This window comes from Pseudomonas sp. CJQ_9, from assembly GCF_043106615.1.
GTDB lineage: Bacteria > Pseudomonadota > Gammaproteobacteria > Pseudomonadales > Pseudomonadaceae > Aquipseudomonas > Aquipseudomonas juntendi.
On record NZ_JBICMS010000021.1, the window covers coordinates 1 to 57,671 of the forward strand.

Annotated in this window: 43 protein-coding genes (1 of these 43 running past the window's edge); 5 read left to right on the forward strand and 38 right to left on the reverse strand. The window is 60.6% G+C overall.

The window, feature by feature from the left end; genetic code table 11:
• Positions 1 to 430 precede the first annotated feature (430 nt).
• Positions 431 to 886: a transposase gene (locus ACF8SD_RS03150; RefSeq protein ID WP_392483787.1), complete on the forward strand. Its 456-nt coding sequence runs from the start codon at positions 431 to 433 to the stop codon at positions 884 to 886.
• Positions 887 to 895: 9 nt separating this feature from the next.
• Here ACF8SD_RS03150 and ACF8SD_RS03155 read toward each other — a convergent pair whose 3' ends face one another.
• The 29 genes from ACF8SD_RS03155 to mtnA form a co-directional block, all read right to left on the reverse strand.
• A complete protein-coding gene (locus tag ACF8SD_RS03155) occupies positions 896 to 2,248 on the reverse strand; it encodes an aminotransferase class I/II-fold pyridoxal phosphate-dependent enzyme (protein WP_392483788.1) in 1,353 nt (450 codons plus the stop codon).
• Between the two features lie 9 nt (positions 2,249 to 2,257).
• Positions 2,258 to 9,757 carry an SDR family NAD(P)-dependent oxidoreductase gene (locus ACF8SD_RS03160; protein ID WP_392483790.1) on the reverse strand — a complete coding sequence of 2,500 codons (7,500 nt, stop codon included), beginning with the start codon at positions 9,755 to 9,757 and terminating at the stop codon, positions 2,258 to 2,260.
• A 310-nt stretch (positions 9,758 to 10,067) separates the two neighbouring features.
• Positions 10,068 to 10,949 carry a glucose-1-phosphate thymidylyltransferase RfbA gene (gene rfbA / locus ACF8SD_RS03165; RefSeq protein WP_392483816.1) on the reverse strand — a complete coding sequence of 294 codons (882 nt, stop codon included), beginning with the start codon at positions 10,947 to 10,949 and terminating at the stop codon, positions 10,068 to 10,070.
• Between the two features lie 5 nt (positions 10,950 to 10,954).
• Complete coding sequence (gene rfbD, locus ACF8SD_RS03170) at positions 10,955 to 11,851, reverse strand: dTDP-4-dehydrorhamnose reductase (RefSeq protein ID WP_392483792.1); 897 nt, start codon at positions 11,849 to 11,851, stop codon at positions 10,955 to 10,957.
• Complete coding sequence (rfbB, locus tag ACF8SD_RS03175; protein WP_392483793.1) at positions 11,848 to 12,918, reverse strand: dTDP-glucose 4,6-dehydratase; 1,071 nt, start codon at positions 12,916 to 12,918, stop codon at positions 11,848 to 11,850. The genes rfbD and rfbB overlap by 4 nt, the downstream gene beginning before the upstream one ends.
• Positions 12,919 to 13,021: 103 nt before the next feature.
• Positions 13,022 to 15,019, reverse strand: a complete 1,998-nt coding sequence (locus tag ACF8SD_RS03180) for a polysaccharide biosynthesis protein (RefSeq protein ID WP_392483794.1) — start codon at positions 15,017 to 15,019, stop codon at positions 13,022 to 13,024.
• A gap of 288 nt (positions 15,020 to 15,307) precedes the next feature.
• Positions 15,308 to 15,934, reverse strand: a complete 627-nt coding sequence (locus ACF8SD_RS03185; protein ID WP_392483795.1) for an acetyltransferase — start codon at positions 15,932 to 15,934, stop codon at positions 15,308 to 15,310.
• On the reverse strand, positions 15,931 to 16,527 hold the full coding sequence (locus ACF8SD_RS03190) for a sugar transferase (protein ID WP_392483796.1): 597 nt from the start codon (positions 16,525 to 16,527) through the stop codon (positions 15,931 to 15,933). The genes ACF8SD_RS03185 and ACF8SD_RS03190 overlap by 4 nt, the downstream gene beginning before the upstream one ends.
• Before the next feature lie 22 nt (positions 16,528 to 16,549).
• Positions 16,550 to 17,095, reverse strand: a complete 546-nt coding sequence (gene rfbC / locus ACF8SD_RS03195; protein ID WP_392483797.1) for a dTDP-4-dehydrorhamnose 3,5-epimerase — start codon at positions 17,093 to 17,095, stop codon at positions 16,550 to 16,552.
• A gap of 81 nt (positions 17,096 to 17,176) precedes the next feature.
• On the reverse strand, positions 17,177 to 18,352 hold the full coding sequence (locus tag ACF8SD_RS03200) for a DegT/DnrJ/EryC1/StrS family aminotransferase (RefSeq protein ID WP_392483798.1): 1,176 nt from the start codon (positions 18,350 to 18,352) through the stop codon (positions 17,177 to 17,179).
• A 145-nt stretch (positions 18,353 to 18,497) separates the two neighbouring features.
• The gene (locus tag ACF8SD_RS03205) at positions 18,498 to 19,643 is read right to left on the reverse strand and encodes a glycosyltransferase family 4 protein (RefSeq protein WP_392483799.1); all 1,146 of its coding nucleotides are present in this window, start codon (positions 19,641 to 19,643) and stop codon (positions 18,498 to 18,500) included.
• A gap of 1 nt (position 19,644) precedes the next feature.
• On the reverse strand, positions 19,645 to 21,597 hold the full coding sequence (gene asnB, locus ACF8SD_RS03210) for an asparagine synthase (glutamine-hydrolyzing) (RefSeq protein WP_392483800.1): 1,953 nt from the start codon (positions 21,595 to 21,597) through the stop codon (positions 19,645 to 19,647).
• Between the two features lie 33 nt (positions 21,598 to 21,630).
• Positions 21,631 to 22,746, reverse strand: a complete 1,116-nt coding sequence (locus ACF8SD_RS03215; protein ID WP_392483801.1) for a glycosyltransferase family 4 protein — start codon at positions 22,744 to 22,746, stop codon at positions 21,631 to 21,633.
• Complete coding sequence (locus ACF8SD_RS03220) at positions 22,743 to 23,660, reverse strand: glycosyltransferase family 2 protein (protein WP_392483802.1); 918 nt, start codon at positions 23,658 to 23,660, stop codon at positions 22,743 to 22,745. The genes ACF8SD_RS03215 and ACF8SD_RS03220 overlap by 4 nt, the downstream gene beginning before the upstream one ends.
• Entirely contained in the window at positions 23,650 to 24,882 is a 1,233-nt protein-coding gene (locus ACF8SD_RS03225; protein ID WP_392483803.1) for an O-antigen ligase family protein, read from the reverse strand. The genes ACF8SD_RS03220 and ACF8SD_RS03225 overlap by 11 nt, the downstream gene beginning before the upstream one ends.
• Entirely contained in the window at positions 24,869 to 26,155 is a 1,287-nt protein-coding gene (locus ACF8SD_RS03230) for an oligosaccharide flippase family protein (RefSeq protein ID WP_392483804.1), read from the reverse strand. The genes ACF8SD_RS03225 and ACF8SD_RS03230 overlap by 14 nt, the downstream gene beginning before the upstream one ends.
• A 105-nt stretch (positions 26,156 to 26,260) precedes the next feature.
• Complete coding sequence (locus tag ACF8SD_RS03235; protein WP_392483805.1) at positions 26,261 to 27,286, reverse strand: NAD-dependent epimerase/dehydratase family protein; 1,026 nt, start codon at positions 27,284 to 27,286, stop codon at positions 26,261 to 26,263.
• Positions 27,287 to 27,333: 47 nt separating this feature from the next.
• Positions 27,334 to 28,611, reverse strand: a complete 1,278-nt coding sequence (gene tviB, locus ACF8SD_RS03240) for a Vi polysaccharide biosynthesis UDP-N-acetylglucosamine C-6 dehydrogenase TviB (protein ID WP_392483806.1) — start codon at positions 28,609 to 28,611, stop codon at positions 27,334 to 27,336.
• A 107-nt stretch (positions 28,612 to 28,718) separates the two neighbouring features.
• Positions 28,719 to 29,780: a Wzz/FepE/Etk N-terminal domain-containing protein gene (locus ACF8SD_RS03245; protein ID WP_392483807.1), complete on the reverse strand. Its 1,062-nt coding sequence runs from the start codon at positions 29,778 to 29,780 to the stop codon at positions 28,719 to 28,721.
• Positions 29,781 to 30,013: 233 nt separating this feature from the next.
• Positions 30,014 to 31,456 (reverse strand): MBL fold metallo-hydrolase RNA specificity domain-containing protein, encoded by a 1,443-nt coding sequence (locus tag ACF8SD_RS03250; RefSeq protein WP_392483808.1) that lies wholly within the window; start codon positions 31,454 to 31,456, stop codon positions 30,014 to 30,016.
• A gap of 102 nt (positions 31,457 to 31,558) precedes the next feature.
• On the reverse strand, positions 31,559 to 31,822 hold the full coding sequence (locus tag ACF8SD_RS03255; RefSeq protein WP_029887945.1) for a lipopolysaccharide assembly protein LapA domain-containing protein: 264 nt from the start codon (positions 31,820 to 31,822) through the stop codon (positions 31,559 to 31,561).
• A gap of 19 nt (positions 31,823 to 31,841) precedes the next feature.
• Entirely contained in the window at positions 31,842 to 32,138 is a 297-nt protein-coding gene (gene ihfB / locus ACF8SD_RS03260) for an integration host factor subunit beta (protein WP_003252675.1), read from the reverse strand.
• A 215-nt stretch (positions 32,139 to 32,353) separates the two neighbouring features.
• A complete protein-coding gene (gene rpsA / locus ACF8SD_RS03265) occupies positions 32,354 to 34,030 on the reverse strand; it encodes a 30S ribosomal protein S1 (RefSeq protein WP_003252673.1) in 1,677 nt (558 codons plus the stop codon).
• A gap of 124 nt (positions 34,031 to 34,154) precedes the next feature.
• Positions 34,155 to 34,841, reverse strand: coding sequence for a (d)CMP kinase (gene cmk, locus ACF8SD_RS03270; protein WP_009685997.1), 687 nt, complete (start codon positions 34,839 to 34,841; stop codon positions 34,155 to 34,157).
• Positions 34,838 to 37,057: a bifunctional prephenate dehydrogenase/3-phosphoshikimate 1-carboxyvinyltransferase gene (locus ACF8SD_RS03275; RefSeq protein ID WP_392483817.1), complete on the reverse strand. Its 2,220-nt coding sequence runs from the start codon at positions 37,055 to 37,057 to the stop codon at positions 34,838 to 34,840. The genes cmk and ACF8SD_RS03275 overlap by 4 nt, the downstream gene beginning before the upstream one ends.
• 697 nt (positions 37,058 to 37,754) lie before the next feature.
• Positions 37,755 to 38,849: a prephenate dehydratase gene (pheA, locus tag ACF8SD_RS03280; RefSeq protein WP_009686000.1), complete on the reverse strand. Its 1,095-nt coding sequence runs from the start codon at positions 38,847 to 38,849 to the stop codon at positions 37,755 to 37,757.
• On the reverse strand, positions 38,849 to 39,934 hold the full coding sequence (serC, locus tag ACF8SD_RS03285; RefSeq protein WP_392483809.1) for a 3-phosphoserine/phosphohydroxythreonine transaminase: 1,086 nt from the start codon (positions 39,932 to 39,934) through the stop codon (positions 38,849 to 38,851). Before serC ends, pheA begins: the two co-directional genes overlap by 1 nt.
• Positions 39,935 to 40,198: 264 nt before the next feature.
• Positions 40,199 to 42,964, reverse strand: coding sequence for a DNA gyrase subunit A (gene gyrA, locus ACF8SD_RS03290; protein WP_392483810.1), 2,766 nt, complete (start codon positions 42,962 to 42,964; stop codon positions 40,199 to 40,201).
• A gap of 295 nt (positions 42,965 to 43,259) precedes the next feature.
• The gene (gene mtnA, locus ACF8SD_RS03295) at positions 43,260 to 44,336 is read right to left on the reverse strand and encodes an S-methyl-5-thioribose-1-phosphate isomerase (protein ID WP_154211202.1); all 1,077 of its coding nucleotides are present in this window, start codon (positions 44,334 to 44,336) and stop codon (positions 43,260 to 43,262) included.
• Positions 44,337 to 44,540: 204 nt separating this feature from the next.
• Between mtnA and ubiG the strand changes: the two genes are divergently transcribed.
• From ubiG to ACF8SD_RS03310, 3 genes are all read left to right on the forward strand, one after another.
• Entirely contained in the window at positions 44,541 to 45,239 is a 699-nt protein-coding gene (gene ubiG / locus ACF8SD_RS03300; RefSeq protein WP_009686004.1) for a bifunctional 2-polyprenyl-6-hydroxyphenol methylase/3-demethylubiquinol 3-O-methyltransferase UbiG, read from the forward strand.
• 2 nt (positions 45,240 to 45,241) lie between these two features.
• Positions 45,242 to 45,913: an N-acetylmuramic acid 6-phosphate phosphatase MupP gene (gene mupP, locus ACF8SD_RS03305; protein ID WP_115293542.1), complete on the forward strand. Its 672-nt coding sequence runs from the start codon at positions 45,242 to 45,244 to the stop codon at positions 45,911 to 45,913.
• Between the two features lie 155 nt (positions 45,914 to 46,068).
• Positions 46,069 to 46,809: a YciK family oxidoreductase gene (locus ACF8SD_RS03310; RefSeq protein WP_392483811.1), complete on the forward strand. Its 741-nt coding sequence runs from the start codon at positions 46,069 to 46,071 to the stop codon at positions 46,807 to 46,809.
• A 62-nt stretch (positions 46,810 to 46,871) separates the two neighbouring features.
• Here ACF8SD_RS03310 and ACF8SD_RS03315 read toward each other — a convergent pair whose 3' ends face one another.
• The 7 genes from ACF8SD_RS03315 to ACF8SD_RS03345 form a co-directional block, all read right to left on the reverse strand.
• Complete coding sequence (locus ACF8SD_RS03315; RefSeq protein ID WP_178126169.1) at positions 46,872 to 47,657, reverse strand: iron-containing redox enzyme family protein; 786 nt, start codon at positions 47,655 to 47,657, stop codon at positions 46,872 to 46,874.
• Between the two features lie 30 nt (positions 47,658 to 47,687).
• A complete protein-coding gene (locus tag ACF8SD_RS03320) occupies positions 47,688 to 50,144 on the reverse strand; it encodes an EAL domain-containing protein (RefSeq protein ID WP_392483812.1) in 2,457 nt (818 codons plus the stop codon).
• Between the two features lie 134 nt (positions 50,145 to 50,278).
• Positions 50,279 to 52,111, reverse strand: a complete 1,833-nt coding sequence (locus ACF8SD_RS03325; protein WP_392483813.1) for an ABC transporter ATP-binding protein — start codon at positions 52,109 to 52,111, stop codon at positions 50,279 to 50,281.
• Positions 52,104 to 52,736 (reverse strand): DsbA family protein, encoded by a 633-nt coding sequence (locus tag ACF8SD_RS03330; RefSeq protein ID WP_173887890.1) that lies wholly within the window; start codon positions 52,734 to 52,736, stop codon positions 52,104 to 52,106. The genes ACF8SD_RS03325 and ACF8SD_RS03330 overlap by 8 nt, the downstream gene beginning before the upstream one ends.
• A 3-nt stretch (positions 52,737 to 52,739) precedes the next feature.
• Positions 52,740 to 53,672, reverse strand: coding sequence for a rhodanese-related sulfurtransferase (locus ACF8SD_RS03335; protein ID WP_173887889.1), 933 nt, complete (start codon positions 53,670 to 53,672; stop codon positions 52,740 to 52,742).
• Between the two features lie 229 nt (positions 53,673 to 53,901).
• A complete protein-coding gene (locus ACF8SD_RS03340; RefSeq protein ID WP_009686014.1) occupies positions 53,902 to 54,198 on the reverse strand; it encodes a BolA family transcriptional regulator in 297 nt (98 codons plus the stop codon).
• 10 nt (positions 54,199 to 54,208) lie between these two features.
• Complete coding sequence (locus ACF8SD_RS03345; protein WP_392483814.1) at positions 54,209 to 54,733, reverse strand: DUF2059 domain-containing protein; 525 nt, start codon at positions 54,731 to 54,733, stop codon at positions 54,209 to 54,211.
• Positions 54,734 to 54,887: 154 nt separating this feature from the next.
• On the opposite strand from ACF8SD_RS03345, the gene ACF8SD_RS03350 reads away from it, so the two are divergent.
• On the forward strand, positions 54,888 to 56,282 hold the full coding sequence (locus ACF8SD_RS03350) for a class II fumarate hydratase (protein ID WP_173887888.1): 1,395 nt from the start codon (positions 54,888 to 54,890) through the stop codon (positions 56,280 to 56,282).
• Between the two features lie 122 nt (positions 56,283 to 56,404).
• On the opposite strand, the gene ACF8SD_RS03355 is transcribed toward ACF8SD_RS03350, so the two are convergent.
• Together ACF8SD_RS03355 and pap are read right to left on the reverse strand one after the other, a co-directional pair.
• A complete protein-coding gene (locus ACF8SD_RS03355; protein WP_054912801.1) occupies positions 56,405 to 57,367 on the reverse strand; it encodes a DMT family transporter in 963 nt (320 codons plus the stop codon).
• Positions 57,368 to 57,501: 134 nt separating this feature from the next.
• Positions 57,502 to 57,671, reverse strand: the end of a protein-coding gene (gene pap, locus ACF8SD_RS03360) for a polyphosphate:AMP phosphotransferase (RefSeq protein ID WP_392483815.1). It continues 1,324 nt past the right edge of the window; the window shows 170 of its 1,494 coding nt (coding positions 1,325-1,494); the start codon falls outside the window, past its right edge; the stop codon is at positions 57,502 to 57,504.

The window sequence follows — 57,671 nt, forward strand, 5'->3', positions numbered from 1 at the left end:
ATTCACCGTTGCCGCCACCACCGTATTCGTGGCTAAAGCCACTCCTACATTGGGCGGTGTACCCCGCCCGATGTAGGAGCGGGTTCACCCGCGAATGGGCCGGGCCTGCTGGCCAATGTCTTCTGGGTATTCACCGTTGCCGCCACCACCGTATTCGTGGCTAAAGCCACTCCTACATTGGGCGGTGTACCCCGCCCAATGTAGGAGCGGGTTCACCCGCGAAAGGGCCGGGTCTGCTGGCCAATATCTGCTGGGTATTCACCGTTGCCGCCACCACCGCATTCGTGGCTAAAGCCACTCCTACATTGGGCGGCGGCCGCCCTGGATCGGGGGGGTGGCCAATGGTGCACATGCTGAAACGGTTGGATCCGCACCCACCCCAACAAGGCAACTACGCTGGCTGGGCTACCATGAACGCGAGGACCAACACATGCACTACGCACACGCCCAGCACCTACGCCGCCACAGGGTTTCCCAGCCCGGCAGGTCGTACATGCTGACCACCGTCACGCACCAGCGCCGCCCTCTGTTCCACAACCTCATCCTCGCCAGGCTGGTCGTCAACCACCTGCGCCAAGCAGATCGGGAAAACAGCTGCGTCACCCTGGCATGGGTGGTCATGCCCGACCATGTGCACTGGCTCATTGAACTCAAACAGGTAACCCTGGCGACCTTGATGCGCCGCTTCAAATCCAGGTCCAGCCTTGCCTTGCGCAAGGCCGGGGTCACAGCCCTGCCCATCTGGCAGGCGGGCTACTGCGATCGCGCCATGCGCAAGGATGATGACCTGCTCACGGCCGCCCGTTACATCATCGCCAACCCGGTCAGGGCTGGCCTGGCTGCCCGTGTCGGCAACTACCCGCATTGGGATGCGATTTGGTTGTAGGCCTCAACCTCACCCCAACCGTGCCATCTCTTCCGCCACCACCGCCACGGTATGCCGTATCTGCGCTTCGGTATGCTCGCAAGACACAAAAAACCGCACCCGCGCCGAATGCTCCGGCACCGCCGGGTACAAGATCGGCTGGGCGTTGATGCCGCGTTCGAACAACGCGCTGGACAACCGCCCGGCCTTGAACGAACTGCCGGTAATCACCGGGATCACCGCCAGGCCAGTACTGGTCGCCGTGTCCAACCCCGCTTCCCGCGCCAGGCGCAGGAACAACTCGCCACGCGCCTGTACCTGCGCAACACGTTGGTGATCATCGGCCAGCAGCCGCAACGCCGCCAGGGCGGCGGCGGTCACCGCCGGGGGCATGCCCACGCTGTACAAAAAGCCCGGTGCCAGAAACTTCAGGTGCTCGATCAAGGCCGTGCTGCCGGCAATGTAACCACCGCAGCTGGCCAGGGTCTTGCTCAATGTCCCCATCCAGATATCAACATCATTGCCCGCCAGGCCAAAGTGCTCGCGAATGCCTTTGCCCGTCGCCCCCATCACCCCCAGCGAATGCGCTTCATCCACCATCAGGAAGACTTTGTGCTTGTGCTTGAGCTCGACGAAACGGGGCAATTCGGGGTAGTCGCCATCCATGCTGTAGATGCCTTCCACCACCACCAGCACCCGCTCGAAATGCTGGCGCTGCTCGCCCAGCAAACGGTCCAGCGCCTGCCAGTCGTTGTGGGCGAAACTCAGGCGGCGGGCGCCAGACAGCTGGATGCCCTGCAACACGCTGTTGTGGATCAGCTCGTCATGCACCACCAGGTCACGCGGGCCGAACAGGTAGCCGATGGTGGTGACATTGGTGGCGTGGCCACTGACCATCACCACCGCATCGTCCACCTCGTACAACCTCGCCAGTTCGCGCTCCAGCTCGCGGTGCAGCGGGCGGTCCCCCGACACCGGGCGGCTGGCCGACACCGAGGTGCCGTAGCGGTCGATGGCCACCTTGGCCGCTTCGGCCACGCTCGGGTGGCCGGAATAGCCCAGGTAGTTGTAGCTGGCAAAGTTGAGGTACTGCTGCTCGCCGATCTGCGTCTGAGCCCCCGCCGTGCCTTGGTGCAAGCGGAAGAACGGGTTGCTCAAGCCCAGGCGCATCGCCCCTTGCTGGATCACCCGCAGTTGCTGATACCCCGGGTGCAGGTCAAAGCGGTAATGCGCCTCTGGCACCTTCAAGGCTGCCTGCTGCACCTGCTCCAGAGTGGCGCCCTGCCCGCCATCGGCCGCCCCTTGGCGGCGGCGGGCAAGGGCTTGCTGGATCAGGCGTTGCTTGGCATCACCACCAAGGCCGGTCGGGGTTTTGGCTGTCATCTGGCACTCTTAATCAATCAAACGGTTGGGTGCCGCGTTGCGGTCAGCCAAGGCTGCGTTCAGCTGCGCTATCTCTTCGGCACTGTGCTCGCCGCCATGGCGGGCAAGCACGTTCTGCGCCAGTTGCTCTTCGCCGCTGGCCGCTTCACCGCGCAGCAGCTCCAGCAGGCGTACCGCCAGCTTGTCGATGCTGGAGTTGTCGCTCAGCTCCATCACCGGCAGGCGAATACCGAAACGCTCCTCCAAAGCCACCACCAGCTCCACACTCATCAGCGAATCGAGGCCCAGCTCCTGCAATGGCCGCTGGGCGTCGAGGCGGGCCGGTGGCAGGCGCAGAATCTCGCACACCTCGTGCTTGAGCATGTCGGCGAAGCGTTCGAGCAGTTCGGCATCGTCCAGTTCCGCCAGCATGCGCTGGATGTCCTCGCTGGTGCCTTCGTCCTCCTGGTCACCCCCATAGGCGCGGGCCAGCTCGGCAAAGCGTGGCGTGGCGGCACTCGGCAGGAAGCGCGCCAGCGCCTTGAAGTCCAGCTCCAGCACGCCGTGGCCGTTGTCGCCCGCCAGCAACATGGCTTCGAGCTGGGCCAGGGCCGCTTCGGCGCGCAACGCGGCGCCACCCATGCGGCTTTGCAGGGCGTCCTTGATCTGGCTGTTGCGCGCCAGGAAGCCGACATCGTCGATGGCGCCCCACAGCACCGCAGTGGCCGCCTGGCCCTTGGCCAAGCGGTGCCGCGCCAAGGCTTCAAGCCAGTGGTTGGCCGCCACATAGTTGGCCTGGCCGGGGTTGCCGAACAGCGTGGTGGCCGAGGAGAACATCACGAAGAAGTCCAGCGCCAGGCCCTGGGTCAGCTCATGCAGGTATTGCGCGCCCTTGGCCTTGGGCTCCAGCACGCGGCGCAGCTGCTCTGCGTCAAGGTTGCGGATCAGGCTGTCGTCGATCACGGTTGCTGCATGCACCAGGCCACGCAGTGGCCATGGGCTGGCAGCGATGCGGGCGAACACACCCTGCAGTTGCCCACGGTCGGTGATGTCGCAGGCCAGCGCCTGCACATCAACCCCTTGGGCTTGCCATTGCGCCAGCTGCGGCTGGGCTTCGGCGCTGGCCGGGCCGCGGCGGCCCAGCAGCACCAGGTGGCGTGCCCCCTTGTCGATCAGCCACTGCGCCGTGCGCAGGCCAAAGCCGCCAAGGCCACCGGTGACCAGGTAGCAGCCATCGGCCGCCAGCTGCATGGCAGGCGTTGGTTGCGTACGGGTGTCGACGGTCTGCTGAATCGGGTTCGCGTAGGTCACCACCACCTTGCCGATCTGCCGCGCCTGCTGCATGTAGCGGTAGGCCTCGACCACCTGGTTGGCGTCGAACTCGCGGAACGGCAACGGGTGCAGGATGCCTTGGGCAAACAGGCCCATCATTTCGGCAAAGAGCCGGCGGGTGAGCGCTGGCCGCTCGCTCATCAGCTGGTCGGCATCGATCCCGAAGTAGCTGATGTTGTTGCGGAACGGGCGCAGGCCGATGCGGGTGTTCTGATAGAAGTCGCGCTTGCCCAGTTCAAGGAAGCGGCCAAACGGTTTCAGCACCTGGAAGTTGCGGTTGATGGCCTCACCGGCCAGCGAATTCAGCACCACGTCCACGCCACGCCCAGCGGTGGCCGCCAGCACCTGGTCGGCATAGGCCAGCGAACGCGAGTCGTACACGTGGTCCACACCCAGCAGGCGCAGGAAGTCGCGTTTCTCGTCGCTGCCGGCAGTGGCATGGATTTCTGCCCCCAGCCACTTGGCGATCTGGATGGCAGCAATGCCCACACCACCGGCAGCGCCATGAATCAGCACTTTTTCGCCGGGCTCCAGGCGCGCCAGGTGGTGCAGCGCGTAGTACACGGTGAAGAAGGTACTAGGAATGGTCGCTGCTGCCTCGAACGACATCCCGTCTGGGATACGCGCCACGGCATTGGCGTTGGTCACCAAGCGGTTGGCAAAGCTGCAGGGGCCAAAGCCCACTACCCGGTCACCCGGGGCGAAATCGCCCACCACATCGGCACCCTTGCCTTGCACCACACCGGCAAACTCAAAGCCCAGGGTGGGGCCGGAGAAACCGTTCTCGATGGCTTCGTCCGACAACAGGCCAAGGGCGAACATCACGTCGCGGAAGTTGAGGCCGGTGGCACGTACGGCGATATCCAGCTCGTCTGCCGCTGGCTGGCGTGGCTCGCGCACTTCCCAGCGCAGGTTGCGCAACTGGCCAGGCAGGTCGAAGCCCAGGCAAATCCACTGCCCCTGGTTGCCACTGCTGCGCGGCTGGTCGGCCAACACCCGCAGGCGCGGCACATAGCGACGGCCTTGGGCATCCAGGGCCAACTCGGTTTCGCTGTCGGCATGCAGCAACGCCGGGAGCGCCAACTCGACCGCTGCAGCGTGTGCCAGGTCAAGCAAGCGAATACGGCAGGTGGGCGACTCGTTGGCCAAGGTACGGCCAAAGCCCCACAGCGCGGCATCGGCGATGCCCGCCAGGTCGGTGGCAGTGTCGGCACCGTACAGGTGCTCGGCGGCCCCGCGGCTGAACAGCCAGCATTGGGGCGCAATGCCCAGCGACTCACAGGCCTGTACCAGGTCGGCGGCCAGCATGCAGCGCGCCGCCTGGCCATCCAGCCCGGTACCGCCGTCGAAGCCAGCCAGGTGCAGCACGTGCTCCGGGGCCTGGCCCAGGGCGCCAAGCTGGGCAGCCAGGGCCTGGGCATCCCCCGGCAGCAGCAGGTCGACCTGCTGGCCGTGGGCGCGCAATTGCTCGGCCAGGCTCAGCGCCGCGGCCTGCCCTGCTTCGGCAAGCAACGCCCAGCGCTGCATGCTGATGGCGGCTGCGGCTGTGGCTGCGGCCGGTTTGTCGGCCAACAGCAGGTAGCTGCCACAGGCGCTGCCCGGCATGGCCTCGAGTGTTTGTAGCGCAGCCAGGCCATGACGCTGCAGTTCATGGCGCCAGAACGCCGGGGCTTGCTGCCGGGACAGGGCCTGTTGCGGGCCGGCCAACCACCAAGCGGGCTGGGCACCGAAGACAAAGTCGACCCAACGGGCCGGGTGCTGGCCCAGCAGGGCCAGCTGGCCGTGCGGGTTGAGCTGGCCACAGGCCAGGCGCAAGGCATCGCCAACCGCGCCCAGTGCACCCAGGTCGGTAGGCACCAACACCCAGTCGAAACTGCCTGCCTCGGCCAATTGCTCCAGGCCCAGTACCTGCAGCGCCGGGCAATCGTCACCCAGGCGCTGCTCAAGCTCGGGCTCGGCTACGCAATAGGTGTAATCGAGGCGGTCGAAATCCAGGCCGGCGTACAGCAGTTCGGCGAACGAGGCACCGCCAAAGCCGATTTCCAGCACGCGCAGGCGCTGGCCGGCTGGCAACTGTGCCAGGCGCTCGGCCAGGGTCTGGCGAATGCCGTTGAGCACGCGCTGCTGCCCCGCCGCCCCCAGCACCAGGCGCGCCAGGTTGGCAGCGCTGGTTTCCCGCGGCTGCAGGGTATCGAACAGCGCGCTGCCGTCGAGCAAGGCCGGCAGGTGGCGGCCAACACGGCCCACGGTATGGATGATCTGGAAGTACTCGGGGTAGCTCTGGAACAGCTCTTGCCAGATAGCCTCCGAGGCCGGGCGCTCACCCAGGTCGGCCAGTTGCCAGCCGCCGTCGGCATTGTGCAACAGGCTGCCGTCCTGCTCGGCGTGGCGCAGCAAGGTGGCCAGGTAGTCACCCTGGCCCTGCGACCACAGCGCCACCTGTTCGGCGCTCAGGCAACCACCCGCTTGCTCCACCACGTCCAGCACGAAGCTGCTGCACAGCACGTCCAGCAGCGGCTCTACTTCATTCAGGTAGCGCGCTTGCGCCGGCTCGTAGGCGAGGCTGTGCAGGGCCTCGGCCAATGGCGTGGTCGACACGGCCAGGCGCTGCAACGGCACGACCTTGCCCGGCGCCGCCAGGCCCACATGGCCCATGCGCTTGATGTCGCCAGCACGATCGTATTGCAGGCGTACGGCACGCATGCGCGCATCCTTGATCGCCACCACGGCCGTGCCGCTGGCATCGAACAGGGTGAAATCGACCAGCAGCGAGTGCGCAGTGCGTTTGCGCTGGCGTACTTCGGCCAGCACCGGCACGCCGCCGGCGTTGGTGAAGGCAATACGCCCCAGCTTGACCGGGATGAAGGCCAGGCCATCATTGCGGCCCGGGCGGCTGGCCAGCAGCTCGGTAATCAGCTGGAATGCACCGTCCAGCAGTGCCGGGTGCAGGTGCAGGCTGGCCAGCTCGTGTTCGATGGCCGGCGGCACGGTCAACTGCGCCAGTACCCGCTCGGGCTCCACCCAGGCGGCGGCTACCGTCTGGTAGGCGGGGCCGTAGTTCAGGCCGACCGCGCAGGTCATGGCCAGGTGCTGCTCGCGGGTGAAATCGGCCGGGCGCGCCGGCAGTGCCGGGGCGCGGGCGTCCAGCAGCACACCACGCGCTTCGCCCGGCAGGCGGGCGACCACGTGCTGCACCCACTCTTCGCGGTGCATCAACGTGCGCGAGCTGATACGCAAGGTGCCATCGGCCTCTTCGACCTGCACGCGCACCTTCTTGCTGCTGTCGCTGCTCAACAGCAGCGGGTTATGAATTTCCAGCTCTTCGATATCAACGAACTCGCCCGGCTGGTGCAGTTGCGCTACCGCTAGGGCCAGCTCGGTAAAGCCTGCCCCCGGGAACAGTACCGACTCACCGACCTTGTGGTCGGCCAGGGTCGGGTACTGCTGGGTATCCAGGCGGTTTTCCCAGGTCAGCGCCCGGTCGGGTACCGGGTAGCCGAGCAGCGGGTGTACGCGTTCGTGGGTCAGTTGGCCATTGGCCTCGGCACTCACGGGCAAGCTGAAGTGGTCATGCTGCCAGGCGTAGTTGGGCAGGCGCAGCGGGCGCCCGGCCACCGGGAAGCGCACCGGCCATTGTGGCTCCACAGCGGCGATCAGCAGGCGCGCGACGGTCCGCTCCAGCAGCAGCGGGCTGTGGTCGTTGCGTTTGAGGGTGGCCACCACCTGCCCGGCTTGGTCGCATTCGTTCAGCACGTCACTGACGTAGCTGCGCAGGATGGCGTGCGGGCCCACTTCAACGAACAGGTTCAGGCCGCTGCGTACCAGCGCGGCCAGCGCGCCCTGGAACAGCACCGGGAAACGAATGTTCTGCCACCAGTACTGGCTGTCCAGGCGCTCGCCGGCCAGCTGGCCGCCGACCACGGTGGAGTAGAACGGCGTGTGCGTTGCACGCGGCTGAATGTGCGCCAGGTCCGCGATAACGGCCTGCTCGATGGGGTTCATCGCCGGCGAGTGGAAGGCGTAGTCCAGGTCCAGGCGGCGGGCGAACACCTGGCGCTCGGCCAGGTCCGCTTCCAGCACCGCCAGGGCGTCTACGTCACCCGCCACGGTGGCGCCACGGGCGCTGTTCTCGCCAGCCACCACCAGGCGGCCGTCCAGCTTCAGTTCACCGATCAGCTGGGCCGTGGCCTCGCCGGGCAGGCCGACCGCAGTCATCTGCCCGGTGCCCCGGGTCAGCCCTTGCAGGCGGCTGCGGTGGTAGATGACCTGGGTGGCGTCTTCCAGGCTAAGCGCGCCGCTGGCCCAGGCCGCGGCCACTTCACCCACGCTGTGGCCAACCACCGCCACCGGCGTGATGCCTTCGGCCGCCAGCACCTTGGTAACCGCCACTTGCAGGGCAAAAAGCGCCGGCTGGGCAATTTCGGTACGGGCGTAGCGGCCTTCGCCGTTTTCCCCCAACAGCTCGGCGCGCAACGAATAGCCGGCCAAGGGCTGGAACAGCGCGTCCACTTCGGCCACTGCCGCAGCAAACAGCGGCTGGTCGAGCATTGCCCGGCCCATGCCCTGCCATTGCGAACCGTTACCGGAGTAGACGAACACCGGCGCCGAGGCGCCATCCAGCGCCTGGCCGGCTTCCAGTACCGCGCTCAACTCGCTGAGTGAAGGGTCCTGGGCGTAGTCGTCCAGCGCCTGGGCGGCTTCGGCCGCATTGTCGCTGACCAGCAGCAGGCGGTGGTTATGGGCGTCGCGGCGGTACATGGCCTGGTAGGCGACATCGTAATAGTCGACCTGTGGCTGCCCGGCCAGGTAGGCGGCAAAGCGCTCTGCCGTGGCCCGCAGCCCTTCTTCGCTCTTGGCGCTGAGCAACAACGGCACCCGCTGGCCGCTGGCCGCAGCTACAGCAGGCGGCTGCGGTTCAGGGCTTTGCAGAATGACGTGGGCGTTGGCCCCGCCAAAGCCGAACGAGTTCACACCCACGGTCAGCTGGCCTTCGGCCTTCAACGGCAACGGCTCGGTAACCACCTGCAGGTTGAGGTCGGCAAAGGCGATGTTCGGGTTCAATGCCTGCACGCCAATGGTGGCCGGCACGGTGCGCTCGCTCAGGCAGTTCAGCGCTTTCATAAGGCCGGCCGCGCCGGAAGCGGCTTCCAGGTGGCCGAGGTTGCTTTTTACCGAACCGATCGGCAGCGGGTTGCCGGCGCCACGCGCCTGGCCCAGTGCCTCGCCGATGGCACGGGTTTCGATCGGGTCCCCAACGGCAGTACCGGTGCCGTGTGCTTCCAGGTAATCGAGTTGCTCGGGGGCGATGCCGGCCTGGGCGTAGGCGCGCTTGAGCAAGGCTGCCTGGGCTTCGGCATTGGGCAGGGTCAGGCTGGACTTGCGCCCGTCGGTGTTCACTGCGCTGGCCGCTACCACCGCCAAAATGGTGTTGCCGTCGGCCACCGCCTGGTCGTAGTCCTTGAGCAGGAACAGCCCGCCCCCTTCGGAGCGCGCGTAGCCGTCGCCGTTTTCGTCGAACGACTGGCAGCGGCCGGTGCGCGACAGCATGGTGGCCTTGGCGAAGATCATGAAGCCGAACGGGTGCATGTGCAGGCTGATGCCGCCGGTTACAGCCTGGTCGACATCGCCGCTGAGAATCGCCTGGCAGGCCTGGTGGAAGGCCACCAGCGACGACGAACACGCCGTGTCAATCGCCATGCTCGGCCCACGTAGGTCGTAGAAAAACGACAAACGGTTGGCCGCGATGCTCATGGTATTGCCGGTGGCCGTGGCGCCATCGATGGACGAGAGGTCTTCGAGCAGGCGGTAGGACTGCTCGACACCCGCAATGCCCAGGTACACGCCGCAGTTGCTGCCGCGCAGGCTGGAGGGCTTGATGCCGGCGTTTTCGAAGGTTTCCCAGCACATTTCCAGCAGCATGCGCTGCTGCGGGTCCATCATCGCGGCTTCGCGGGGCGAAATACTGAAGAAGCTGGCGTCGAACCCACTGATATCGCCCAGCGTGCCGGAAGCGAAGGTATAGCTGCTTGCGGGGCTGGCCTTGTCCGGGTGCAGGAACTCGCGCTTGTCCCAGCGCGACGGGTCGACCTGTGTCACCAGGTCACGGCCTTGCATCAGGTTTTGCCAGAAGCCGGCATTGGAAGAGCCAGGGAAGCGGTACGCACTGCCAACGATTGCAACCTTTCTACGCTTGATCAAAACCTATTCCTTCAAATCTCATCGGGCAGCGTCCCATCCGCTGGACAGCCGGCATGCCTGGCCGGGCCATGAAACGGGCCGGCGTTGTATGTCACTGATGATTGTCTGGTTACCTGAAGCAGCATGCACGCGGGGGGCGCAAGACGATTGGTCTGAGCTGGCGTGCGAATGTCCAGATTTGTGTGTGCGGATGATACGCGGGTTGCGGGGGGGCGAAAACCCTGAGGGAATGAAACGGGGCGCATGGCAAGCCGTGCACCCCGTAGAGTTTCCCCGCTCAGCAGGCAAAGCCCGCCGCTGTTAGCGATGCTCAGTAAATCGTATCGCGGATCAGGCGCTGAAGGTATTGACCGTAGCCGTTCTTGGCCAACGGTGCAGCCAACTGCTCCAACTGCTGGGCATCAATCCAGCCCTGACGGAACGCTACCTCTTCCGGGCATGCCACTTTCAGGCCCTGGCGGCGCTCGATGGTGGCGATGTAACCACTGGCTTCGAGCAATGAGTCATGCGTGCCAGTGTCCAGCCAGGCATAACCGCGGCCCATTATTTCCACCGACAAACGGCTCTGTTCCAGGTAAACACGATTGAGGTCGGTGATCTCAAGCTCACCCCGCGGCGACGGCTTGATGCCTTTGGCAATTTCGACCACGTCTTTGTCGTAGAAGTACAAACCGGTCACGGCATAGCTGGATTTTGGCTTGGCGGGCTTCTCTTCCAGGCTGACCGCTTTACCCTGACTGTCGAACTCGACTACGCCGTAACGTTCTGGATCTTGAACGTGGTAAGCGAACACGCTGGCACCGTCGCTACGCTGCATGGCATTACCCAGCAAGGCTTGGAAGTCGTGGCCGTAATAGATGTTGTCACCCAGCACCAGGGCCGACAGGTCATTGCCAATGAACGACTCGCCGATCAGGAACGCCTGCGCCAAACCATCAGGTGAGGCCTGTACGGCGTAGGTGATATTGATGCCCCAGCGGTGACCGTCACCCAGCAACTGCTCGAATCGCGGGGTGTCTTGCGGCGTGGAAATGATCAGGATATCGCGAATACCCGCCAGCATCAGCGTGCTTAGCGGGTAGTAGATCATCGGCTTGTCATACACCGGCAACAGCTGTTTGGAAATCGCCAGAGTCGCTGGGTGCAGTCGGGTACCCGAGCCACCCGCCAAAATAATGCCTTTACGGTTCATGGTAGTCATTTCTCGTAGATTTCCGTGAGCATGCGGGCCACTCCCTGGCGCCAGTCTGGCAGGGTCAGGGCAAAGGCTTTCTGCAGTTTGGTGGTGTCCAGCCGCGAGTTGGCCGGCCGCTTGGCCGGTGTTGGGTAGGCAGCGGTGGCCAGCGGGTTGACCTGTTCGGCGTGGGCTTTCAATGGCACACCCTGTGCTGCAGCCTGCTCCAGCACAAAGCGGGCAAATCGACACCAAGTGGTCTCGCCGCCGGCCGCCAAGTGATAAACCCCAGCCAGCGCGGGGTTGGCGCGGGTCGCGGTAATAGCATGCGCGGTAATGTCCGCAATCAGATCGGCGCCGGTCGGCGCACCGTACTGGTCATCGATTACCCCCAGGCTCTCGCGCTCGCCCGCCAGCCGCAACATGGTCTTGGCGAAGTTGTTGCCGCGCGCCGCATACACCCAGCAGGTCCGGAAAACCAGGTAATGGCAGCCGGCATCCAGGATGGCTTGCTCGCCAGCCAGCTTGCTCTGGCCATAGACGTTCAGCGGGCCGACAGCATCCTCTTCACGCCAAGGCGCGCTGCCCTCCCCCGGGAACACATAGTCGGTCGAATAGTGCACCAGCAGCGCGCCACACTCGGCAGCGGCCCGAGCCAACACGCCAACGGCCTGGGCATTGACCTTGAAGGCCTGGTCGCGCTCGGTTTCGGCCTTGTCTACGGCGGTATAGGCAGCCGCATTGACGATGACATCAGGAGCGAAGGTAATTACGGTCTCGGCCAAACCCGACAGGTTGGCCAGATCGCCACAATGGCTCTGGCTTCGGGAGTTCAGTGCCAGCACGTCGCCCAATGGCGCCAGGCTACGCTGCAATTCCCAACCTACCTGGCCATCCTTGCCCAGAAGCAGAATCTTCATTCCGAGCGCCCTGCGTAGTTCTTCTCGACCCAGTCACGGTAACTGCCGGACTGAACGTTCTGCACCCAGTCCTGATTGTCGAGATACCACTCTACGGTTTTGCGAATGCCGGTTTCAAAGGTTTCCGCCGGTTTCCAGCCCAGCTCACGCTCCAGCTTGCGCGCATCAATGGCGTAGCGGCGGTCGTGGCCAGGGCGGTCGGTGACGTAGGCGATCTGTTCAGCATAAGGTTTACCGTCTTCACGGGGGCGCAGTTCGTCCAGCAATGCGCAAACGCGGTTGACGATTTCCAAATTGGGCTTCTCGTTCCAGCCGCCGACGTTGTAAACCTCGCCGGTTTGGCCAGCTTCCAGTACGCGCCGGATGGCGCTGCAGTGGTCTTTCACATACAGCCAGTCACGGATCTGCTGGCCATCGCCATACACCGGCAGCGGTTTACCGGCCAAAGCATTGACGATCATCAGCGGGATGAGCTTTTCCGGGAAATGATACGGGCCATAGTTGTTCGAGCAGTTGGTGGTCAGCACCGGCAGGCCGTAGGTGTGGTGGTAGGAGCGCACCAGGTGGTCGCTGGCGGCCTTGCTGGCGGAGTACGGGCTGTTGGGCTGGTACTGGTGGTTCTCCGTAAAGGCTGGTTCGTCGGCAGCCAGCGAACCGTATACTTCGTCGGTGGACACGTGCAGGAAGCGGAACGCCTGGCGTGCCGGTTCTGCCAAGGCGCCCCAGTAGGCGCGTACGGACTCCAGCAGGCGGAAAGTGCCGACGATGTTGGTTTCGATGAAATCTTCCGGGCCGTGGATCGAACGGTCGACGTGTGATTCGGCGGCGAAGTTGACGATGGCGCGTGGTTGATGTTCTTTGAGCAGACGTGCTACCAGTTCGGAGTCACCAATGTCGCCATGCACGAAGATGTGGCGCTCGTCACCTTGCAGGCTGCTCAGGGTTTGCAGGTTGCCAGCATAGGTGAGTTTGTCGAGGTTGACCACGGGTTCATCGCTACTGGCCAGCCAGTCCAGCACGAAATTCGCGCCAATGAAACCTGCACCACCAGTTACCAGAATAGTCATCGTTCAGTTCTTCCTATTTCCCGCATTCAAACTTCGCAACGTTGGAAGTTCATGTTGGCGCTCCTTTTGCCGGCAACGCCTCTTCTGTTTGTAGTTAAAGCGCTCAGGGCTCCAGCCGCCGGCGCTGGTACAGCCAATCGACAATATCCCCGCCTGGCACGTAACCGCTCACAGTTTCACGCAACAACTGACGTACGGTGGCGAAGTCGTCAACCGCAGTCGCCGTACGCAGAGCATCCAGGCGTTGCTTCAGCACGTCCCATGGCAGATAGTCTTCGTTGGCGCTCATGATCATGGGGTGGCGCGTGGCAATCACGTTGTCGCCGATCAGCAGCTCTTCATAAAGCTTCTCTCCAGGGCGCAAACCAGTAAAATTGATAGCAATTTCGCCCTGCGGGTTGCGCTCGGAGCGGATGCTGAAACCGGACAGGTGGATCATCTTTTCCGCCAGTTCCACAATCTTCACCGGCTCCCCCATGTCCAGCACGAAAACATCGCCACCCTGCCCCATGGAGCCCGCCTGAATCACCAACTGCGCTGCCTCCGGGATGGTCATAAAGTAGCGGGTAATTTTCGGGTGGGTCACGGTCAGAGGCCCGCCCGCCTGGATCTGTTTGTGGAACAGCGGAATCACGGAACCAGACGAGCCCAGCACATTGCCGAAGCGCACCATGGTAAAGCGGGTCTTGTTCACCTGCGACACATTGCTGGTGTCGCCCATCAGCACTGGCGCCAATTCGCGGCTCAGCGCTTGCAGCACCATCTCAGCCAGGCGCTTGGTACTGCCCATCACATTGGTAGGGCGAACTGCCTTGTCGGTGGAAATCAGTACGAAGTTCGCCACCCCGGCCTGCAACGCGGCTTGGGCGGTGTACAGAGTGCCAAACACGTTATTCGACAGGCCCTCTGCAATGTTGTGCTCGACTATCGGCACGTGCTTGTAGGCGGCAGCGTGATACACCGTATCTACCTGCCAGGCGCGCATCACGTCCAGCATCTTCGCTTGGTCGCGTACCGAGCCAAGGATGGGGATCAACTGCACGGACAGGCCTTCGCGCGCGATGCGTTGCTCCAGTTCGCCCGCAATTGTGTACAGATTGAATTCACTGTGTTCGTATAAAATCAGGGTACTCGGTGTCTGCCCAAGAATCTGGCGGCACAACTCCGAGCCGATGGACCCTCCGGCTCCGGTCACCATTACTGCTTGGTCGATGATGCAGTGCTGCAAAAGGTCGGCTTGAGCAGGCACCGCGTCACGCCCCAGTAAGTCAGCGACGTCCACTTCCTGAATGTCATCCACCTTGACCCGGCCGCTGGCCAGGTCCATGAAGCCAGGTACACTGCGCACGTGCAGAGGGTACCCCTCCAGCAAATTGAGAATTTCACGGCGGCGACTGCGGCTTACGGACGGCAGCGCCAGCAGGATTTCTGCCGCAGCCGTATCGTCGATCATGCGTTGTATTTGGCCTGGTTGATACACCTGTAGGCCGGCAATCACGCGATCAGTAATGCTGACATCATCATCGATGAATGCTACCGGGCGCATGACCTTACCCATGCGCAGTGCCGCTACAAGCTGGTTACCGGCTGCGCCGGCACCGTAGATAGCTACTCGCGGTAGGCCGTCATCGCGGTTGGCGAAAGGCACGTGCTGTACGGCAGTGGTAAACCAGTCACCGAGAAAGTACTGGCGCATGGCCAGGCGCAGGCCACCGACCATTATCAGGCTCAACCACCAGTAGTTGAAGGTGATTGATCGTGGCACTACGTTCTGGTGGTTGCTGGCCCAGTAGATGATGAAACCCTGAATCAGCGCCGAAAGGGTCACAGCTTTGATGATAGCGATCAGTGCGTCGTTGCCGAAATAGCGCATCACCGCCCGGTACAGGCCAAAACGGATGAATAGCGGAATGGAGATGATCGGCGCGGTGACGAACAGCCAAGTGTGGTCGAGGACAGGATTGGCCAAGTCATCGATGCCCAAGCGCACGACAAATGCAAGCCACAGGGCAAACCACACAAGAATGACATCTGTGGCGACCTGAATCAGCCGCTTTTGGCGTCGAGGTAGGCCAAGAAGTCTTGCACGCAGCTTATCCATAAAACCTCTGAGTACTTTCCCAAGTGACATTCAATACGACCTTCTCACTATCACCTTAGCTAGCGTTCCAGCCCCTTGGCGTGCAAAAACAGCATTAACCCTTGACAGACAGTTGATGCCCGGTTTTTTTACACACCGACCGGCACCTGCACCGCACGCTGAGCGACGGCCAGAGAGGATGAGTGCGAACAACTCAAAGCCAGCCGGACCGCCCCCCATAATGCGTCGCGAACTAGCAAACAGGGTTGCGGGAGGCTCCTTACGCAGATTTTTTGGACCCGCGAGGTTTCATTTCCGAACGAACGGTCGCGCAGGAACACCGACCACGGTGGCATCATCAGGTACGTCGCAAACTACGGCAGCGCCAGCCCCGACCGTAGCCCTGCAACCAATTTTGACCATTTGTCTTACCACGGCACCGATACCAATCCAACTGCTGGTACCAACGATGACACCACCCGCAAGGCGGGCCCCAGGGCTCAGGTGCACATAGCCACCGATCTCGCAGTCATGATCGACACTGCTTCCAGTATTAATGATGGCACCAGGGCCGACGGTGGTGAACGCATTGACCACGGCACCAGCAAATACCACCGTACCACTACCCAGTGACGCGTGCCGACTCACTACTGCGCCAGGGTGTATCAAAACGGGCACGCGCGCTCCGCATTTTTGCAACTCCAGCAACTTCTCCGCACGCGCGGCATTGTTACCTATAGCAACCACCACGCCTTGATAATTTTCGAGCAGCTCAAGCAACTGAGCACCGCTTCCCATCACAGTCCATGCACCATTGCGTTTCAGGTCAGGCCAACAATCGTCAAAAAAGTCGATTTTGTGCCAACCGCACAATTCGGCCAGGTCAGCCACAACTTTGCCATGGCCACTTGCTCCAAGGATTGCAAGGGCTTTCATTTATGTGAACCGGTGAATTTTGACATGGTGGCCTGCCCTTCAGCCGAGATCCCGTCCCGTACAAGAACCTTTTTAATGGTCAGTAACAGAATCTTAAAATCCAACAGCATTGAACGATTGTCGACGTACCACACATCAAGCGTAAATTTTTCTTCCCATGAAAGCGCATTGCGGCCGTTGACCTGTGCCCAACCTGTCACGCCTGGGCGAACAGCATGACGACGATATTGTTCTTGACTGTATAACGGCAGATATTCCATAAGCAGAGGCCTAGGCCCTACCAAACTCATGTCTCCCTTCAACACATTCCATAACTCAGGCAACTCATCCAGACTAGACGCACGCAAAAAGCTGCCAAATGGCGTCATGCGCTTGTCGTCTGGCAAGGGCGCCCCATGTTCATCCACCGCATCACGCATGGAACGAAACTTAATCATTTTGAAAGGTTTGCCATTCATCCCCGGTCGCACTTGACGAAATAGCACCGGCGCCCCCAACTTGTAGCGAATACACACTGCGAGCACGAGCATCACCGGACTTAAAATCAAAAGACCAAACAGCGAAGCTACTATATCGACTATGCGTTTTACCATGACTCTACGCACTCCCGCGCCATTAATCAAAGCAAGTAACAATGGATAAAGGCTTGCCCAACTTGTCTTTTTCCGAGAGCACAGGCAGGGCCTCCAGCGGCCAGTCAACTGCGATCTCAGGATCGTCCCATGCCACGCACTGCTCGGATGCCGGCGCATAGTAATCAGTGGTCTTGTATAAAAATTCTGCACGCTCTGACAGCACCAGGAAACCATGGGCAAACCCCTCAGGAACCCACATCTGGCGCTTGTTTTCCTCAGACAATACGGCACCTACCCATCGACCGAAGGTCGGCGAGGAACGCCGAACATCCACAGCAACGTCGAACACCTCACCCGATACCACTCGCACCAACTTTCCTTGCGGCTGGTTTAATTGGTAATGCAAGCCGCGCAACACATGACGACTCGATTTTGAATGATTGTCCTGAACAAAGTTCACCGTTCTACCTACGGCGTCTTCAAATACCCGCTGATTAAAACTTTCGAAGAAAAAACCTCGTGCATCGCCAAACACTTTTGGCTCAAACAAAATAACTTCAGGTATTGCCAGAGGTGTCGACTTCATCCTATTACCTTTTCATCTAGAAATCTGCGCCACTGTGCAGCCGCGGCAACAACGTGAATAACATTCTGTAGCCACTGCAGACTAGGCAGCCGCGTGCTCCATGACTTCGCGCAGTACTTCACACGTTTTTTGTATTTCTGACTCGGTGAGTGTTGGATGTACGAGGAACATAAGGCTGGTCTCGCCAAGTTCTTTAGCAACAGCCAGACGCTGCGCTGGAGCCCAGCCCGTGCCTTCGAATGCTTTTTCCAGATAAACCTCAGAACATGATCCAGAAAATGCAGGTACACCGCGCTTGTTGATTTCCAGCAAGATTCGGTCGCGGTCCCATCCCGTTGCCAGCTTTTCTGGCTCCACAAAAACGTAGCATTTATAAGCGGCATGCTCACAGTTCTCTGGCACCAGCGGGACCCTCAAGGCTGGCAAGCCACTCGCGCACGCCCAAATCTGACTGGCATTGTGTTGGCGGCTCTTATGCCACTCTGGCATCAACCCCAACTGGATGGAACCAATCACCGCTTGCATTTCCATCATTCGCCAGTTCGTGCCAAAACTCTCATGTAACCAGCGGAAACCCGGCGCATGCTGCCGCTCGTACACAGCATCCCAGCTCTTTCCATGATCCTTGAACGCCCACATGCTTTTCCAGAGTTCGGGATCATTGGTGGTAACCATTCCACCCTCACCACCTGTGGTCATAATTTTGTCCTGACAGAAGGACCAGGCGCCTACATGGCCAATTGATCCCACCGCGCGGTCTTTATAGCGTGCGCCGTGTGCTTGGGCACAATCCTCGATGACTTTCAAATTATGAGCAGTGGCAAGCATCATGATGGGGTCCATGTCGCATGGCCAACCTGCAAGATGGACGCAGATCACTGCGCGGGTGCGTGGACTCAAGACCTTACTGATCGTGTCAGCCGTAATGTTTTGCGAATCACGGTCAATCTCAGCGAAAACCGGAACAGCCCCGGCATTCACAATGCTGGAAACAGATGCTAGAAACGTACGCGGGGTAACCACCACCTCATCTCCGGCACCGATACCCAAGGCCTTGAGGGCCAAGTCGAGCGCGACGGTACCATTGGTGACAGCCACCGCGTGGGCGCAGCCGGTGTAAGCTGCAAAGGCATGCTCAAATTTTCGTCCTTCTTCCCCCGTCCAATAGTTGACTCGGTTGGACAGCAAGACATCCCTTACTGCATTAGCTTCAACAGCTGTAAATGAGGGCCAGGGGGAAAAAGGAGAATTCAGCACAATATGCACCTATTTAGCGGGTTAGCGGGCAGTGGTAGAGCGGAGTCGCCGTCAGATGGCGGACCCGCAGAATAAATATTTGAAACCGCGATGCAAGCTTCAGTTAACGCGCGACCAGCCCAATAGTGGGCTGTACGCATATGATTCACCCGGCGCGGACCCAGGAGGTGATACCCATTTCGGCCAGCATGACTGCGTTTACCGAGTGTACGTCATATCGATCCGCGGCAATCTCCCTAGACCGACGCCCCATGCGTGATGCCAGGCCAGGCTCTACCACAAACCGCGTCATAGCCTCAACCAATTGCTCTACGCTTTTCACTTCCACCAGCATGCCATTGTCTCCCGGCCTCACCGTCTCACGACAGCCCGGGGCATCGGTGGTTATGATAGGTCGACCCATTGCCATGGCTTCAAGCACCGTTCGCGGAGTACCTTCTCGATAGGACGGCAATACATACACACTACAATCTCCGATCGCGGGACGAACATCACTCAAACGCCCCAGGTACTGTACGGTACCCTCGGCTATCCAACTATCGAGCTCGTGCTGAGAAATAGCGTCCGGATTCTCGTCAATCCAACCTACCAACGAAAAGCTAGCCTGCGGATGGTGTCGCCGGACTTGCTGAGCAGCAGCGGCATATTCGCGTACACCCTTATCCCCTAGCAGTCGAGCGATCATCAAAAAGCGTGGAGCTTGCGGTAAAGGCATCACTGCAAACGATGCTACGTCGACGCCGGATCCGTTCACAACGCAAGATGGCACCCGATCGGGGATAAGATTCAACGAGCGAAACAGAGCTTCGTCGTCCGGGTTTTGAAAAAACACTTTATGTGTGCAACGAAGGGCTGTCGCGTAGAGGGTTTGCACCACTCTGCGCACCAAACCACGCTTGCCTTCCTGCTCCGACTGTTGAAAGGCATAACCCAGCCCTGTGATCAGAGCAAAGCGTCGTGGAACTCTCGCCAGCCAAGCGGCCATCGCCCCATAGACTACCGGCTTCACGGTATACCCCATCGCATAGGTAGGACGAAGGAGGCGCATCAGACGCCAAAGCTGCAGCAACGAGCGAAGGTCTGCCAGAGGATTCAAGCCAACGCGCTGAAGTGCGATGTCATGCACAGTAACACCTCTGGATTCCAGCGCTGCCCGCACCTTGGTCCCCTGACCGAGATCAGGTGCCGCAACATGTACCTGCATACCACTCGCACGTAGCGCGTCGAGTAGCGGCCCGCGAAAATTAAGCAGAGAGTCTGGGTGACTCGCGATCAAGAGAAATTTTTGCATTTTAGTGCTCTGAGTACCATGCCTGGAACATAAGAATATTCCACAGATGGTGCTGCCAGTTCCGACGCCCGCTCAAGTGCTCGTTCCACATCTGAACAACCGGTTCAGGATGGAAAATGCCCTCTTGGCGCAAGCGCAAAGGGTCGAGCTGCGCTGCAGCCCACTCCCGTAGAGGACCTCTGAGCCAACTGTCGAGGGGTAAGCCGAAGCCTTGCTTAGGACGCTCGATCAGTTCACGTGGCACATGCCGGTAGAGAACCTCGCGCAGCACGCGCTTACCCTGCCCCTCATTAATCTTGTACTCAAGAGGCAATGACCACGCCAGTTCAACAACCCCTGGGTCAAGCATCGGCACACGACTTTCAAGACTGACGGCCATAGAGGCGCGATCTACTTTGACCAGAATGTCATCGGTCATATAAGTCTGGGCATCCATCGCCATCATGGTATGCGCGAAATGATCAGTTGTCGGCCACTGTGCGCTGGAGCTGAGCAATGTCTCAGGCTCCACAGCACCGATGATCAGGCTGGATGGATCCTGCCAATGACTGGTCAGATTACGGAAAAAATCTCTTTGATCCACCAAACCGAGTAAGCCTGCCAACTTGTGCGCCTTATCACCCGGAGTGGCGATCTGGAAGCGAGGTGGAATGACTGGCTTCAGCATCCCATAAACCTGATCCCACCTTGTGGGCGATAGCGACCGCAAGGCTAAAGAAGCACCCTTGCGTGCGACCGCAGGCAGCCGCGACAGCCTACTCCAGACCTTGTTTCCCATCAGGTACCGGTTGTATCCACCAAACAGCTCGTCTCCGCCATCACCGCTCAAGGCCACCCTTACATGCTCACTGGCCAGCTGGCTGACCAGGAAAGTAGGAATCTGTGAACTGTCGCTGAACGGTTCACAATAGATGGAGGCAAGCCGCGGAATGACCGCCTGGGCATCGCTTGGAGTTACGTACAACTCGGTGTGGTCCGTACCCAAATGACGCGCGACTTCCTTAGCATGCCCCGCCTCGTTGTAGGCTGCCTCACCAAACCCGATAGTGAAAGTACGGACCGGCTGACGACTCTGCGCCTGCATCAGTGCGACGATGGTACTACTATCCACCCCGCCGCTAAGGAACGCCCCCAGAGGAACATCGGACAACATCTGCTTACCGACCGTCGACAACAACTGACGCTCAAGCAATTCTGTCGCGTCTTCAAAGGAGCCTTGAAACGGGTTCCGAAGCCCTTGTTCGACCACATCGTTGAGCGACCAGTACGAGACGGCACAGGCATTTCGAGCCGCATCAGGCTGCCCCAGCGGAAACTTGATAACGTGACCGGCGCGCAGCTTATGGATACCTTTGTAGATACTGTATGGCGCAGGGATGCAGTTGTGCCGCAAAAGCAACGTCAACGCGCTCCTGTCAATCTCCCTGGTCGCCGCCGGATGGCATTTCAACGCCTTGAGTTCGGATCCGAACAGCAAGCTCCTGCCCTGCCAGCCGTAATACAACGGCTTCTCACCAAAGCGATCACGCGCCAAGCTCAGCGTCTGTTCCAGTCGATCCCAAAGCGCGATAGCAAACATACCCACGGCCTGCTGCAAGGTGCTTTCCAGGCCCCACGCCGAGATGCCGGCAAGCAGAGTCTCTGTATCGGAATGACCACGCCAAACCGGGGCTTTCCCCTGCCCCTCAAGCTTGGCTCGAAGTTCAAGATGGTTATAGATTTCGCCGTTGTAAACCATGACGAAACGCGCACAAGCGGACTGCATCGGCTGATGGCCGGCCGGCGACAAGTCGAGGATTGCCAGGCGTCGGTGGCCTAAAACGAGGCCGGTTACTTCGTCCATCCAGTAGCCGCAATCATCAGGCCCCCGGTGGGCAATTTGAGTGGTCATTCGCCCTATCAACGTTGACGCATCAGGCAAACCAGGGCTAAAAAATCCAGCAATTCCACACATTGACGGGCACCTTGTAGATTCGACGTTACAAGCTCAGGAGCTCGCGCCTGTCAGGCTTTTGAAGAGTTTTTCGAGAATCGGGGCCTGCGCCTGCAATGAATAGCGGGCCTCGACCGCACGCCTGCCAGAGGTACCCAGGCGAGTGCGCTCCTCAGGTGAAGTCAGCAGTGTACACAACGCTGCCAGCCAATCTGCTTGCTCACTGGCAAGCAAACCACATTGGTTACCGGCGACGATTTCGACGTTGACTCCAACAGGCGAAGCAATGACGGGGACACCACACGCCATATACTGGATCAGTTTGTATCCACATTTTCCCCTTTCCCACGGTCCATCAATGAGCGGCATCACGCCAATATCCATATTCTCAATCAAATGCGCTTCACTGTCCTCGCTCCAGGAAAGCGTTTCAACCTCGATACCGGGTAATTCATCAACAATATCCGGGGTCGCACCTACCAGTACGAGCCTGGCCTTGTATCGATTACAGGCCTCACGCAGCGAATCCCGAATACCGACAACATACTTTTGGGTCGACGGCGAGCCGATCCAGCCGATCACCAACTGTTGCACTCCGTGACGGTGACCCACCCGATAACGCTCATGATCGACCACCGTTGGAATAATCTCGACTCGCGCCGCACCTGCACGCCTTGCCCGATCAGCCAAGTACTCATTACCGGCAACAACGATACTCGATGCGCGCATTACGCCATCAATCTTGCTACCCAGCAGTCGCCGCACCCAAGGGCGCGAAGACAGGTCATAGTTATGAAAAACGGCATCATCATAATCAACCAAGTATCGCACACCTATTGCTTTTAGCCCCCGTTCAAACATCGCGGGAAGGAAAGGGAAAAGCTCTTTTTCAATCCACACTACGTCATACTTACGGGCTCGTAGCAGTACAGCCAAGCGCTTGGCATAATAACGGATCAACTTAAGGGGGGAACGACTGGCTGAATGATAAAGCTCACTCAGATAATCTTCCCCAAAAAATGCGCTAACCTCTATTTCAAATCCACTATTCTCCAGTGCGGGAAAGAATTGCAAGATCCTCAGCCGGCTACTCGCACCCATGCGCGTATATTTGCTGAGAATCAATATTTTTTTTATTGACTTTCCTTGATTTGACACCAAGCCGCTCATCGTGTGCTACCCGTTTTGAACCAGTCACACAACCAGCCACACAGCATACGATATGCTTGCAGCGTCTCTCCAACCCCCTTGCGTTTAAGCAGGGCCATGCCAATTCGCAAAACTGGCTCTGGCACCATCGTGGCCAGCAAGACCAGAAAAGCGGAAAACCGATCAAAGTGCTTGAACGCATAGAGGATGCGGCTTCTTAGCGAATAGAAAAGCCTTCGGGCTTTAACTTGGTCCGAGGTCCCTCCTCCCTTGTGAAACGCTTTCACCTCGGTTAGAAATTCGATGCTAAAGCCTTGATCCTTCACACGCTTGGAGAGATCCAGGTCCTCAAGATAAACAAAAAATCGTTCATCAAAACCTTCGAGCTGATCAAAAAGCTCTCGTCGAATCAAATAAAACGCACCGATCACATGATCCACGGAGCGATCTGTATCATGCGCCCACTCCGCCATGAAAAAACCAAGTTTGGGCATAAGCCGATCCAGACCAACCGCATGGGCAAGGAAGCTGACGGGCGTTGGCAGACGAGTGCAACTGCGGGCAACGTGGCCACTTTCCTCTTCCAATTGAACCCCACACACGCCGACCTGCGCATTACGTGGCTCACGCATAAAAGACAACACGTAATCGATTGTACCGGGAAAAACCGCTGCATCAGGATTGAAGAACAATATAAAGGGAGCACTGCCTTCCGCCGCGCCCAAGTTACAGGCACGCGCAAAGCCGAGGTTTGCGCCTGTCCTCAAAACACGAACACCCTCTTGCTCCAAGCCAAAGTCAGAACCATCGGTCGAACCATTATCGACTACAATCACCCTGATCTGAGCTATCGAGATGTTTGCCTGCAAAGAGCGAATACAATCGCGAATTTGCATGCCCGAATTCCAGTTGACGATAACTATATCAATGTCCATTAACCAAATCCTTGGAGGCGTCTGCTACCAACCGATAATTCAACAGGGCAACAGGCACAAACAAAACCCACATGTAATCGAACTTTGCCAGGTAAGGATTGGTCGCCGTCGCAAGCAAAAATGAAATAAGCCCGCACAAGTAATAAAATTCAAAACTTTCGCGCCCATTCCGACGCACCTCGCGAGCAAGAAAAACAATGAGAAACATCACACCTGCTGCATAAAGCGAAAAACCAAAAAAACCATATTGAAGAATGAGAGACACATAAAAAAGCTCATATGCCCAAGGCATCTCTTCAGAGCGAACATAGCTTGCTACAGCGCCTGCGCCAGAACCCCAAAATGGATTAACAACAATTCCGTCGATCAGTGAATCGAACTGAATAGCACGCTCTGAGTTGCTCGCGTCGGCCGCAAAGTCGAAAATCGACGAGACGCGCTCATAGATATAGTCAGGCCAGAGTGAATAGACAAATATCGCTAGCGCAACACCGCCACAAAAAAACAGACTGAGCTTGAATAACGCCGAACCTCGTCCGCCAGGTGCCCCCCAACTCAAGCAGTATGCAATGACCGGCCCTAATACTGCTGTGATCAGGATAACCCGGCGGCCAGAAAAAAGAACAACCAGTACCAACCCGAGCAATGTAACCCCCCCCAACAGACTGAAGCGCTGGCAAATGACCCGGCACAGCATGAAAGACAGAAGAAATATCACGCTGGAAACGTTCGGCAATGTGAACTTCAAATACCCCGAACCGTAGTCAACGACCGCCTCATTACCGTAAAGAGCGCGCAAGCTCGCGCTCAACGGATTGCCAGGCAATACTATTTCACCCAGCACAAACCCCAGATCCAGTAACACGATTAAAAGGCCCGAAGCAACCAGCAAACGCTCCAGCCCATGACTGTTACCTTGGTATAACATCGCCAAGATGGTGAACAATGTAGGATAGACCACCATTACTGTAAGCACGCGCAGCGCGCCAGGATTATCCTGAACAGTACCGTAAAAGGACCACCCCAACCCAATGAATGAAAACATTAAGGCGGCCCAGAACAAACGTGAATCCACCTTTCCCACACCATCGCCCCCCAACAACAGGCAGCTGAGTGGAAGCAGCAGCGCTACCGTCTTGAAGGCGGTAAAACTAGTTGGAAATACCAGGGAGAGCAGCAGTATCAGTCCCGCTACGCGCAGGGAAAAATCACCCAATTGCATTTAGCTGCTCCCTACTGCCCTTTGCGCAAGCCACGGCCCAACCCAATAATACGGTGTCCAATAGTGTACGCAGCATCCAGGCAATGGCCGCACCGACAACGCCGAAATCCTGGATCAGCCAGTACAGAGCACCGACAAAGAAGGGTAACTCTATCAGATGGAAGATTGCTGTAATCCTGGCTTGGCCTTGAGCATGCAAAAAGGCATATAGCATTGCTCCGATGCCATTCATGAATACCCCTGCGCACAGAATCCGCCCTACCATCACCGATTCTGCAGTAACATACTCACCTACCCAGAGGTTGAGCAGGATCGGCATCAACAATGCCAACGTGCTCATGATGACCAACATCATCAAGGTAACCCGAAGCGTCCAGGTGCGAAACAGGGCCCAGGCCTTATCGACGCCCTGCTGCATCAACGCGGCAATCGCAGGAAACGCGACAGTAGTAACGGCACCAACCATGATCATCGCCTGTACGGTGATTTCGTAAGGAATCACATAAGCAGTCACCGCAGCAGCAGATAGCAGAAAACCAACAAAAAAACGGTCTGCTTGCACTAGGAACGGGCTGACAACGCTACTGACCGTAACCCAACCACCAAAGCGCAATAGCTGTACTGCTTGCTCTTTCGAGTAACGGCCAGGCTGATCTTCAAGCAGGCAAGCCTTCGCACTGACGCGGTAAATAACCAATGCTATTGCGCGAGAAACAACCAGTGTCGAAACGAGCCACGGCAGTTCATGAGTGAACTGAGCGACCAGATAAGGCCCTCCAAAGTTGGCAACGCCCAGGGCTATCCGGAGCAGACTTATACTTCTGAAGTTCAAGTAAGCCTCATTAACCCCCCGGTACGTTGCGCTCACAGCTTGCATCGGAAGCGCAAAGGCGAGAAGCATGATGGATAGCGTAATTTCGGACGCGGGTACCCCCTGGCGCGGAATGAACTGCTGAATACCTGCTGCGGCACCCAGCGCGATGGCCACCAATCCGCCAATCCCAACCACGGACGTCAATTTGACAGCTGTTGCGATAGCATCGCCAATAACTGCCGCTTGCGGTCCAGTTCGTAACGTTGAGATACGCTGGGTCAATGCTCGACCTATACCCAGATCGAGTGCGCCGGCGTAACCGATCAAACCCCAAGCAAGGGCAAGTAAGCCAAAACGCTCAGTACCTACGATAGAAATCAACCCTGGAACTGTAAGTGCCGCAATGATGAGCGGCAAGCCCAAGCCAAGCAGGTTCCAAACAATATTCTTGAAATGCACTGCTTCCTCTCACCCCTATCGCAGCCGCGGGGGAGCTGCCGCGCAGCCCCCCCCCCCCCGCAGTCAAGCCAAATGCAATTTCATGGCAACTTTTGAGATCAGCACTCAAGCCAGGAAATCTATGTACCAAGGCATCGCCTTGGAAATACCATTCGTCACGTCATAAGCCGGCGTATAACCTAGGAGCTTCTGCGCCTTGGATATATCCGCTTGGGAATGCCTCACATCACCGGCACGAAAATCACGGTATACAGGCGCTTTTGAATAGATCACACCGTTCTCTTCAAGGCCCTTACGCAGTGCCTCGAACAACTGGTTGAGGGAAGTACGACCGCTGACGGCTACGTTGTAAATCTGGTTTACGGCCGCCGGGTCGGCACTGGTGGCTGCAAGCAGGTTCATCTGCACCACGTTTTCAATGAAACAGAAATCACGGCTGGTCTCGCCATCACCATTGATAAACAGGTCGTCTGCGCTGATCATCGACGCCAGCCACTTCGGAATCACGGCTGCATAAGCACCCTGCGGGTCTTGCCGCCGACCAAACACGTTGAAATAGCGCAAACCGACACTGTTGAAGCCATAGGACCTGAAGAAAACATCGGCATACAGTTCGTTCACATACTTTGTCACCGCATACGGCGAAAGCGGCTTGCCGATCACATCTTCCACTTTAGGCAAACCTGGGTGATCACCGTACGTCGAGCTACTGGCCGCATAGGTAAAGCTTTTTACCGCTGCGTCACGCGCGGCAACCAACATATTCAGAAAGCCGTCAATGTTGGTTGCGTTAGTAGCAATAGGGTCATTCAGAGAACGGGGCACCGACCCCAGCGCTGCCTGATGCAATACATAGTCCACACCACAACAGGCTGCATGGCAATCATCCACATTGCGAATGTCACCTTGCATGAAGGTGAAGCGGCGCCACTGCTGGTCGCTGACGTTGGACCTCACCTCGTCCAGGTTACGCTGATGGCCCGTGGCGAAATTATCCAAACCGACAACTTCCTGGTCGAGCAAAAGCAAATGCTCAAGCAGGTTGGAACCGATGAATCCTGCCACCCCCGTAATCAACCACCTTTTAGGGGTTCTGGGAAGTGATTGCTGAAGCGACTCATATGCCGTCATTGTTCAAGCCCACCTGCAATAATTGACAAAGTTGACATAATTGCCAACTAAAGGCGAATATCGGAACTTGTAGCATCCAGCAGATACTTCAAGTCGTAGAGCACGTGATCAGGTTTGCCAAAAGCACGAATTTCAGCCTCACCGAGCGCCTTGAACTCCTGATGAGCAACGGCCACAACGATGCCGTCATAGGCGCCCGCAGGTGGGGTAGCCACTGGTGTGATGCCATATTCATGTTGGCACTCGGCGACATCAACCCATGGGTCAAATACGTCGACCGCAATGCCGTATTCGTTCAACTCGGCAATCACATCAACGATCCGCGTATTGCGCAGATCCGGGCAGTTTTCCTTGAACGTCAAGCCCATGACCAGCACACGCGCGCCTTCAACCTGAAGACGACGCTTGAGCATCGCCTTGACCAATTGCGAGACAACATAGCGCCCCATCGAGTCATTCAACCGCCGACCAGCAAGAATAATTTCCGGGTGATAACCAATCGCCTGGGCCTTGTGCGTAAGGTAATAAGGATCAACACCGATACAGTGCCCGCCCACTAGGCCCGGGCGGAAGGGCAAAAAGTTCCACTTGGTGCCTGCAGCTTCAAGCACCGCCTGCGTATCGATACCCAGGCGATTAAAAATGATCGCCAGTTCGTTGATCAGCGCAATATTCAAATCACGCTGGGTATTTTCTATTACCTTGGCGGCCTCAGCGACTTTGATACTTTCCGCTTTGTGGGTGCCCGCTGCAATAATTTCTCGATAAAGCGAATCGACCACTTCAGCAATGACCTCGGTCGATCCGGATGTAACTTTTTTGATAGTCGTTACACGATGCTCTTTGTCGCCCGGGTTGATACGCTCTGGGCTGTAGCCTGCGAAAAAGTCCTGATTGAACACAAGCCCGGAGATACGCTCCAGGACCGGGACGCACACTTCCTCGGTCGCACCGGGGTAGACCGTGGACTCATAAATCACGATGTCGCCGGCTTTCAAGATTCGGCCAATGGTTTCCGAAGCCTTCACCAGGGGGGTCAGGTCCGGTTGTTTGTACTCGTCAATGGGCGTAGGAACGGTGACGATAAACACATTGCAAAGACGCAAGTCCTCCGTGTTCGCGCTGTAATTCAGTAAATGGGCGCTCGCCAACTCATCAGCACTGACTTCTTGAGTCGCATCGTGGCCCGCCTTCAATGCCGCGATCCGTGACACATTGATGTCGAACCCAACGACTTCACGATGCTTGCCGAACTCGACTGCCAGGGGCAGACCAACATAGCCTAAACCAATAACTGCCAGCTTAATATTCATGAGGACGATCATCTGTAGAGTTAAAGTCGGTCATCGCCAGCGGGCACATCCGCCTGGCCCCACCGCAGCATACTGAAAATTGAAACCAGGGTTTCGCCCCAGCCCAAGCAATAACGCATTTAATGCTTGGCACTGTGCGCGAACCGATGAGTGAGGAAAAAAGCTCGATAAAGCGCGATCAGAAGGCCAAGCAATGCCCCCAGGAACGCGCTCAGCACCACAATGACTGCCTTTTGCGGCTGGACCGGTTTATCGGGGGCATACAAGCCGCCATCCTGGCGATAAACGTTAATGACAGACGGGTCTACTTCAAGCCCTTCGTAGAAGGCGATCGTTTCCTGATCGCGCCGCAAATTATCCACAAATGGGTCATCGGAGGTACGCGCGCGCAGATTCTTGAGCTCTGCCTCGATCGCACGACTGCCCCTCATGTACACCAATGAGCCCTCCATGTTCGCCGACAGCTCCGAACTACCATTACCCGAAATAATGGGCGGTTTTTCCAAACCGATTGACTGCGCAACAACCAGCGCTTCCGAGAGACGAGCAATGCGGTCTTCACGGGCTTTACGCGCTTCTTCTCTGGCGGAGCGAACTCGCTCTTTCAAGTTGCTTACCTTGACCAACGCATCGGCACGCACATCGGCAGTAACTTCTTTCTTGGCCTGTTCTCCGGCAAGTTGCGCATACCGGACGATCCAGTCAGCCGCCTGCTGCGGGTCACGGGAAGTTGCAACAATCTCGAAACGGCCGGGCGCGTCTTTGACAGCGGCAGGCACCGACACAGATTTGTTGAACTTCGCGTACAGATCATCTTGAGCGCCACGCCGATCGGCTTCAGGCAATGACGGCAGGTAGACCTCACGATAGAACTGCCGGCGTACCGCTTCTGACTGAAGAAAACGCACATAGCTTTCATAGACTGTTTTGACCGATACCACAGGCAACCCGCTGTCACCGCCCCTTCCGTAATTGAGTTGTGCAATGTCCTTTTGAGAAGGCGACTGCACGAAAACCTTCGCCTGGTATATCGGAGTCGCCAGTAATGCATAGGCCAAACCGATCGAAGTAACGATCGCAGCCGTTAACACCACAATCCACTTTTGCTTCCATAGCCCTTCGATCAACTCAACCAAATCGACAACGGACTTGCCGCTCAAACGCTCACGGTCATTGCGCATTTATTCTATTTTTTCCTTAGCCCATATTGCATCCCGACATCATCGGCACATCTGCGCTAGCCGTATACCAAATACCTAACGTAGTCACGCCAGGCAGGAGCGACCTCACGTGCCATGAGGGTAAGGTGAATCTGCACCCCACTCAACGTTTTTTTAGCGTAACGCATCGATGACAGCTGAAAAGGAATAGAGTTAGAAAAAACTGAAATGTTCCTGTAACCGACGCCCCTTGGTCAGCTTGTGGCCTGCGCCACTGCAACCTCGACAGCTCGCCCCCACCGGCTGGCTTCATTAGCCAGAGCTTGCGCAAGAGCACCCTTAGCTCCGGCTTCACCATGGACCAGCACTATGCGACGGGCAGGCTCACGCCCCTTTAGCGCAAAGCTCAAGAGCGCCTTCTGGTCTGCATGCGCTGAATACCCCCCTAGCGTGATCACCTTAAGACGCACCTCGTACATCCTTCCATCCAGATCAATCTGCACAACACTCTCTGCCCCCTGCCTCGCCTGAAGTTCCGCCCCCGGGGTTCCTTTGGCCTGATACCCCACAAACATAACCTCATGCCGCCGATCCCCCAGCATGGCCTTGAGGTAATTGACAATCCGCCCGCCGGAACACATGCCATTGCCTGCAATCACGATTGCAGGCCGGCCGGTGCTGCTTAGGTAATTGACCACCTGCTGGTGCTTGGCATGGCTGTCCACGGTAATCAACTGATTGAAGCCAAGCGGATCACGCCCTTCGGCAAGCCGCGCCCTGGCCTCTTCGTTCCAGAATTCATGCAGCTCCCGATAAACAGCAGTGATGCGCTGGGCCAACGGCGAATCCAGAATGATGGGTAATTGCGACCAATTGACGGGATCGTCATCGCCAGCATGGCCCTGCACACCCAACAGGGCCTTGCGGTGCAAGATATCTTCCAGCTCGTAGAGCAGTTCCTGGGTACGCCCCAGGCTGAACGCAGGAATGAGGATAGTGCCCTTGTCCGCCAAGGCTCGCTCGATTGCCGCCTCCAGTTGCAACTGCCGGCTTTCGGCCACCGGGTGCACCCGGTCACCGTAGGTGCTTTCCAGCACCAGCACATCTGCGCGCTCCGGCGGCTGAAGCGGACGCAGCAGTGGGTTATTGCAACCGCCCAGGTCACCGGAAAACACATACCGCGTATTGGCCTGCCCTAGCAGCAGGTCACACTCGACATAAGCCGAACCCAGCAGGTGCCCTGCACGCTGCAGGCGGATGCGACACGCCAGCTCCGGCGCCAGCACAACGTCATGCCACTGATCGAACGCCAACGGCACTAGCAGCCTTTCAACAAACTCGATAAAGCGCGCCACCTGCACAGGCTCGCGGCTGATACTCAGCTTGTAGGCATCTTCCAGCACCAGCGGTAGTAACCTGGCTGTAGGCTCACTGCAGAAGATAGGGCCACGATAACCCGCGGCCAGCAATACGGGGATGCGGCCGACATGGTCAAGGTGCACGTGGGTGATGATCAGCGCCTGAATGCCCTGGATATCGAACCCGAGCGCGGCAGTTTCTGCGCCGGGTTGCGCATCGGCTCCCTGTTCCAGGCCGCAGTCGATTAAGAGACTTGTAGTAGGGCCCAGGTGCAACTGGTGGCAGGACCCGGTGACAACACGGGTACCGCCGTGGTGGGAAAGCCGGGGGTATTCCACGTTGCGCACACTCACAGGGGCCGAAAATGAAGGGCGCTATTACTCCACGGCCGCCTGCTGACGCCTAGGCGAAAAATTCTTAAACAAGCGTAGGAAACTTCCTCAGTTACCACTCAATGCCGCTTGCCGGGCAGACGCCTTGATCTTGCGCTTGCTGCGTTGAACGCCGTACGCGCCCAATAGCGGGCCGACAGCCAGCCCTATGACCAGCGCTGCCAGCACCAAGACAGCCACGGGCAGTTCTGGCGCAGCCCAGCCGAACAGGACCAGCGCAACGGGCTGCTGATTCTCCAGCACGAAGAACAATACCACCGCCGCCAACAGCAGCACGAAAATAGCCGCCAGGGCGCGCTTCAGGTTACGCATCAGATTGCTCCTTGAGTGCTCAGGCTTCGGCCTCGTCTTCCTCGTTGACCCGGTCGCGCAACTCTTTGCCGGGCTTGAAGTGCGGTACGAACTTGCCTTCGAGGCTGACCGACTGACCGGTCTTGGGGTTACGACCCACGCGTGGGGCGCGATAGTGCAGCGAGAAGCTGCCAAAACCGCGGATCTCGATGCGGTCGCCGGTAGCCAGGCATTGTGACATCTGTTCAAGCATGGTCTTGATGGCCAACTCCACGTCCTTGGACGAGAGCAGCCCTTGATGGGTGACAATACGTTCGATCAGCTCCGACTTCGTCATATTTTTCCCTTCGTTATCAAGCAGCTAGATCATTGCTTAAGCAGGTTGTAGCACGCTGGGAAGGATTTGAACAGGGTGCATCTTGACTTAATAAAAAATTTCAAGATTGAAGTAATTCAGGAATGGTCTACCGCGCCAACGCCGGTGTGTGTTTGGGAGCGGGCACAAAAAAAAGGGCGACCCGAGGGTCGCCCTTTTTACCGATCAAACAGAACTCAGTTCTGCTTGGCCATTGCTTCGCGCAGCAGCGCAGCCATGGTGGTGTCGGCAGCAGCTTCCGGAGCGTTTTTCAGGCTCTGGATAGCTTCACGCTCTTCAGCGTCGTCTTTCGACTTGATCGACAGGCTGATCACGCGGGACTTGCGGTCAACGCTGATGATCTTGGCTTCGATCTCTTCGCCTTCCTTCAGAACGTTACGCGCGTCTTCAACGCGGTCACGGCTGATTTCGGAAGCTTTCAGAGTGGCTTCGATGTCGTCGGCCAGGGTGACGATGGCGCCTTTGGCGTCAACTTCTTTCACGATGCCCTTGACGATAGCACCCTTGTCGTTGACAGCAACGAAGTTGGAGAACGGATCGTCTTCCAGCTGCTTGATGCCCAGGGAGATGCGCTCGCGCTCTGGGTCAACCGACAGGATGACGGTTTCCAGCTCGTCGCCCTTCTTGAAACGACGTACGGCTTCTTCGCCGGTTTCGTTCCAGGAGATGTCGGACAGGTGAACCAGGCCGTCGATGCCGCCGTCCAGACCAATGAAGATACCGAAGTCGGTGATCGACTTGATGGTACCGGTGATCTTGTCACCCTTGTTGAACTGGCCGGAGAAGTCTTCCCATGGGTTGGACTTGCACTGCTTGATGCCCAGGGAGATACGACGACGCTCTTCGTCGATGTCCAGAACCATGACTTCCACTTCGTCGCCAACCTGAACGACTTTCGACGGGTGGATGTTCTTGTTGGTCCAGTCCATTTCGGAAACGTGTACCAGACCTTCAACGCCTTCTTCCAGCTCAGCGAAGCAGCCGTAGTCGGTCAGGTTGGTTACGCGAGCCTGTACGCGAGTACCTTCTGGGTAACGGGCAGTGATAGCTACCCACGGATCTTCACCCATTTGCTTCAGACCCAGCGAAACGCGGTTGCGCTCACGGTCGAACTTCAGAACGCGTACGTCGACTTCGTCGCCAACGTTAACGATTTCCGATGGGTGCTTGATGCGCTTCCAGGCCATGTCGGTGATGTGCAGCAGGCCGTCGATACCGCCCAGGTCCACGAATGCGCCGTAGTCGGTGAGGTTCTTGACGATACCTTTGACTTGCTGGCCTTCCTGCAGGGTTTCCAGCAGGGCTTCGCGCTCGGCGGAGTTCTCGGCTTCCAGCACGCTGCGACGGGAAACGACAACGTTGTTGCGCTTCTGGTCCAGCTTGATGACCTTGAATTCCAGCTCTTTGCCTTCCAGGTGGGTGGTGTCGCGCACTGGGCGGACATCAACCAGGGAGCCCGGCAGGAACGCACGGATGCCGTTAACGTCGACAGTGAAGCCGCCCTTAACCTTACCGTTGATAACGCCCTTGACCACTTCTTCGGCGGCGAAAGCTGCTTCCAGAACAATCCAGCACTCGGCGCGCTTGGCTTTTTCACGGGACAGTTTGGTTTCGCCAAAGCCGTCTTCGACCGCGTCCAGCGCAACGTGGACTTCGTCACCGACCTTGATGGTCAGTTCGCCAGCTTCGTTGTAGAACTGCTCGAGCGGGATGACACCCTCGGACTTCAGGCCAGCGTGTACGGTAACCCAGTCGCCGTCGATGTCGACAACGATACCGGTGATGATGGCACCCGGCTGAAGATTGAGGGTTTTCAGGCTTTCTTCAAAGAGTTCTGCAAAGCTTTCGCTCATTTTAATTCCTGTAGATTCGGGCGAAACAAACGCCCCTCGCCACATTCCAGACAATGTGGGTCTGTTTTAAGTAAAGGAACGCCGGCAAGACGTTGACTGGTGAACCTGCCTGCTTTCCTGGTGATCAGAGAAGGTCGCGCTGGGCGATCTCGCTCCTGATACGTTGCAACACCTGCTCGATGGACAACTCGGTGGAATCCAGCTGAATGGCGTCTGCCGCTGGTTTCAGCGGGGCCACTGCACGCTGAGTGTCGCGTTCATCACGCGCCCGAATCTCATCCAGCAGACTCGACAGACTAACATCTTCACCCTTGCCCTTCAACTGCAGGTAGCGGCGGCGCGCCCGCTCCTCGGCACTGGCGGTCAGAAACACCTTCAGCGGCGCGTCGGGGAACACCACCGTGCCCATGTCTCGGCCGTCGGCGATCAGCCCGGGCATTTCCCGGAAGGCGCGCTGGCGCTGCAGCAGCGCCTCACGCACGGCAGGCAGCGACGCCACCATCGAGGCACCGGCACCGACGGTTTCGGTGCGGATGACCTGGCTGACGTCCTCACCTTCGAGAATGGTCTGCTGCAGCTTACCGGGCTCGGCGGCGATGAACTGCACATCCAGATGGGCGGCCAGCTTGGTCAGCAGCTCTTCGTTGGTCAGATCGACACCGTGGTTGCTGGCATTGAACGCCAGCAACCGGTACAGCGCGCCCGAGTCCAGCAGGCGCCAGCCCAGTTCGCGCGCCAGCAAGCCGGCGACCGTACCTTTGCCAGAGCCACTGGGCCCGTCGATGGTGATGATGGGGGCCAGCGTATTCACGACTTGCCCTCTTCTGCCACGCGAATGCCCACTTCGGCGCACAGCGCCAGGAAGTTGGGGAACGACGTGGCAACGTTGGCGCAGTCATGGATGCGGATCGGCGCACTGGCGCGCAGCGAGGCCACGCTGAAGGCCATGGCAATGCGGTGGTCACCGTGGCCATGCACTTCGCCGCCGCCCAGCTGGCCGCCGTCGATGATGATGCCGTCAGGGGTCGGCTGGCACTGGATGCCCAGGGTCAGCAGGCCGTCGGCCATCACCTGGATTCGGTCGGACTCCTTCACACGCAGCTCTTCGGCACCGCGCAGCACGGTACGGCCTTCGGCACAGGCAGCAGCAACGAACAGCACGGGGAACTCGTCGATGGCCAGTGGCACCAGTTCTTCAGGGATATCGATACCCTTCAGCTTGGCCCCGCGCACACGCAGGTCGGCCACCGGCTCGCCGCCGACTTCACGCTGGTTCTCCAGGGTGATGTCGCCACCCATCAGGCGCAGGATGTCGATGACACCGGTACGGGTCGGGTTGATGCCGACGTGTTCCAGCACCAGCTCGGAGCCTTCGGCGATGGACGCCGCCACCAGGAAGAAGGCTGCCGAGGAGATGTCGGCCGGCACTTCGATGCGGGTGGCGGTCAGCTTGCCGCCAGACTGCAACGAGGCCACCGGGCCATTGCTTTCTACCGCGTAGCCGAAACCGCGCAGCATGCGCTCGGTGTGGTCGCGGGTCGGTGCCGGCTCGGTGACGGTGGTCTTGCCTTCGGCGTACAGGCCGGCCAGCAGCAGGCAGGATTTGACCTGCGCGCTGGCCATCGGCAGCGTGTAGGTCAGCCCCTTGAGCCGGTGGCCGCCGCGAATGGTCAGCGGCGGGCGGCCTTCCGGGCCGGTCTCGACCACGGCACCCATTTCGCGCAGCGGGTTGGCCACACGGTTCATCGGGCGCTTGGACAACGAGGCATCACCGGTCATGGTCACGTCGAACGGCTGGCCGGCCAGCAAGCCGGACAGCAAACGCATCGAGGTACCCGAGTTGCCTACGTACAGCGGGCCGGGCGGCGGCTTCAGGCCGTGCAGGCCAACACCATGAATGGTCACGCGGCCGTGGTTGGGGCCTTCGATGACCACACCCATGTCACGGAATGCCTGCAGGGTCGCCAGGGCGTCTTCACCTTCGAGGAAGCCTTCGACCTCGGTGGTGCCCTCGGCCAGCGAGCCGAGCATGATCGAGCGGTGAGAAATCGACTTGTCGCCCGGTACACGAATCCGCCCGTTCAGGCGGCCACCCGGTTGGGCCAGGAAAATCAGATCGTTGGCGTTCATAGCGTCCACATAGGCCCGGCGGGCCAGGATTTTACTGAAATGCTCGCGGGCAACGCGTGCGCGGGTGAATACACCCAGCAGCTGGTGCCCGTCCCCTTCAGCGATAGCGTCGCGCAAGGCGTCGAGATCACTGCGATATGTATCAAGTGTGCGCAGGACAGCATCGCGGTTGGCGAGGAAGATGTCATGCCACATGGTCGGGTCGCTGCCGGCGATCCTGGTGAAATCGCGGAACCCCCCGGCAGCGTACCGGAAGATCTCGAGGTTTTCATTGCGTTTGGCCAGTGAATCGACCAGGCCAAAGGCCAACAGGTGCGGCAAGTGGCTGGTGGCGGCCAGCACTTCGTCGTGGCGCTCGACCGTCATGTGCTCCACATCGGCATCCAGCGCGCGCCACAGGCGGTCGACCAGGGCCAGTGCGGCCGGGTCGGTTTCGGCCAGCGGCGTGAGAATGACCTTGTGCCGGCGGAACAGGGTGGCGTTGGAGGCCTCTACCCCGCTCTGCTCGGAACCGGCGATCGGGTGGCCAGGCACGAAGCGCGGCAGGCGCAGGCCGCTCTCGTTTATAAAAACAGAACGCGCCTCACGAACAACATTGCCCTTGGCGCTGCCGACGTCGGTGATGACGGCGTTGCCCAGGTCTAGCCGGGCCAGGCGCGCCAGAACTTTCTCCATGGCCAGGATGGGCACGGCCAGCTGGATGACATCGGCGCCCACGCAGGCGGTGGCGAGGTCTTCTTCGCAGCGGTCGACCACGCCCAAGGCTACGGCCTGCTTGCGCGAGGGGGCGTCCAGGTCGACACCGACCACTTCGCGGCACAGGCCGCTCTCACGCAGGCCCTTGGCGAACGAACCACCGATCAGGCCGAGGCCAACTACGACCAGGCGGTTGATGATGGGCGCGGGTTTGGTTTTTGCTGCATTTACCACTGGTGTGAACCCTGTTCAGAAATCGAGACAGCCTGTGAGACCGCTGGGGCTGCGTTGCAGCCCATCGCAGGCAAGCCAGCTCCCACAGGGGCAGTGCAAACCTGGAGGCTTGTGCTGGACCTGGGGGAGACAGCCTTTGAGACCGCTGGGGCTGCGTTGCAGCCCATCGCAGGCAAGCCAGCTCCTACAGGGGCAGTGCAGACCTGGAGGCTTGTGCTGGACCTGTGAGAGACAGCCTTTGAGACCGCTGGGGCTGCGTTGCAGCCCATCGCAGGCAAGCCAGCTCCTACAGGGGCAGTGCAAACCTGGAGGCTTGTGCTGGACCTGGGGGAGACAACCTTTGAGACCGCTGGGGCTGCGTTGCAGCCCATCGCAGGCAAGCCAGCTCCCACACCCATCGCAGGCAAGCCAGCTCCTACAGGGGCAGTGCAAACCTGGAGGCTTGTGCTGGACCTGGGGGAGACAGCCTTTGAGACCGCTGGGGCTGCGTTGCAGCCCATCGCAGGCAAGCCAGCTCCCACACCCATCGCAGGCAAGCCAGCTCCCACACTTATCGCAGGCAAGCCAGCGCCTACAGGGGCAGCGCAAACCTGCAGGCTTGTGCTGTACCTGTGGGAGCTGGCTTGCCGGCGATGGGGCGCAAAGCGCCCCCAGCGGCCCTTGATCAAAGCACCGCCTTCGGATACGAGCCCAGCACCTTCAGCGCCACAGCCTCCTGGCTGATCTGTTCGAGCACCGCCTTGATCAGTGGGTCGCGGTGGTGGCCAACGAAGTCGATGAAGAACACGTAGGTCCACTTGCCGCTGCGCGACGGGCGGGTTTCGATGCGGGTCAGGTCGATGCCGTTCTGGTGGAACGGCACCAGCAGCTCATGCAGCGCGCCCGGCTTGTTGCTCATCGAGACAATGATCGAGGTCTTGTCGTCGCCGGTAGGCGGCACTTCCTGCTGGCCGATCATCAAAAAGCGCGTGGAGTTGTCCGGACGGTCTTCGATCTTCTCGGCCAGGCGGGTCAGGCCATACAGGTTGGCAGCCATGTCACCGGCGATCGCCGCCGAGTTCCACTCGCCCTTCACGCGCTTGGCTGCCTCGGCATTGCTCGATACCGCCACCCGCTCCACATTCGGGTAGTGCGCGTCCAGCCACTTGCGGCACTGAGCCAGGGACTGGGCATGGGAATAGATGCGGGTGATGCTGTTGGTCTTGGTGCTCTCGCCCACCAGCAGGTGGTGGTGGATACGCAGCTCGACTTCGCCGCAAATCACCATGTCGTGTTCGAGGAAGCTGTCCAGGGTGTGGCTGACCGCGCCTTCGGTGGAGTTTTCCACCGGCACCACGCCAAAATTGACCGCACCGGCCGCGACCTCACGGAACACCTCGTCGATGGCCGCCATCGGGCGGCTGATCACCGCGTGGCCGAAGTGCTTCATGGCCGCCGCCTGGGTGAAGGTGCCTTCAGGGCCCAGGTAGGCGATTTTCAGCGGCTCTTCCAGGGCCAGGCACGACGACATGATTTCGCGGAACAGCCGCGCCATTTCTTCGTTGCCCAGCGGCCCTTTGTTGCGCTCCATCACCCGCTTGAGTACTGCTGCTTCGCGCTCCGGGCGGTAGAACACCGGCTTCTCGCCTTCTTTGAGCGAAGCGGTCTTGACCCGGGCAACCTCTTCGGCACACCGGGCGCGCTCGCTGATCAGCTCGAGGATTTTCTCGTCGAGGCTGTCGATGCGAACGCGCAGGGCTTTGAGTTCCTGTTCCGACATCAGCCGTGCTCCTTCTCGAATTCAGCCATGTAGGCCACCAGCGCTTCCACGGCGTCCAGGCCCAGGGCGTTGTAGATGGAGGCGCGCATCCCCCCCACCGAGCGGTGGCCCTTGAGGTTGAGCAGGCCGCGGGCATCGGCGCCGACGAGGAAGGCCTTGTCCAGGCGTTCATCGGCCAGGCGGAACGGCACGTTCATCCACGAGCGGGCATTGACGCTGATCGGGTTGGTGTAGAAGTCGCTGCTGTCGATGAAGCCGTACAGGCGGTCTTTCTTGGCCCGGTTGCGCTGCTCCATGGCCTCGATACCGCCCTGCTCCTTGAGCCACTCGAACACCAGGCCCGAAAGGTACCAGGAGTAAGTGGCCGGGGTGTTGTACATCGAGCCGTTGTCGGCCGACACCTTGTAGTCGAGCATGGTCGGGCAGCTGCTGCGGGCGTGGCCCAGCAGGTCTTCACGCACGATCACCACCACCAGGCCGCTGGGGCCGATGTTTTTCTGCGCGCCGGCATAAATCAGGCCGAACTGCGACACGTCGATCGGGCGCGAGAGGATGTCGGAGGACATGTCGACCACCAGCGGAACGTCACCGGTCTGCGGCACCCAGTCGAACTGCAGGCCACCGATGGTTTCGTTGGACGCATAGTGCACGTAGGCAGCGTTGCTGGTCAGTTTCCAGTCGTTCTGGCCCGGAATGGCCAGGTAATCGTAGGCCTTGGCGCTGGCGGCGACGTTGACGTTGCCAAAGCGGCGCGCTTCCTCGATGGCCTTTTTCGACCAGATGCCGGTCTCGATGTAGTCAGCAGTGCCGTTTTCCGGCAGCAGGTTCAGCGGGATTTCAGCGAACTGCTGGCTGGCACCGCCCTGCAGGAACAGTACCTTGTAGTTGGAGGGGATAGACAGCAGGTCACGCAGGTCCTGCTCGGCCTTTTCGGCGATGGCCACGTAATCGTCGCTGCGATGGCTCATTTCCATCACCGACAAGCCCTTGCCATGCCAGTCCAGCATTTCAGCCTGGGCGCGCTGCAGAACAGCGGTAGGAAGCGCGGCAGGGCCTGCGCAGAAGTTAAAGGCTCGGTTGCTCACATCCACTCTCGCTCTGCCAAATGGTACAAATTCATTTCTTGCAGGCCGCACGCGCCTCTTTGTGGGAGCGGCCTTGTGTCGCGATAGGGCCGCGAAGCGGCCCCAGCTTTTTGCAGCGCCGCTGAAATCCTGGGGCTGCTTTGCAGCCCTTTCGCGACACAAGGCCGCTCCTACAAAAAGCTTGCTCGCACCCGGCCAGGCATTGCCTGCAGTTATCAGTCAAACGGGGCGACCTTGGTCGCCCCGTTCGGGTTTTACACCTGCTTACTCCTGCGGGGCCTCTTCGGCGCCTGCAGCTTCGTCATTGTCTGGCACTTCGGCCTCGACACCCTCCTCGTCCGCCTCGACCATATCGTCAAGTTCGTCCTCGGACGGTTCCTGGATCCGCTCCAGGCCAACCAGTGTTTCGTCGGCAGCCAGCTTGATCAAGGTCACACCCTGCGTGTTGCGGCTCAGGCTGGACACTTCGCCAACCCGGGTGCGCACCAGCGTGCCCTGGTCGGAGATCAGCATGATCTCCTCGCCTTCGTGCACCTGGATGGCGCCAATCAGCAAGCCATTGCGCCCCTTGGTGCCCATGGCGATCACGCCCTGGCCGCCACGGCCGCGGCGCGGGAACTTGGACAGCGGGGTACGCTTGCCAAAGCCACGCTCGGAAGCGGTCAGGATCTGCGCGCCGGACTCCGGAATCAGCATGGAAATAATCTGCTGCCCCTTGCCCAGTTTCATGCCCCGCACGCCACGGGCGTTACGGCCCATTTCACGCACCACGCTCTCGGCAAAGCGAATGACCTTGCCAGCGTCGGAGAACATCATCACTTCCTTGGCGCCGTCGGTGATGGCCGCTGCAATCAGGGTATCGCCTTCTTTGAGCTTCAAGGCAATCAGGCCATTGGAGCGCGGACGAGCGAACTGCACCAGCGGGGTCTTCTTGACGGTACCCGAAGCGGTGGCCATGAAGATGTACGCACCGGTCGGCTCTGCCACCCACTCAGGGGTATCGCCGTCTTCTTCGTCAACTTCCTCGGCCTCGACCAGCTCACCTTCGAGCACGGTGTCGTCGGCGTCTTCCAGTTCTTCGTCAAGGTCGGCGTTCTGCTGCAGCGCCTCGAGGTCGACCTGCAGCATGGCGGTGATGCGCTCGCCCTCTTCCAGCGGCAGCAGGTTCACCAGCGGGCGACCGCGGGCGGCACGCGATGCTTCTGGAATTTCGTAGGTCTTTTTCCAGTACACCTTGCCTTTGCTGGAGAACAGCAGCAGCGTGGCGTGGCTGTTGGCGACCAGCAGGTGCTCGATGTAGTCCTCGTCCTTCACGCCGGTCGCCGACTTGCCTTTGCCGCCACGGCGCTGGGCCTGGTAAGCGGACAACGGCTGGGTCTTGGCGTAACCACCGTGGGAAATGGTGACCACGCGCTCTTCTTCCGGGATCATGTCGCCGTAGTTGAGGTCGTGGCTGGCATTGAGGATTTCAGTGCGGCGGGCATCGCCGTACTCGGCGCGGATGGCCTCCAGCTCTTCGCGGATCACTTCCATCAGGCGCTCGGCGCTGTTGAGGATGCGGATCAGCTCGCCGATCTGCTCGAGAATTTCCTGGTACTCAGCCAGCAGCTTCTCGTGCTCCAGGCCGGTCAGGCGGTGCAGGCGCAGGTCGAGAATGGCCTGGGCCTGTTCCGGCGACAGGAAGTACTTGCCATCGCGCAGGCCATACTGCTCGGGCAAGTCTTCAGGGCGGCAGGCTTCGGCACCGGCGCGCTCGACCATGACCTGCACCGCACTGGACTCCCACGGCGTGGAAATCAGGGCTTCCTTGGCCTCGGAAGGCGTAGGCGAAGCCTTGATCAAGGCAATGACCGGGTCGATGTTGGACAGCGCAACCGCCTGGCCTTCAAGGATGTGGCCGCGTTCGCGGGCCTTGCGCAGCTCGAAGACAGTCCGGCGGGTCACCACTTCACGGCGGTGACGGACGAACGCTTCGAGCAGGTCCTTGAGGTTGAGCAGCCGCGGGCGGCCGTCCACCAGGGCCACCACGTTGATGCCGAATACGCTCTGCAGCTGGGTTTGCTGGTAGAGGTTGTTGAGCACCACCTCCGGCACTTCGCCGCGGCGCAGCTCGATGACGATGCGCATGCCGTCTTTGTCGGACTCGTCGCGCAGCTCGGTGATGCCTTCGATCTTCTTCTCTTTGACCAGCTCGGCGATCTTTTCGATCAGCCGCGCCTTGTTCAGCTGGTACGGCAGCTCGGTGATCACGATCTGCTGGCGGCCACCGACCTTGTCGATGTCTTCGACCTCGGAGCGGGCGCGCATGTAGATGCGGCCGCGGCCGGTGCGGTAGGCCTCGATGATGCCTTGGCGACCGTTGATGATGCCGGCTGTCGGGAAGTCCGGGCCGGGGATGAACTGCATCAGTTCATCGACGGTGACTTCCGGGTTGTCGATCAGCGCCAGGCAACCGTCGATGACTTCACCAAGGTTGTGCGGCGGAATGTTGGTCGCCATACCCACGGCAATACCGCTGGAACCGTTGACCAGCAGGTTGGGGATACGCGTCGGCATGACCGCCGGGATCTGCTCGGTGCCGTCGTAGTTGGGCACCCAGTCGACGGTTTCCTTGTGCAGGTCGGCCAGCAGCTCGTGGGCCAGCTTGGTCATGCGCACTTCGGTGTATCGCATGGCCGCGGCATTGTCGCCGTCCACCGAACCGAAGTTGCCCTGGCCATCGACCAGCAGGTAGCGCAGCGAGAAGGGCTGGGCCATACGCACGATGGTGTCGTAGACCGCAGTGTCGCCGTGCGGGTGGTACTTACCGATCACGTCACCGACCACACGGGCGGATTTCTTGTACGGCTTGTTCCAGTCGTTGCCCAGTTCGCTCATCGCATAGAGAACGCGACGATGCACGGGCTTCAAGCCGTCACGTGCATCGGGCAGCGCTCGCCCGACAATCACGCTCATCGCGTAGTCGAGGTAGGACTGTCTCAGTTCGTCTTCGATATTGACCGGGAGGATTTCTTTGGCCAGTTCGCCCATGAGAAGCCTGATTCCTTTTTCTGGTGAAACTTCGCAGCTCCATCAAGGGCCGAACGAAGCTCGCCGCCGCAGCGCATAAGGGTGCGACGACTTACGACAAATCAATGAGTTGTGCCATGGATCTGCGCAATGAAGGCCGCCGTGATGGGCGGCCTTGGAAACTGCCGGATGTTACCACAAAGGCGGGTGCGGTGGGGAGATGTGGCGGGCAGCCAGAAGCAGGTTCGAATCTTGATTTCCTGGTGCCTGTGCCGGCCTCTTTGCGGGTTTCCCCGCGAAAAGGCCGGCACATTGGTCAATGCAGGCGCTTGCGGCACATCAACTGCGCCAGCTTGGCGGTATCCGGACGTTCGACAATGCCGCGCTCGGTCACGATCACGTCGATCAGGTCTGCCGGGGTCACGTCGAACACCGGATTGAACACCTCGACCTCCGGGGCCACCCGGGTGCCGGCGTAATCCAGCAGTTCATCGGCCTCACGCACCTCCAGGGGGATATCCTCGCCGGTCGCCAGGTTCAGGTCGATGCTGGTGCTGGGCGCCACCACCATGAAGCGCACGCCATGGTGCATGGCGCTGACCGCCAGCTGGTAAGTGCCGATCTTGCTGGCCATGTCGCCATTGGCGGCAATGCAGTCCGCCCCCACCACCACCCAGGTGATGCCCTTGGTCTTCATCAGGTGGGCCAGCGCCGAATCGGCACACAGGGTGGTCGGGATGCCTTCGTTGCTCAGCTCCCATGCGGTCAGGCGCGAGCCCTGCAGCCAGGGGCGCGTTTCGCCGGCATACACCCGCTCGACCATGCCTTCGAGGTAACCGGCACGGATCACCCCCAGCGCGGTGCCGAAGCCCCCACTGGCCAGCGCACCGGCATTGCCATAGGTGAGCAGGGTCTGGGCGTTGCCCTGGTGGCGGCGAATCAGTTCGGTGCCGTGCTGGGCCATGGTCAGGTTGGCTTCGCGGTCGCTTTCGTGAATGGCCAGCGCTTCGGCCTCGCACGCGGCCAGCACGTCTTCGTCCGGGCGCAGGCGCTGCAGGCGCTCGCGCATGCGGTTCAGTGCCCAGAACAGGTTGGCAGCCGTGGGGCGCGCCTCGGCCAGGGTGAGAAAGTCCTCTTCCAGGTCCAGCTCCCAGTCACCACCTTCGGCCAGCCGCTCTTCCAGGGCCAGCACCAGGCCATAGGCCGCCGCGATACCGATCGCCGAAGCACCGCGCACCGCCATGTCGCGGATCGCGGCTGCCACCTGCGCGACATTGTCGCAGGCCAGCCAGCACTCCCGGGACGGCAGCAGGCGCTGGTCGAGCAGGTGCAGGACGCCGCCCTGCCAGCGGATCGCGGTCACCTTCTCCGCCGCCAATAGTCGCTCGCGCATTGCCTCTCCCTGTCGTTCGGATATCAAAAGCCGGCGATTATAGCGAGCCTGGGGGCCGAGCGCTCGGGTATACTCCGGCCTTTTCGAGCGCAAGCTGCAAGCTACAAGCGGCAAGAAAAAGCGAATGCGTACAAGGTCTGCTTTTTCTTGCTGCTTGGGGCTTGCAGCTTGCAGCTTAATAGCCAAGCTTCTGAGGACTGCCCAATGAGCAACGTCGACCGCGCCGAAATCGCCAAGTTCGAAGCGCTGGCCCACCGCTGGTGGGACCGTGAAAGCGAGTTCAAGCCGCTGCATGAAATCAACCCGCTGCGCGTCAACTGGATCGACGAACGCGCCAGCCTGGCCGGCAAGAAGGTGCTGGACGTAGGTTGCGGCGGCGGCATCCTCAGCGAAGCCATGGCCCTGCGCGGCGCCAGCGTTACCGGTATCGACATGGGCGAGGCGCCGCTGGCCGTGGCCCAACTGCACCAGCTGGAGTCTGGCGTGCAGGTGGAGTACCGGCAGATCACCGCCGAAGCGCTGGCCGAAGAAATGCCCGAACAATTCGATGTGGTCACCTGCCTGGAAATGCTCGAGCACGTACCCGACCCGTCGTCGGTGATCCGTGCCTGCTACCGCATGGTCAAGCCGGGCGGCCAGGTGTTCTTCTCCACCATCAACCGCAACCCCAAGGCCTACCTGCTGGCCATCGTCGGCGCCGAGTACATCCTGAAGATGCTGCCGCGCGGCACCCATGACTTCAAGAAGTTCATCCGCCCGTCCGAACTGGGCGCGTGGAGCCGCGATGCCGGCCTGCAGGTCAAGGACATCATCGGCCTGACCTACAACCCGCTGACCAAGCACTACAAGCTGAGCAGCGACGTCGACGTCAACTACATGATCCAGACCCTGCGCGAGGAATGAGCATGCGTTTGCGAGCGGTACTCTTCGACATGGACGGCACCTTGCTCGACACGGCGCCGGACTTCATCGCCATCTGCCAGGCCATGCTCGCCGAGCGCGGCCTGCCGCCGGTCGATGACACCCTGATCCGCGGGGTGATTTCCGGTGGTGCGCGGGCCATGGTCGCCGCTACCTTCGCCATGGACCCTGCAGCCGAAGGCTTCGAGGCCCTGCGCCTGGAGTTCCTCGAGCGTTACCAGCGCGACTGCGCGGTGCACAGCAAGCTGTTCGACGGCATGGCCGAACTGCTGGCCGACATCGAGAAAGGCAACCTGCTGTGGGGCGTGGTCACCAACAAACCGGTGCGCTTCGCCGAGCCGATCATGCAGCAACTGGGCCTGGCCGAGCGTTCGGCGCTGCTGATCTGCCCGGACCATGTGAAAAACAGCAAGCCGGACCCGGAGCCGCTGATCCTGGCCTGCAACACCCTGAACCTGGACCCGGCCAGCGTGCTGTTCGTCGGCGACGACCTGCGCGACATCGAGTCGGGCCGTGACGCCGGCACCCGCACGGCCGCGGTGCGCTACGGCTATATTCACCCAGAGGACAACCCCAACCATTGGGGCGCCGACGTGGTGGTGGACCACCCGCTGGACCTGCGCAAAGTGATCGACAGCGCGTTGTGTGGCTGCTGAACCCAGACTGATGCCCGGGCACCACCCCTTGTAGGAGCGGGTTTACCCGCGAATGCGTGCGATCAGGCGCCAGTGTTGTCTGGGCTGACGCATTCGCGGGTAAACCCGCTCCTACACGGGACGGGGTCGCCCTCACGAACTCGAAGGACAGAACCATGTTCGACTACACCGCCCGCCCCGACCTGCTCAAAGGCCGGGTCATCCTGGTTACCGGTGCCGGCCGCGGCATCGGCGCTGCTGCTGCCAAGGCCTATGCCGCACTGGGCGCCACTGTGCTGCTGCTGGGCAAGACCGAAGCCAACCTGAACGAGGTCTACGACCAGATCGCGGCCGCCGGGCATCCGCAGCCGGTGGTCATTCCGTTCAACCTGCAAACCGCGCAGGCACATGAGTACGACGAGCTGGCGGTCATGATCGAAGAGCAGTTCGGCCGCCTTGACGGCCTGCTCAACAACGCCTCGATCATCGGCCCGCGCACGCCACTGGAACAGCTGTCAGGCGACCATTTCATGCGCGTGATGCACATCAACGTCAATGCCACCTTCATGCTCACCAGTACCCTGCTGCCGCTGCTGAAGCTGTCGGAAGACGCCTCGGTGGTGTTCACCAGCAGCAGCGTGGGGCGCAAGGGCCGTGCCTACTGGGGCGCCTACGGCGTGTCCAAGTTCGCCACCGAGGGCCTCATGCAGACCCTGGCCGACGAACTGGAAGGCGTGGCGCCGGTGCGAGCCAACAGCGTCAACCCCGGGGCCACGCGCACCGCGATGCGGGCGCAGGCTTACCCTGGCGAGAACCCGCAAAACAACCCGCTGCCTGAAGAGATCATGCCCGTGTACCTGTACCTGATGGGGCCGGACAGCAAGGCCGTGAATGGGCAGGCGCTGAACGCTCAGTAACGGCTGGGATAGCCGGGGCCGCACCGCGGCCCATCGCGGCCTTGCTTCGCAGCGGGCCAGGCCTACCCGGCGGCCAACGCCGGGCGCATACGTTCCTGCTGGCGCCCCTCAAGCTCCATGCACCGCTGCAGGAACAGGAACATGCAGTCGTAGCTCTTGCAGATCGCCCTGCGCAACTCGGTGCGCAAGCCCAGGCTGGGGTTCTCGCCGGCCAGGGTACAGATGATTTCCAGCGCCTCCCACGGGTGCGCATCGTCATACTGGGCGTGCATCTTCAGCCATTTCATCGCCCGCTTGCGCCCTTCCTCCGGGAAGCCCATGGCGTAGGTGTCGGTCGAACACACCACTGCCGACCATTCGCCCGTCGCGCCTTCGATGGCATAGTTGGTCGCGGCCATGGCAATGGCCAGGTTCTCGGTGGCACACACCCGCCAGCACCAGTCGTTCAGGCCGTTGAGTTCCGGCGGCACGTCCTGGGCCTGCAGGTCGTGCAGGTGCACACCATGCGCCTGGCACCAGTTCACCCAGTAATCGGCATGGTTGAGCTCGACCCGGATATTACGCATCAGCCAGCGCCGCGCCATGTCCTCACCCTGGTGCCGACCGTAGCGGGTCTTGGTCAGGTTGTGGGCCATGTACAGCGAGAACTGCTCCACCACCGGCCAGCCGCCAATCAGGTACTGGCGAATGGTCGATTGCTTCAGCTGGCCATCGCGCAGGCGTGCATAGAACTCATGCTCCACGACCCGGCGCTTGCTCTCGCGGCAATCTTCAATCAGTTGCTGAGCCCATTGGGGGTAACTGGCGGGGTCCATCAACGGCCCGATACGAACGAATGCATCAATCACTTTCAGCTCCTTGATCCTTGTGATTTCCAGCTAACGAAAGGTGCCAGGTGCACGCTGCAACAGAGGCCGGGCGGCGATCCGTTGGCGCTGCAGACTGTCACAGGTGAACACCTGGGGGCGTTCGATCAGGTAGCCCTGGGCGTAATCCACGCCAATTTCCTGCAGGGCCTGCTCGATCAGGGGCGTTTCGACGAACTCGGCGATGGTGCGCTTGCCCATCACATGGCCGATATGGTTGATGACTTCGACCATGGCCCGGTTGACCGGGTCGTCGAGCATGTCCTTGACGAAACTGCCGTCGATCTTGAGGTAATCCACGGGCAAATGCTTGAGGTAGGCGAACGAGGACATGCCGGCGCAGAAATCGTCGAGCGAGAAGCGGCAACCCAGGCCCTTGAGCTCGTTGATGAAGCGGATGGCACTGCCCAGGTTGGCGATGGCGCTGGTTTCGGTGATTTCGAAGCAGATCATCCGCGGCGGAATGGCGTACTCGACAAATAGCCGCTGCAGGTATTCCAGGAACTTGTCATCGCCGATGCTCGACCCCGACAGGTTGATCGCGCAGGTCGACAGCGGCCCTTCCCGCCCCTCGTCCAGGCACTGGCGGATGACCATGAATACATTGCGTACCACCCAGCGGTCCAGCGCCGTCATCAGGCCATAGCGCTCGGCCGCCGGAATGAAACTGCTGGGCAGGATGGTGCGGCCGCTTTCGTCGTGCAGGCGCAGCAGAATTTCGATGTGGCCCGGCCCCTCGAAGGATTTCAATGGGGCGATTTCCTGCGCGTACAGGCAAAACCGGTTCTCTTCCAGGGCAACATGCAAACGCTGGATCCAGGCCATTTCGCCAAAGCGCATGGACAGCTCGCTGTCGTCGGCGTGGTACACCTGCACGCGGTTGCGGCCTTTTTCCTTGGCCATGTAGCAGGCCATGTCCGCGGCACGCAACGAGGCTTCAAGGGTGCTGGGGGCCTGGGCCATGTGCACCAGGCCTATGCTGACCGTGGTCACAAACGGGCGCCCCTTCCACACGAAGTGCAGGCTTTGCACCAGCTGGCGCAGTTGCTCGGCGATGCGCTCGGCCTGGTCGCTGGGGCAATTTTCCAGCAGCACGCCAAATTCGTCGCCACCTAGCCGCGCCAAGGTGTCGCCCTCACGCAGGCCAGACTGCAGCACGGCACAGATGTGCCGCAGCAGCTCGTCGCCAGCGGCGTGGCCGCACGTGTCATTGACCAGCTTGAACTGGTCCAGGTCCAGGAACATCAGTGAATGCCGCCCGGCCTGGCGTGCCAGGCCATTGAGCGCCTGCTCCAGGCGGTATTCGAACTCGCGGCGGTTGGCCAGCCCGGTCAGGGCATCATGGGTAGCCTGCCAGGACAGGTTGGCAATGTACTGGCGCTCCTGGGTCATGTCGTGCAGCACCAGCACAATGCCGGCGACCTGGCCGTCATTGACGATCGGCGAGCCCACCAGGTTGATCGATACCGTGCTGCCGTCCAGGCGCTGGATCAGCCGCGCATGCTCGGCGCCGCCGTTGAGGCTGCCGTTGAGCACCTGTTCGACCAGGCTGGTGCCGTTTTCTTCGGCGTGCTCGTCGACCAGGCTGAACAGTGCCGAAAGCGGTAACCCTTGGGCCTGGGCAGCCTGCCAGTGGGTCAGCTGTTCGGCGGCCGGGTTCATGTAGCCGATGCAGCCGTCCACATCGGTGGTTATCACCGCGTCGCCGATGGCCTGCAGGGTAATCTGCGCCCGCTCTTTTTCTTCCTGCAGGGCACTGGCGAAGGCCTGGCGCTGGGCCAGCAGCTTGCTGGAGCGGCGCCAGGCGATGCAGATCAGGAACATGGCCGTCAGCAGGTTGGTGACCAGCAGCACCCGCAGCAGCATGCGCGACCCTTCGCCCAGCGCATCGCTGAAGGCCTTGGCCGCCGGCGTTACCCCTTCGTTGATGCTGACGATGCGGGCTTTCCAGGCTGCCACCGTAGCGGCGTCCACCGGGCCTGCTGCGAAACGCTCGTGCATCTCGTTTGCCAGCACATCCAGCTTCTCCAGGTAATCGTCACCGACATTCCAGTAGTCGATGGCGGTCTGCATATAGCTGATGTTACGGAAATTGCGGTAGAACCAGATGATGCGTTGCACATCGTCGGCGTGGTTGCCGCCCTGGAGTACCGCCTGGCCCGCGGCGGCCAGGTCGGGGTGCGGCTGGTCGAGCAACTCGCGCACCTTCTGGTCGCCCTGGGGCACGGTTATGGCCTGGCGATAGCGCTGATAGGTACCCTCGTCGCGGGTTTCGGCGTACAGGTTGAGGTAATAGATGGCATCTTTCTGCGCCTTGGACCACAAACTCTCGCCCGCAACGTAAGCGCGCACGGATGACAGCGTGTACAGGCTGAGACTACCCAGCGCCACCTGGAAGACCACGACGGCGATGAAGGGCCAGGTGATGCCCAGCAACTTTGGCGCTTCGAGTGTGCGATGTCCCTTCATGGAGTCCCTGTCACAGAGCAGATAAGGCGCAAATCGACCCAGACAAGCACAGCGTAGGCCATTTGCCATCGCTGTGAAGGGGATTTTTATGACAAGGCAGCGGGGGCATTGCGCAGCCTGGGTCGGCCCAGGATTCAGCTCTGTTGCAGATGCCCGTACAGCTTGGCATACAACCCACCTTCGGCAATCAACTGCTGGTGGTCGCCATCTTCCGCCACATGCCCACCATCGAACACCAGCACCCGGTCGGCCTGTTTCACGGCCGACAGGCGGTGGGCGATGATCAGCGTGGTGCGGCCACTGAGGAAGCGCGCCAAGGCCTGATGCAGGTTGTATTCGGTGGCCGCATCCAGCGCCGACGTGGCCTCGTCGAGGATCACCACCTTGGGCTCGGCCAGCACCATGCGGGCGATGGCCAGCCGCTGGCGCTGGCCACCGGACAAGCGCACACCCGACCGCCCCACCACGCTGTCCAGGCCCTGTGGCAAGGCGGCGATGGTGGCGTCCAGCTGGGCGATGCGCAGCGCCTGCCAACAGGCCTCGTCACTGCAGTCACGGCCCATGGTGAGGTTGGCACGTACGGTGTCATTGAACAGCGATGGGTGCTGCAGCACCACCGCCACGTTTTCGCGCAGGGTTTCCAGGCCGATTTCCTGCAAGCTGGCCCCGCCAAAGCGGATGGTCCCGGCCTGGGCGCTGTACAAACCCAGCAGCAGCTGCACCAGGGTGCTCTTGCCGCCGCCGCTGGCACCGACAATGGCCACCTTCTCACCCGGCGCGATCGACAGGTCGAGGTGGTCGAGCACGGGCTCATCGGCATAGGCAAAGCGCAGGTCACGCACCTCGATACCGACCGTGTCACGGCCGGCGAACGGGTCGCTGGCCGCCGGGTACTGCGGCTCGTCGGCCCGCGCCAGCAGCTCGTTGAGGCGGCTGAGGGCGCCGCCGGCGGCATAGTAGGCGTATTGCAGGTTGAGCAACTGCTCGACCGGGCCAATCATGAACCACAGGTAGCTGAACACCGCCAGCATCTGGCCGATCGACAGGTCGGAAAACAGCACGGTCAGCATGGCCGCCGCGCGGAAAATATCGATACCGAACTGGAACAGCAAACCACTGGCGCGGCCACTGGCGTCGCTTTTCCATTGCGAGTCGACGGCATAGTCGCGCACTTCGCGGGCGCGCAGGCCCAACCGGCCGAGGAAATAGCCCTGCCGGTTGCCCGCGCGTATTTCCTGTATCGCATCGAGGGTTTCCGCCAGGGCCTGGGTGAACCGTGCGGTGCTGTCGTTCTCGAGCTTTTTGAGGTGCTTGACGCGTTTGCCCAACTGCACGGTGAAGTAAATCACCAGCGGGTTGAACAGCAGGATCAGCAACGCCAGTTGCCAGTGCATCCAGATCAGGATGGCGGCCGTGCCGGTCAAGGTGAGCATGGCCACCAGGAAGCGGCTGAGGGTTTCGCCCACGAACTTGTCGAGGGTGTCCAGGTCGGTGACCAGGTGCGTGGTGACCGTACCACTGCCCAGGCTTTCGTATTCCTGCAGCGAAATACGCTTGAGCCGCTCGATCAGGCGGATGCGCAGGCGGTAGACGATGTCCTTGGCCAAGCCGGCGAACAATTTGGCCTGCACCACGTTGAAGGCCAAGGCGGCCAGGCGCAGGCACAGGGTAAGGCACAGCATCAGGCCGATGTAGCCGGCGGCCACCTGCCAGCCCGACGGCAGCAGGTGGTTCATCCACTTCAGTGCCGCATCGCCATGGCCGAGCAGCACTTCGTCTACCAGCAACGGCAGCAACAGCGGGATGGGCACGCTGCAGCAGGCCGCGAGTACGGCGATCAGGTTGGCCGACCAGAGGTGCTTGCGATGGTGCAGGGCCAGCCGGCGGATTTCCGCCCAGCTCAGCCGGTCTGCGGCCGTGCAGGGCTTGCCCGGTACCGGGTCGGGGGACCCAGGCAGGTCAAGCACAGGTGGCCTGCTGCAGCCAGCGGCCGAGCAACGGTTGCAGGCGCTCCAACGGCTGGTAGCCGTTGGTCAACAGCGCCAGTTGCCCGTTGCGCTCGGCGAGCAGGGTCGGAAAACCGGCGATGCCCAGGTCCTGGGCCCACACGAAATCGGCCGCGGTGGCGGCGCGGGTATCGGCCTGGGCGAAGGTGGAGGCGAATTCGGCACGGTCGAAACCGGCCTGTTCAGCCAGCTCGACCAGTTGAGGCGCGGTGGTCACATCCATGCCCTGCTCGTAGAACGCGCGCTGGATCAGCGCCAGCAGCGGCCAGACGCGCTCGCCACCCAGTTCGCGGGCGCTGACCAGGGCGCGGCAGGCCGGCTCGGTGTCGTAGACGAAACCGTCCGGCATGGCCCCTTCAAAGCGGAACGCCTGGCCCGTAGCATCGGCCACCGCCTGCCAGTGTTCGAGGATGTACTTGCGGGTGGCGCTGTCCAGCGCACTGCCGCCCGTGCGCAGCCCGCCCACCACCAGGTGGGTGGGCACACCCGCCTCATGCGCCTGGGCGATCAGGGCCGCGGCCACTGGCGCGAAACCCCAGCACCAGGAGCACATCGGGTCCATCACATAGATCAGGCGGGCAGCCATGCATCAGGCCTCGGCTTTGTAGTTGTAACCAATCGGGTGCGGCAGGTTGCGCGCCTTGGCCAGCTCGATCTGCTTCTGCCGGTCGATGGCGCTGCGGCGGGTCTTTTCGCTCAGGGTGTCCCAGCAATGCGGGCAACTGACACCTGGCGAATAGTGCTCGGACGCGCGCTCCTGGGCATTGATCGGGTGGCGGCAGGCGTGGCACTGGTCGTACTCGCCTTCGCTCAGGTCATGGCGCACCGTGACGCGGTTGTCGAAGACGAAGCAGTCACCATCCCACAGGCTTTGTTCCTGAGGCACTTCCTCGAAGTACTTCAGGATGCCGCCCTTGAGATGATAGACCTCCTCGAAGCCTTCACCGAGCATATAGCTGGAGGCTTTTTCGCAACGGATGCCGCCCGTGCAGAACATGGCCACCTTCTTGTGCTTGCTGGGGTCGAAGTTGGCCTTGATGTACTCGGGGAACTCGCGGAAGGTTTCGGTCTTCGGGTCGATGGCGCCCTTGAAGGTGCCAATGGCCACTTCGTAGTCGTTGCGGGTGTCGATCAGCAGCACTTGCGGGTCGCTGATCAGGGCGTTCCAGTCCTTGGGCTCGACGTAGGTGCCCACGGCCTGGTTGGGGTCCACGCCGGGCACGCCGAGGGTGACGATCTCTTTCTTGAGCTTGACCTTGGTGCGGTAGAACGGCTGTTCGTCGCAGTACGACTCTTTATGGTCGATATCGACCAGGCGAGGGTCGTTGCGCAGCCAGGCCAGCAGGCCGTCGATGCCTTCGCGGGTGGCCGACACGGTGCCGTTGATGCCCTCATGGGCCAGCAGCAGGGTGCCCTTGACCTGGTTGTCGAGCATGGCTTTGAGCAATGGCTCGCGCAACTCGACGTAGTCTTGCAGGGTAACGAACTTGTACAGCGCCGCGACGACGATGGCTTGGGACATGAAGCAGGTTCTCCAGGTGGTTGCCCTCGTAAGGGGCGGACCGGGTTTGACGGTGTGGCAAAAAAAAACAGGGGGCGCTTTGCGCCCCTTTCGCGACACGAGGCCGCTCCTACAGGGATCGCACCCGCCATCAGGCTGTGCAGTCGCTGTAGGAGCGGCCTCGTGCCGCGAAAGGGCCGCAAAGCGGCCCCCGGATCTTGCAGGATTCTACCAGAACAACAGCAAGGTTTCAGTGCCCGCCGCCGGCGCATACCGGCGAGGCCGGTGCAGCGCCGACCTTGGCCCACTCTTCGCCGGTGTAGGTATGGATGGCCAGGGCGTGGATCTGGCCCATCAGCTCACCCATGGTGGCGTACACCTTCTGGTGGCGCTTGACGCTGTTCAACCCGGCAAACTGCTCGCTGACGATCACTGCCTTGTAGTGGGTCTCCTGACCACGACTGTGCATGTGGCTTTCATCGAGCACTTGCAGGTGTTGCGGCGCCAGGCTGGCCAGCTGCTGTTCGATACGCTGTTGCATGGTCATTGCGGCTTACTCACTTCTTAGCTGGGGCGGCGGCCTTGCCAGCGTTCGGGTCCAGCTCTTTGGTCATGTCTTCGAGCAGCTTGTTCACCACCGGTACTGCCGGCTCGAGGCTCTGCTGGGTCAGCTGCGCCGACTGCTGGGTGACCTTGGGCATTTCGCGCAGCACTTTCTTGCCCAGCGGCGACTCGTAGAACTTGGCCAGGTCCTTGAGTTCCTGCTCGGTGAAGGTCTGGGTGTACAGGTCGACCATCTTCGGCTTCAGCTTGTTCCAGCCGATGGCGTTGTCCAGCGCGGCGTTGGCCTTGGCCTGGTAGCTTTCCAGCACCGGCTGCTTGCTGGCCGGGGCTTTGGTCTGGGCGAAGCGCTGGGCGAACATCTGCTGGACCTGCATGTACACCGGGGTGCCCAACTTGTCGGCGTTGGCCAGGGTCAGGAATTTCTCGGCAGCAGCGTTGTGGGTGGCGGTGGCAGCGAGTACCTGGCCGCTGGCGCAAACCAGGGCAACGGCGGCACAAAGGACACGGAGACGGGTCATTGCATTTCCTTCAGAGAGAGGGAGGCGGGTACCTCAGAGTAGAGCATTCTGCGCCGTGGTAGCGCGGTGCTCAAGTGGCACGACGAGCGACGGAACCGCCCGGTCGAATCAAGGCCTAAACTGCGAATTCGATCTACACAGGAGTGAGTACAGAATGAGCCGTATCGAGACAGACAGCCTGGGCCCGGTCGAAGTTCCTGAGGACGCCTACTGGGGTGCGCAGACCCAGCGTTCGCTGATCAACTTCGCCATCGGCAAGGAACGCATGCCGCTCGCGGTGGTGCACGCCCTGGCGCTGATCAAGAAGGCCGCGGCACGGGTCAACGACCGCAATGGCGACCTGCCGGCCGACATCGCCCGGCTGATCGAACAGGCCGCCGACGAGGTGCTGGCGGGCAAGCACGACGACCAGTTCCCGCTGGTCGTCTGGCAGACGGGCAGCGGCACCCAGAGCAACATGAACGTCAACGAGGTGATTGCCGGGCGAGCCAATGAACTGGCTGGCCAGGGCCGGGGCGGCAAAACGCCGGTGCACCCCAACGACCACGTCAACCGCTCGCAAAGCTCCAACGACTGCTTCCCGACCGCCATGCACATTGCCGCGGCGCAGGCCGTGCAGGAAAAACTGCTGCCTGCCATCGGCGAACTCTCGGCCGGGCTGGCCGAACTGGCGGCGCGGCACAACAAACTGGTCAAGACCGGCCGCACGCACATGATGGATGCCACGCCGATCACCTTCGGCCAGGAGGTATCGGCCTTTGTTGCCCAGCTGGACTACGCCCAACGTGCCATTCGTGCCACCCTGCCGGCCGTGTGCGAACTGGCCCAGGGCGGTACTGCCGTGGGCACCGGGCTGAATGCCCCGCACGGTTTTGCCGAAGCCATTGCCGCCGAACTGGCAGCAGAGTCCGGGCTGCCGTTCGTCACCGCGCCTAACAAGTTCGCCGCCCTGGCCGGCCATGAACCGCTGACCAGCCTGGCCGGCGCGCTGAAAACCCTGGCAGTGGCCCTGATGAAAATCGCCAACGACCTGCGCCTGCTGGGCTCCGGCCCGCGTGCCGGGTTGGCCGAGGTACGCCTGCCGGCCAACGAACCGGGCAGCTCGATCATGCCGGGCAAGGTCAACCCTACCCAGTGCGAGGCGCTGTCGATGCTGGCGTGCCAGGTATTGGGCAACGATGCGGCAATCGGCTTTGCCGCCAGCCAGGGGCATTTGCAGCTGAACGTGTTCAAGCCGGTGATCATCCACAACCTGTTGCAGTCGGTCGAGTTGCTGGCCGATGGCTGCCGCAACTTCCAGCAGCACTGCGTGGCGGGTATCGAGCCCGACGCCCAGCAGATGGCCGCACACCTGGAACGCGGGTTGATGTTGGTAACCGCGCTGAACCCGCACATCGGCTATGACAAAGCCGCGGAGATCGCCAAGAAGGCCTACAGCGAAGGCAAGACCCTGAGGGAAGCTGCGCTGGAGTTGAAGTACCTGACCAATGAGCAGTTCGACCAATGGGTAAGGCCGGAGAACATGCTGGCACCGGGTGGCAAAGGCTGAGTTATTGATTGCCTGTACTGGCCCCATCGCTGGCAAGCCAGCTCCCACAGGGTCACCTCGGGCCTGAGCATTGCGCGGTCCTGTGGGAGCTGGCTTGCCAGCGATGGGGCCAGTACAGGCGTTCAAGGGACCTGGGCCAACCGCGCCCTGCGGGCACGCCAGCCGGCCACCAGCGATGGCCCCAACGCCACCAGGGCCGAGCCGAACACCACCGTCACCGCCCCCACATAGCCCAACGCATTGATGTCTTCAGCGTGCACATAGTCAGGCCATACCAGCGCCGCCAGCGCCACTGCAACAAAGGTCACCAGCGGCGTCAGTGCCAGCGTGGCACTCACCCGTGATGCCTCCCAGTGCGCCAGCGCTTCGGCGAACGCGCCGTAGGCCACCAGGGTATTCAGGCAGCACGCCAGCAACAGCCAGCCCTGCACCGGGGTCAGTTGCAACGCTTGCAGCGGGTGCACCCAAGGCGTGAGCAGCGCAGCACAACTGAGGTAGATCACCATCATGACCTGCTGCGAATGCCACACCGTCAGCAACTGCTTCTGGCTCAGCGCATAGAACACCCAGATGCTGGTGGCCAGCAATATGGTCAGCACACCCGTGGTGTAGGCCCCCAGCGAGGTCAGCAGTTCGTCCAGGCGCTGGTTGAAGAACAGGCCAAACCCCGCCAGCAGCACCAGCAGCCCTACACCCTGCCCCAGGCTGAAGCGCTCACGGAATACGAACACACTGGCCACCAGCAACAACACCGGGCCAATCTGCACCACCAACTGTGCAGTACCTGGGCTTAGCAGGTTGAGCCCGATCAGGTACAGCACGTAGTTGCCCATCAAGCCGAAGACGGCAACGGCCACCAGGCCCTTGCCCTTTGCTGGCAGCTTACGAATGGAAGGCAATCGCCGCTGGGCCGCCAGCCAGGCAAACAGCAGGCCGCCCGAGACCAGCAGGCGGTACCAGGTGACGGTGATCGGGTCGACCACTTGCAGCACCTGCTTGAGCTTGATCGGCAGAATGCCCCAGAGCAGCGCCGTCAAGAGTGCCAGGAACAGGCCATAGCCCCAGCGGCCAGAAGTGGTATGCATAAAGTCCTCGATCAAGCCCGTGGTGGCGATTGCTGGATTCTACGGGCTTGCTGGGTAGGTGCGGGGGAACGTGCCGAGAAAAGAATTCATCAGGTCATTCTTTTGCAGCATGGCTTGAGGTCACACCAGGCAACCTACTTCTTGTGCTTGGCAAACGCCGCCTCAAGCGCCTCGTTGATGGTGCGCAGCACCTTCACCCGGGCCCAGCGCTTGTCGTTGGCCTCTACCAACGTCCATGGCGCAATCTCGCTGCTGGTACGGTCGACCATGTCCCCCACGGCCTGGGCGTAGTCATCCCATTTGT

Excerpts from the sequence above, each read along its gene's own strand:
- rfbB (WP_392483793.1), bottom strand. The coding sequence starts at position 12,918 with ATGACTATTCTGGTAACTGGTGGTGCAGGTTTCATTGGCGCGAATTTC.
- ACF8SD_RS03205 (WP_392483799.1), bottom strand. The coding sequence starts at position 19,643 with ATGCAAAAATTTCTCTTGATCGCGAGTCACCCAGACTCTCTGCTTAAT.
- ACF8SD_RS03185 (WP_392483795.1), bottom strand. The coding sequence starts at position 15,934 with ATGAAAGCCCTTGCAATCCTTGGAGCAAGTGGCCATGGCAAAGTTGTG.
- mupP (WP_115293542.1), top strand. The coding sequence starts at position 45,242 with ATGCGTTTGCGAGCGGTACTCTTCGACATGGACGGCACCTTGCTCGAC.
- rfbA (WP_392483816.1), bottom strand. The coding sequence starts at position 10,949 with ATGAACCGTAAAGGCATTATTTTGGCGGGTGGCTCGGGTACCCGACTG.
- ubiG (WP_009686004.1), top strand. The coding sequence starts at position 44,541 with ATGAGCAACGTCGACCGCGCCGAAATCGCCAAGTTCGAAGCGCTGGCC.
- ACF8SD_RS03190 (WP_392483796.1), bottom strand. The coding sequence starts at position 16,527 with ATGGTAAAACGCATAGTCGATATAGTAGCTTCGCTGTTTGGTCTTTTG.
- ACF8SD_RS03335 (WP_173887889.1), bottom strand. The coding sequence starts at position 53,672 with ATGTCCCAAGCCATCGTCGTCGCGGCGCTGTACAAGTTCGTTACCCTG.
- ACF8SD_RS03220 (WP_392483802.1), bottom strand. The coding sequence starts at position 23,660 with ATGGACATTGATATAGTTATCGTCAACTGGAATTCGGGCATGCAAATT.
- ACF8SD_RS03225 (WP_392483803.1), bottom strand. The coding sequence starts at position 24,882 with ATGCAATTGGGTGATTTTTCCCTGCGCGTAGCGGGACTGATACTGCTG.
- ihfB (WP_003252675.1), bottom strand. The coding sequence starts at position 32,138 with ATGACGAAGTCGGAGCTGATCGAACGTATTGTCACCCATCAAGGGCTG.
- gyrA (WP_392483810.1), bottom strand. The coding sequence starts at position 42,964 with ATGGGCGAACTGGCCAAAGAAATCCTCCCGGTCAATATCGAAGACGAA.
- ACF8SD_RS03255 (WP_029887945.1), bottom strand. The coding sequence starts at position 31,822 with ATGCGTAACCTGAAGCGCGCCCTGGCGGCTATTTTCGTGCTGCTGTTG.
- rfbD (WP_392483792.1), bottom strand. The coding sequence starts at position 11,851 with ATGAAGATTCTGCTTCTGGGCAAGGATGGCCAGGTAGGTTGGGAATTG.
- mtnA (WP_154211202.1), bottom strand. The coding sequence starts at position 44,336 with ATGCGCGAGCGACTATTGGCGGCGGAGAAGGTGACCGCGATCCGCTGG.
- pheA (WP_009686000.1), bottom strand. The coding sequence starts at position 38,849 with ATGTCGGAACAGGAACTCAAAGCCCTGCGCGTTCGCATCGACAGCCTC.
- tviB (WP_392483806.1), bottom strand. The coding sequence starts at position 28,611 with ATGATCGTCCTCATGAATATTAAGCTGGCAGTTATTGGTTTAGGCTAT.
- ACF8SD_RS03150 (WP_392483787.1), top strand. The coding sequence starts at position 431 with ATGCACTACGCACACGCCCAGCACCTACGCCGCCACAGGGTTTCCCAG.
- ACF8SD_RS03345 (WP_392483814.1), bottom strand. The coding sequence starts at position 54,733 with ATGACCCGTCTCCGTGTCCTTTGTGCCGCCGTTGCCCTGGTTTGCGCC.
- ACF8SD_RS03245 (WP_392483807.1), bottom strand. The coding sequence starts at position 29,780 with ATGCGCAATGACCGTGAGCGTTTGAGCGGCAAGTCCGTTGTCGATTTG.
- ACF8SD_RS03310 (WP_392483811.1), top strand. The coding sequence starts at position 46,069 with ATGTTCGACTACACCGCCCGCCCCGACCTGCTCAAAGGCCGGGTCATC.
- ACF8SD_RS03180 (WP_392483794.1), bottom strand. The coding sequence starts at position 15,019 with ATGGATAAGCTGCGTGCAAGACTTCTTGGCCTACCTCGACGCCAAAAG.
- ACF8SD_RS03155 (WP_392483788.1), bottom strand. The coding sequence starts at position 2,248 with ATGACAGCCAAAACCCCGACCGGCCTTGGTGGTGATGCCAAGCAACGC.
- ACF8SD_RS03340 (WP_009686014.1), bottom strand. The coding sequence starts at position 54,198 with ATGACCATGCAACAGCGTATCGAACAGCAGCTGGCCAGCCTGGCGCCG.
- ACF8SD_RS03235 (WP_392483805.1), bottom strand. The coding sequence starts at position 27,286 with ATGACGGCATATGAGTCGCTTCAGCAATCACTTCCCAGAACCCCTAAA.
- ACF8SD_RS03355 (WP_054912801.1), bottom strand. The coding sequence starts at position 57,367 with ATGCATACCACTTCTGGCCGCTGGGGCTATGGCCTGTTCCTGGCACTC.
- ACF8SD_RS03320 (WP_392483812.1), bottom strand. The coding sequence starts at position 50,144 with ATGAAGGGACATCGCACACTCGAAGCGCCAAAGTTGCTGGGCATCACC.
- rpsA (WP_003252673.1), bottom strand. The coding sequence starts at position 34,030 with ATGAGCGAAAGCTTTGCAGAACTCTTTGAAGAAAGCCTGAAAACCCTC.
- ACF8SD_RS03350 (WP_173887888.1), top strand. The coding sequence starts at position 54,888 with ATGAGCCGTATCGAGACAGACAGCCTGGGCCCGGTCGAAGTTCCTGAG.
- ACF8SD_RS03215 (WP_392483801.1), bottom strand. The coding sequence starts at position 22,746 with ATGAGCGGCTTGGTGTCAAATCAAGGAAAGTCAATAAAAAAAATATTG.
- ACF8SD_RS03330 (WP_173887890.1), bottom strand. The coding sequence starts at position 52,736 with ATGGCTGCCCGCCTGATCTATGTGATGGACCCGATGTGCTCCTGGTGC.
- rfbC (WP_392483797.1), bottom strand. The coding sequence starts at position 17,095 with ATGAAGTCGACACCTCTGGCAATACCTGAAGTTATTTTGTTTGAGCCA.
- asnB (WP_392483800.1), bottom strand. The coding sequence starts at position 21,597 with ATGTGTGGAATTGCTGGATTTTTTAGCCCTGGTTTGCCTGATGCGTCA.